The sequence below is a fragment of the Cupriavidus sp. AU9028 genome (assembly GCF_019795295.1).
GTDB lineage: Bacteria > Pseudomonadota > Gammaproteobacteria > Burkholderiales > Burkholderiaceae > Cupriavidus.
Genome location: NZ_JAIMCG010000017.1, coordinates 1 through 56315 on the forward strand (window position 1 = coordinate 1; position 56315 = coordinate 56315).

Annotated in this window: 51 protein-coding genes, 1 tRNA gene and 1 pseudogene (1 of these 53 running past the window's edge); 34 read left to right on the forward strand and 19 right to left on the reverse strand. The window is 68.1% G+C overall.

Features of this window, described 5'->3' with window-relative positions; genetic code table 11:
* Window positions 1–303: 303 nt before the first annotated feature.
* Both recJ and K6V06_RS17085 read right to left on the reverse strand, forming a co-directional pair.
* The gene (recJ, locus tag K6V06_RS17080; RefSeq protein WP_222245326.1) at window positions 304–2001 is read right to left on the reverse strand and encodes a single-stranded-DNA-specific exonuclease RecJ; all 1698 of its coding nucleotides are present in this window, start codon (window positions 1999–2001) and stop codon (window positions 304–306) included.
* Window positions 2002–2074: 73 nt separating this feature from the next.
* The gene (locus K6V06_RS17085; protein ID WP_222245327.1) at window positions 2075–3232 is read right to left on the reverse strand and encodes a hypothetical protein; all 1158 of its coding nucleotides are present in this window, start codon (window positions 3230–3232) and stop codon (window positions 2075–2077) included.
* 107 nt (window positions 3233–3339) lie between these two features.
* On the opposite strand from K6V06_RS17085, the gene K6V06_RS17090 reads away from it, so the two are divergent.
* From K6V06_RS17090 to ftsB, 14 genes are all read left to right on the forward strand, one after another.
* Window positions 3340–4590 carry a lipoprotein-releasing ABC transporter permease subunit gene (locus tag K6V06_RS17090; protein WP_222245328.1) on the forward strand — a complete coding sequence of 417 codons (1251 nt, stop codon included), beginning with the start codon at window positions 3340–3342 and terminating at the stop codon, window positions 4588–4590.
* The gene (gene lolD, locus K6V06_RS17095; RefSeq protein ID WP_222245329.1) at window positions 4583–5341 is read left to right on the forward strand and encodes a lipoprotein-releasing ABC transporter ATP-binding protein LolD; all 759 of its coding nucleotides are present in this window, start codon (window positions 4583–4585) and stop codon (window positions 5339–5341) included. The genes K6V06_RS17090 and lolD overlap by 8 nt, the downstream gene beginning before the upstream one ends.
* Window positions 5342–5386: 45 nt before the next feature.
* On the forward strand, window positions 5387–6226 hold the full coding sequence (locus tag K6V06_RS17100) for a TatD family hydrolase (RefSeq protein WP_222245330.1): 840 nt from the start codon (window positions 5387–5389) through the stop codon (window positions 6224–6226).
* A 179-nt stretch (window positions 6227–6405) separates the two neighbouring features.
* Window positions 6406–9066: a DNA internalization-related competence protein ComEC/Rec2 gene (locus K6V06_RS17105; protein ID WP_222245331.1), complete on the forward strand. Its 2661-nt coding sequence runs from the start codon at window positions 6406–6408 to the stop codon at window positions 9064–9066.
* A gap of 142 nt (window positions 9067–9208) precedes the next feature.
* Complete coding sequence (locus tag K6V06_RS17110; RefSeq protein ID WP_222245332.1) at window positions 9209–9712, forward strand: gluconokinase; 504 nt, start codon at window positions 9209–9211, stop codon at window positions 9710–9712.
* A gap of 130 nt (window positions 9713–9842) precedes the next feature.
* Window positions 9843–11333, forward strand: coding sequence for a circularly permuted type 2 ATP-grasp protein (locus tag K6V06_RS17115; protein WP_222245333.1), 1491 nt, complete (start codon window positions 9843–9845; stop codon window positions 11331–11333).
* Between the two features lie 112 nt (window positions 11334–11445).
* The gene (locus K6V06_RS17120) at window positions 11446–12396 is read left to right on the forward strand and encodes an alpha-E domain-containing protein (RefSeq protein WP_222245334.1); all 951 of its coding nucleotides are present in this window, start codon (window positions 11446–11448) and stop codon (window positions 12394–12396) included.
* Between the two features lie 22 nt (window positions 12397–12418).
* The gene (locus K6V06_RS17125; RefSeq protein ID WP_222245335.1) at window positions 12419–13234 is read left to right on the forward strand and encodes a transglutaminase family protein; all 816 of its coding nucleotides are present in this window, start codon (window positions 12419–12421) and stop codon (window positions 13232–13234) included.
* Between the two features lie 151 nt (window positions 13235–13385).
* The gene (locus K6V06_RS17130) at window positions 13386–14195 is read left to right on the forward strand and encodes a peptidase (RefSeq protein ID WP_222245336.1); all 810 of its coding nucleotides are present in this window, start codon (window positions 13386–13388) and stop codon (window positions 14193–14195) included.
* 368 nt (window positions 14196–14563) lie between these two features.
* Complete coding sequence (locus K6V06_RS17135) at window positions 14564–16219, forward strand: CTP synthase (protein WP_222245337.1); 1656 nt, start codon at window positions 14564–14566, stop codon at window positions 16217–16219.
* A gap of 23 nt (window positions 16220–16242) precedes the next feature.
* Window positions 16243–17112, forward strand: a complete 870-nt coding sequence (gene kdsA / locus K6V06_RS17140; RefSeq protein ID WP_222245338.1) for a 3-deoxy-8-phosphooctulonate synthase — start codon at window positions 16243–16245, stop codon at window positions 17110–17112.
* 97 nt (window positions 17113–17209) lie between these two features.
* Window positions 17210–17500 carry a DUF1330 domain-containing protein gene (locus K6V06_RS17145; protein WP_222245339.1) on the forward strand — a complete coding sequence of 97 codons (291 nt, stop codon included), beginning with the start codon at window positions 17210–17212 and terminating at the stop codon, window positions 17498–17500.
* Window positions 17501–17573: 73 nt separating this feature from the next.
* Entirely contained in the window at window positions 17574–18863 is a 1290-nt protein-coding gene (gene eno, locus K6V06_RS17150) for a phosphopyruvate hydratase (protein WP_222245340.1), read from the forward strand.
* An 87-nt stretch (window positions 18864–18950) separates the two neighbouring features.
* Window positions 18951–19286 (forward strand): cell division protein FtsB, encoded by a 336-nt coding sequence (gene ftsB / locus K6V06_RS17155; protein ID WP_222245341.1) that lies wholly within the window; start codon window positions 18951–18953, stop codon window positions 19284–19286.
* A 184-nt stretch (window positions 19287–19470) separates the two neighbouring features.
* On the opposite strand, the gene K6V06_RS17160 is transcribed toward ftsB, so the two are convergent.
* From K6V06_RS17160 to K6V06_RS17170, 3 genes are all read right to left on the reverse strand, one after another.
* On the reverse strand, window positions 19471–19857 hold the full coding sequence (locus K6V06_RS17160) for a hypothetical protein (RefSeq protein ID WP_222245342.1): 387 nt from the start codon (window positions 19855–19857) through the stop codon (window positions 19471–19473).
* 146 nt (window positions 19858–20003) lie between these two features.
* Window positions 20004–21032: an Hsp33 family molecular chaperone HslO gene (locus K6V06_RS17165; RefSeq protein WP_222245343.1), complete on the reverse strand. Its 1029-nt coding sequence runs from the start codon at window positions 21030–21032 to the stop codon at window positions 20004–20006.
* A 39-nt stretch (window positions 21033–21071) separates the two neighbouring features.
* Window positions 21072–21596 (reverse strand): gamma carbonic anhydrase family protein, encoded by a 525-nt coding sequence (locus tag K6V06_RS17170; protein WP_222245344.1) that lies wholly within the window; start codon window positions 21594–21596, stop codon window positions 21072–21074.
* Window positions 21597–21671: 75 nt separating this feature from the next.
* On the opposite strand from K6V06_RS17170, the gene K6V06_RS17175 reads away from it, so the two are divergent.
* Window positions 21672–22550 carry a ferritin-like domain-containing protein gene (locus K6V06_RS17175; protein ID WP_222245345.1) on the forward strand — a complete coding sequence of 293 codons (879 nt, stop codon included), beginning with the start codon at window positions 21672–21674 and terminating at the stop codon, window positions 22548–22550.
* A gap of 172 nt (window positions 22551–22722) precedes the next feature.
* On the opposite strand, the gene K6V06_RS17180 is transcribed toward K6V06_RS17175, so the two are convergent.
* Entirely contained in the window at window positions 22723–24462 is a 1740-nt protein-coding gene (locus K6V06_RS17180; RefSeq protein WP_222245346.1) for an acyl-CoA synthetase, read from the reverse strand.
* Between the two features lie 220 nt (window positions 24463–24682).
* On the opposite strand from K6V06_RS17180, the gene K6V06_RS17185 reads away from it, so the two are divergent.
* Together K6V06_RS17185 and K6V06_RS17190 are read left to right on the forward strand one after the other, a co-directional pair.
* Window positions 24683–25576 carry an alpha/beta fold hydrolase gene (locus K6V06_RS17185; protein WP_222245347.1) on the forward strand — a complete coding sequence of 298 codons (894 nt, stop codon included), beginning with the start codon at window positions 24683–24685 and terminating at the stop codon, window positions 25574–25576.
* A 309-nt stretch (window positions 25577–25885) separates the two neighbouring features.
* Window positions 25886–26065, forward strand: a pseudogene (locus K6V06_RS17190) (VapC toxin family PIN domain ribonuclease); the annotation flags it as partial.
* A gap of 11 nt (window positions 26066–26076) precedes the next feature.
* On the opposite strand, the gene K6V06_RS17195 reads toward K6V06_RS17190, so the two are convergent.
* Window positions 26077–27156 (reverse strand): NAD(P)/FAD-dependent oxidoreductase, encoded by a 1080-nt coding sequence (locus K6V06_RS17195; RefSeq protein ID WP_222245348.1) that lies wholly within the window; start codon window positions 27154–27156, stop codon window positions 26077–26079.
* 188 nt (window positions 27157–27344) lie between these two features.
* On the opposite strand from K6V06_RS17195, the gene K6V06_RS17200 reads away from it, so the two are divergent.
* From K6V06_RS17200 to K6V06_RS17235, 8 genes are all read left to right on the forward strand, one after another.
* Window positions 27345–28190, forward strand: coding sequence for a 3',5'-nucleoside bisphosphate phosphatase (locus K6V06_RS17200; protein ID WP_222245349.1), 846 nt, complete (start codon window positions 27345–27347; stop codon window positions 28188–28190).
* Between the two features lie 7 nt (window positions 28191–28197).
* Window positions 28198–28821 carry an L-threonylcarbamoyladenylate synthase gene (locus K6V06_RS17205; protein ID WP_222245350.1) on the forward strand — a complete coding sequence of 208 codons (624 nt, stop codon included), beginning with the start codon at window positions 28198–28200 and terminating at the stop codon, window positions 28819–28821.
* Window positions 28822–28922: 101 nt separating this feature from the next.
* Window positions 28923–29588 (forward strand): site-2 protease family protein, encoded by a 666-nt coding sequence (locus K6V06_RS17210; RefSeq protein ID WP_222245351.1) that lies wholly within the window; start codon window positions 28923–28925, stop codon window positions 29586–29588.
* A gap of 26 nt (window positions 29589–29614) precedes the next feature.
* Entirely contained in the window at window positions 29615–30817 is a 1203-nt protein-coding gene (locus K6V06_RS17215; protein WP_222245352.1) for a tryptophan--tRNA ligase, read from the forward strand.
* Entirely contained in the window at window positions 30817–31437 is a 621-nt protein-coding gene (locus tag K6V06_RS17220) for a bifunctional 2-polyprenyl-6-hydroxyphenol methylase/3-demethylubiquinol 3-O-methyltransferase UbiG (protein WP_222245353.1), read from the forward strand. Before K6V06_RS17215 ends, K6V06_RS17220 begins: the two co-directional genes overlap by 1 nt.
* Window positions 31438–31795: 358 nt before the next feature.
* Window positions 31796–32680 carry a 4-hydroxy-tetrahydrodipicolinate synthase gene (gene dapA / locus K6V06_RS17225; protein WP_222245354.1) on the forward strand — a complete coding sequence of 295 codons (885 nt, stop codon included), beginning with the start codon at window positions 31796–31798 and terminating at the stop codon, window positions 32678–32680.
* A 90-nt stretch (window positions 32681–32770) separates the two neighbouring features.
* Entirely contained in the window at window positions 32771–34024 is a 1254-nt protein-coding gene (gene bamC / locus K6V06_RS17230) for an outer membrane protein assembly factor BamC (RefSeq protein WP_222245355.1), read from the forward strand.
* 58 nt (window positions 34025–34082) lie between these two features.
* Entirely contained in the window at window positions 34083–34871 is a 789-nt protein-coding gene (locus K6V06_RS17235; RefSeq protein ID WP_222245356.1) for an MBL fold metallo-hydrolase, read from the forward strand.
* 86 nt (window positions 34872–34957) lie between these two features.
* Here the strand turns inward: K6V06_RS17235 and K6V06_RS20780 are convergent, their stop codons facing one another.
* Both K6V06_RS20780 and K6V06_RS17240 read right to left on the reverse strand, forming a co-directional pair.
* Window positions 34958–35206, reverse strand: coding sequence for a hypothetical protein (locus K6V06_RS20780; protein ID WP_255581916.1), 249 nt, complete (start codon window positions 35204–35206; stop codon window positions 34958–34960).
* A gap of 215 nt (window positions 35207–35421) precedes the next feature.
* Window positions 35422–36630, reverse strand: coding sequence for a cupin domain-containing protein (locus K6V06_RS17240; RefSeq protein ID WP_222245357.1), 1209 nt, complete (start codon window positions 36628–36630; stop codon window positions 35422–35424).
* An 11-nt stretch (window positions 36631–36641) separates the two neighbouring features.
* On the opposite strand from K6V06_RS17240, the gene K6V06_RS17245 reads away from it, so the two are divergent.
* Entirely contained in the window at window positions 36642–37166 is a 525-nt protein-coding gene (locus K6V06_RS17245) for a peptidylprolyl isomerase (RefSeq protein WP_222245358.1), read from the forward strand.
* A gap of 133 nt (window positions 37167–37299) precedes the next feature.
* Here K6V06_RS17245 and K6V06_RS17250 read toward each other — a convergent pair whose 3' ends face one another.
* The 3 genes from K6V06_RS17250 to K6V06_RS17260 form a co-directional block, all read right to left on the reverse strand.
* Entirely contained in the window at window positions 37300–38289 is a 990-nt protein-coding gene (locus tag K6V06_RS17250) for a metallophosphoesterase (protein WP_222245413.1), read from the reverse strand.
* A gap of 92 nt (window positions 38290–38381) precedes the next feature.
* Window positions 38382–40991 (reverse strand): DNA mismatch repair protein MutS, encoded by a 2610-nt coding sequence (gene mutS / locus K6V06_RS17255; protein ID WP_370637495.1) that lies wholly within the window; start codon window positions 40989–40991, stop codon window positions 38382–38384.
* A 165-nt stretch (window positions 40992–41156) separates the two neighbouring features.
* On the reverse strand, window positions 41157–41975 hold the full coding sequence (locus K6V06_RS17260) for an inositol monophosphatase family protein (protein ID WP_222245360.1): 819 nt from the start codon (window positions 41973–41975) through the stop codon (window positions 41157–41159).
* Between the two features lie 206 nt (window positions 41976–42181).
* Here K6V06_RS17260 and K6V06_RS17265 point away from each other — a divergent pair, with 206 nt between their 5' ends.
* Together K6V06_RS17265 and cysE are read left to right on the forward strand one after the other, a co-directional pair.
* Window positions 42182–43000: an RNA methyltransferase gene (locus K6V06_RS17265; protein WP_222245361.1), complete on the forward strand. Its 819-nt coding sequence runs from the start codon at window positions 42182–42184 to the stop codon at window positions 42998–43000.
* 148 nt (window positions 43001–43148) lie between these two features.
* Window positions 43149–43892, forward strand: coding sequence for a serine O-acetyltransferase (gene cysE, locus K6V06_RS17270; protein WP_222245362.1), 744 nt, complete (start codon window positions 43149–43151; stop codon window positions 43890–43892).
* 34 nt (window positions 43893–43926) lie between these two features.
* On the opposite strand, the gene K6V06_RS17275 is transcribed toward cysE, so the two are convergent.
* From K6V06_RS17275 to K6V06_RS17290, 4 genes are all read right to left on the reverse strand, one after another.
* Window positions 43927–44727, reverse strand: coding sequence for a UDP-2,3-diacylglucosamine diphosphatase (locus K6V06_RS17275; protein WP_370637496.1), 801 nt, complete (start codon window positions 44725–44727; stop codon window positions 43927–43929).
* Window positions 44728–44756: 29 nt separating this feature from the next.
* Entirely contained in the window at window positions 44757–45257 is a 501-nt protein-coding gene (locus K6V06_RS17280) for a peptidylprolyl isomerase (RefSeq protein WP_222245363.1), read from the reverse strand.
* 12 nt (window positions 45258–45269) lie between these two features.
* Window positions 45270–45881 carry a peptidylprolyl isomerase gene (locus K6V06_RS17285; RefSeq protein ID WP_222245364.1) on the reverse strand — a complete coding sequence of 204 codons (612 nt, stop codon included), beginning with the start codon at window positions 45879–45881 and terminating at the stop codon, window positions 45270–45272.
* Between the two features lie 126 nt (window positions 45882–46007).
* On the reverse strand, window positions 46008–46745 hold the full coding sequence (locus tag K6V06_RS17290) for a tetratricopeptide repeat protein (protein ID WP_222245365.1): 738 nt from the start codon (window positions 46743–46745) through the stop codon (window positions 46008–46010).
* A 271-nt stretch (window positions 46746–47016) separates the two neighbouring features.
* Here K6V06_RS17290 and cysS point away from each other — a divergent pair, with 271 nt between their 5' ends.
* The 6 genes from cysS (at window position 47017) to K6V06_RS17320 (ending at window position 53556) form a co-directional block, all read left to right on the forward strand.
* Window positions 47017–48405, forward strand: a complete 1389-nt coding sequence (gene cysS, locus K6V06_RS17295; RefSeq protein ID WP_222245366.1) for a cysteine--tRNA ligase — start codon at window positions 47017–47019, stop codon at window positions 48403–48405.
* Complete coding sequence (locus tag K6V06_RS17300; RefSeq protein WP_222245367.1) at window positions 48390–49355, forward strand: DNA-3-methyladenine glycosylase; 966 nt, start codon at window positions 48390–48392, stop codon at window positions 49353–49355. Before cysS ends, K6V06_RS17300 begins: the two co-directional genes overlap by 16 nt.
* A gap of 84 nt (window positions 49356–49439) precedes the next feature.
* Window positions 49440–50411, forward strand: coding sequence for an acetyl-CoA carboxylase carboxyltransferase subunit alpha (locus K6V06_RS17305; protein WP_222245368.1), 972 nt, complete (start codon window positions 49440–49442; stop codon window positions 50409–50411).
* A 7-nt stretch (window positions 50412–50418) separates the two neighbouring features.
* The gene (gene tilS, locus K6V06_RS17310) at window positions 50419–51921 is read left to right on the forward strand and encodes a tRNA lysidine(34) synthetase TilS (protein WP_255581920.1); all 1503 of its coding nucleotides are present in this window, start codon (window positions 50419–50421) and stop codon (window positions 51919–51921) included.
* Between the two features lie 141 nt (window positions 51922–52062).
* Window positions 52063–53313 carry an aspartate kinase gene (locus tag K6V06_RS17315; RefSeq protein ID WP_222245370.1) on the forward strand — a complete coding sequence of 417 codons (1251 nt, stop codon included), beginning with the start codon at window positions 52063–52065 and terminating at the stop codon, window positions 53311–53313.
* Between the two features lie 149 nt (window positions 53314–53462).
* Window positions 53463–53556: transfer RNA gene (locus K6V06_RS17320), tRNA-Ser, on the forward strand.
* Window positions 53557–53784: 228 nt separating this feature from the next.
* Here K6V06_RS17320 and K6V06_RS17325 read toward each other — a convergent pair.
* The 3 genes in view from K6V06_RS17325 to K6V06_RS17335 are tightly spaced (at most 48 nt apart) and all read right to left on the reverse strand, a layout consistent with a single transcriptional unit that may run on beyond the window.
* Window positions 53785–54738, reverse strand: coding sequence for a tripartite tricarboxylate transporter substrate binding protein (locus tag K6V06_RS17325; protein WP_222245371.1), 954 nt, complete (start codon window positions 54736–54738; stop codon window positions 53785–53787).
* Between the two features lie 48 nt (window positions 54739–54786).
* Window positions 54787–55689, reverse strand: coding sequence for an amidohydrolase (locus tag K6V06_RS17330; RefSeq protein WP_222245372.1), 903 nt, complete (start codon window positions 55687–55689; stop codon window positions 54787–54789).
* Window positions 55690–55697: 8 nt separating this feature from the next.
* On the reverse strand, window positions 55698–56315 hold the 3' portion of the coding sequence (locus tag K6V06_RS17335) for a tripartite tricarboxylate transporter substrate binding protein (RefSeq protein WP_222245373.1). The gene runs 351 nt beyond the window's last position; 618 of the gene's 969 nt are visible here — the last part of the coding sequence; the start codon falls outside the window, past its right edge; the stop codon is at window positions 55698–55700.

A 56315-nucleotide genomic window follows, 5' to 3' on the forward strand; every position in this document is an offset into this window, starting at 1 on the left:
CTGGGTTCCCGCCTGCGCGGGAACGACGGCGAGAGTCACTGGGTTCCCGCCTGCGCGGGAACGACGGCGAGAGTCACTGGGTTCCCGCCTGCGCGGGAACGACGGCGAGAGTCACTGGGTTCCCGCCTGCGCGGGAACGACGGCGAGAGTCACTGGGTTCCCGCCCGCGCGGGAACGACAGGGAGAGCCGCTGATTCGCGTCGCGGGAACGATGCGGGCCGGGGATTGCGGCAATAGTCCGTCGTCCCCGCGCAGGCGGGGACCCAGCGGCTTGCAGCCGCGCGGGAACGACCAACCAGAACGCTACTGCGCGTGCTCGATCACCATCTGCACGCGCGTGACGCCATTGAAGGTGTTGTTGTCCAGCCGGTAGGCAATCAGCGCGCTGGCGCCCAGCGTGTCGGCATGGTTGAACCAGATGGCGTCGAACTGGCGTTTGCCGCGTGCCAGCTGCAGCTTCAGGTGCTTGCCCTTGAGCACCGTCTGCTTGACCACGTCGAACTCCCCGCAGAACGTCGGCGCCGGAAAGCCCTGGCCCCAGACCTGCTGCTCCAGCAGCGACACGAAGGCCGGGTCGAAGCAGTGGTCCTCGATGTCGCCATCGGTTTCGATCACGCGTGCCAGATGCTCGTCGGTCAGCCATTCGCGGCCCACGCCCTCGAACGCCTCCATGAAGCGCTCGAAGTCGCCCGCGTTCAGCGTCAGGCCCGCCGCCATCGCGTGGCCGCCGAACTTCACCAGCAGGCCGGGGTGCCGCTTGGAGACCAGGTCCAGCGCGTCGCGCAGATGGAAGCCCGCGATCGAGCGGCCGGAGCCCTTGATGGTCGATTCGTCGCCGGGAGCGAAGGTGATGGTCGGGCGGTGGAATTTTTCCTTGAGCCGGGATGCGACGATGCCAATCACCCCCTGGTGCCAGGTGTCGTTGAACACGCTGACGGTGAAGCGCGACGACGGGTCGATGCCGTCGAGCGGGCGCTCCAGGATCGCCAGCGCTTCCTGCTGCATGCCCGCCTCGATGTCGCGGCGCTCGCGGTTCATCGCGTCGAGCTGCTGGGCGATGTCCCAAGCCCGCTGCGCATCGTCCGTCAGCAGGCATTCGATGCCCAGCGACATGTCCGCCAGCCGCCCGGCGGCATTGAGCCGCGGGCCCAGCCCGAAGCCCAGGTCGAAGGTTGTTGCGCGTGCGGCCTCGCGGCCGGCGGCGCGGAACAGGGCGGCCACGCCGGCGTGCATGCGGCCGGCGCGCATGCGGCGCAGGCCCTGTGCGACGAGGATGCGGTTGTTGACGTCGAGCCGGACCACATCGGCGACCGTGCCCAGTGCGACCAGATCGAGCAGGGTATCGAGGCGCGGCTGCGTTTCCTGCGTGAACACGCCGCGGCGGCGCTGCTCCGCGCGCAGTGCGAGCAGTACGTAGAACATCACGCCGACGCCCGCCAGGTTCTTGCTCGGAAAGCCGCAGCCGGGCTGGTTCGGGTTGACGATCACCGCCGCATCGGGCAGCCGGTCGCCGGGCAGATGGTGGTCGGTGACGACGACGTCGATGCCGCGCGCATTGGCGGCGGCGACGCCGTCCACGCTCGCGATGCCGTTGTCGACGGTGACGATGATGTCCGGGTTGCGCTGCGCGGCCAGCGCGACGATCTCCGGCGTCAGCCCGTAGCCGTATTCGAAGCGGTTCGGCACGATGTACTCGACCCGCGCCCCCAGCATGCGCAGTCCGCGCACGCCCACCGCGCAGGCGGTGGCGCCGTCGCAGTCGTAGTCGGCGACGATCAGCAGCCGGCGCTGCGCGGCGATGGCATCGGCGAGATAGACCGCGGCCTGCTCGATGCCCTTCATCGCGGACGGTGGCGTCAGTTCGGGCAGGCCGGTGGCCAGCTCGCCGGCGTGCGTGACGCCGCGCGCGGACAGGATGCGCGCGAGCGTCGGATGCAGGCCGTGCGCCGCCAGTGCGGTGGCATGGTCGGGCTGATGCTGGCGGATGGCGATACGGGTCATCGGATTCGGTTCATGAGATTCGGGTCACGGGATCCAGTGCGCGGGGGCGGCTTGTAGAAGGCAGGGCATCGCCTCAGGCGGCCAGCGCGAGGTCGGACAGCAGGCCGCGCCAGTTGCCGCGCCCGCCGAGGCCGCGCCAGAATTTGCGCAGATCGCCGCGCTGCACCTCGATCTGCGCGTAATGGTGGTCGCCGCACAGGACCAGCGCGACCGAGCGCAGCTGGCCTTCCTGCAGCGCCGCCAGCATCGGGGCGAACCAGCTGGCTTCCAGCGCGTGCATCTGCTCGATCCAGCGTCCCCAGTCCTCTTCCAGCCAGGCCGTGGTGGTGGTGTCCACCTGGACCATCGCATCGCCGTCACCGCCCGCGGCGAGCGTCTGGCGCACGCTGTCGAAGCTGGCGGAAGCGGGCAGGGCGCGCGCGCCGCCGGCCAGCGCCAGACCGCGCAGCAGCGGCTCGTCGCCGAACACGGCGCCGGCCAGCGGCGCCACCGGCCGCAGGACCCCGCCGCCGTGCAGCCAGACGGAATTGACGGTGGGCTCGCCGCGTGCCTCGCGTGCCTGGTTCACCGGGTGGTCGTGCCAGGTCATCTGGATTTCGTTCTGCAGCCGGCGCCAGTCGCGCTCGCGTTCGCCGCGCTGCATCCAGATATCGATATTGCGGCCGGCGGCGCGCAGCGGCGGGGTGGCATCGAGCGGGCCGAACACCGCTTCGGGCAGATACCAGCGTTCCGGCAGCGGCATTTCCAGCGGGATGCCGGTCTCGTCCAGCAGCGGCGCGATGGCGGCGTGCAGCGCCTGGGCCTCGTCGGCGCGGATCCGCAGCTGTGCGGGGTCGCCCAGCACGAGGTGGTCGCGCGCGGCATGCAGATGCACGGGTTCCAGGCAGGTCCAGGCCCGGCCGTCGCTCGCCTCCGCGGCCTGGGCGGACTGCCCGGGCGGGGTGCGGTCCGCCAGGCGCATGTACGGCGCCGCCGGCACAGGCGCGACCGGCAGGCCGGCGCGCGTGGCAAGCCAGCGCTGGTGCGGCAGCGAACGCAGCGCGGTGGGGTCGAAGCCCTCGCCATGCCGCTCGCGGGAGACGGTCCGTCCGCGCGTGAGCAACTTTCCGAGGGCGGGCAGCTCCAACTGCCGCAGCACGGCGTCGGTCATGCCGCCTGCGGCGAGGCTGGCCGGCTCCTCGGCTCCCGGGGGGACCGAAAAGGGCACAATCAGGGTCAGGTGCGTCATCATGGTTGCCGAGATTGTAAACTCGCGGCTGGCCGCAGTCCCCGGACGATGCCTGGCCCGTTCCCGCGAAGGCGGCAGGCGGGGCATTCCCATCATTGACAGGAACTCTCTTGAATCTCCCGTACGAGTGGCAGATCGGCTGGCGATATACCCGCGCAAGCAAGCGCGCCAGCCGCAATACCTTCATTTCGTTCATCTCGATGATCTCGATGCTCGGCATCGCCCTTGGCGTCGCCGCGCTGATCGTGGTGCTGTCGGTGATGAACGGTTTCCAGAAAGAAGTGCGCGACCGCATGCTGTCGGTGCTGGCCCATATCGAGGTGATCGGCCCCGGCACGCTGCCCGACTGGCGGCAGACCGCGGCCGAGGCGCTGCGCAACAAGGAAGTCGTCGGCGCCGCGCCCTACGTGGCCGCGCAGGCGATGCTCACGCGCGACGATGCGGTGCGCGGCGTGCTGCTGCGCGGCGTCGACCCGGCCGAGGAGCCCAAGGTGTCCGACGTCGGCAGCCAGTTCAAGGCCGGCGACATCAAGGCGCTGACCCCGGGCGGATTCGGCATCGCGCTGGGCAGCGAGCTGGCGGCCGCGATGGGCGTGCGGGTCGGAGACAAGGTCACGCTGGTGGCGCCGCAGGGCACCATCACCCCGGCAGGTGTGCTGCCCCGGCTGAAGCAGTTCACCGTGGTCGGCGTGTTCTCGTCCGGCCATTACGAGTTCGACAGCGCGCTGGCGCTGATCGACCTGCAGGACGCGCAGACGCTGTTCCGGCTGGACGGCCCCAACGGTGTTCGCCTGAAGCTGGAAGACATGCAGCGCGCGCCCCAGGTCGCCGACGCCCTCGCCGGCACCCTCAGCGGCGAGCTCTATCTGCGCGACTGGTCCAAGCAGAACCGCAACTGGTTCGCCGCGGTGCAGACCGAGAAGCGGATGATGTTCATCATCCTGACGCTGATCATCGCGGTGGCGGCGTTCAACCTGGTGTCGACGCTGGTGATGACCGTGACCGACAAGCAGGCCGACATCGCCATCCTGCGCACCATGGGCGCGCAACCCGGCTCGATCATGCGGATCTTCATCGTGCAGGGCGTGGCGATCGGCTTCATCGGCACCGTGCTGGGCGTGGCGGGCGGCACGCTGATCGCGATGAACATCGACGTGATCGTGCCCTTCATTGAACGCATGCTGCAGGTCCAGTTCCTGCCGCGCGACATCTACTTCATCAGCGAACTGCCGTCGGATCCCCGCATGAACGACATCGTCACCATTGGCATCATCTCCTTCGTGCTGGCGGTGCTCGCCACGCTGTATCCGAGCTGGCGGGCCGCCCGCGTCAATCCGGCGGAGGCACTGCGCTATGAGTGAGGCCATGCTGAACGACGCCGCGGTGCAACGCGCCGGCGGCAACACCGCCGAGTCGACCGGCGCGGGCCGCGGCGAGCCGGTGCTGGTCGCGCAGGGACTGTGCAAGCGCTTCCGGCAGGGCGGCCTCGATGTCGAAGTGCTCAAGGGCGTGGACCTGAGCATCCACGCCGGCGAGAAGGTCGCCATCGTCGGCGCGTCGGGCTCGGGCAAAAGCACGCTGCTGCATGTGCTGGGCGGGCTCGACAACCCGGATGCGGGACAGGTCGCGCTGCATGGGCGGCCCTTCACCGAACTGCGCGAGAGCGAGCGTAACCAGGTGCGCAACCGCTCGCTTGGTTTCGTCTACCAGTTCCACCACCTGCTGCCGGAGTTCACCGCGCTGGACAACGTCGCGATGCCGATGCGCATCCGCGGACTGCGCCAGCAGCCGGCACGCGAGACGGCGCAGGCGATGCTGGCGCGCGTGGGCCTGGGCGAGCGGGCGCGCCATCGTCCCGGCGAGCTGTCGGGCGGCGAGCGGCAGCGCGTGGCGATCGCGCGGGCCCTGGTCGGCCAGCCGGCCTGCGTGCTGGCCGACGAGCCGACTGGCAATCTGGACGACCATACCGCGGGCGGCGTCTATGACCTGATGCTGGAGCTGTCGCGCACGCTCGGCACCAGCTTCGTCATCGTCACGCACGACATCGACCTGGCCAATCGCTGCGACCGCGTGCTGCGGCTGCGTGACGGTCATCTGCATCGCGAACGTTGACGCGGGGCGGCGGCGGTGGCCGCCGCCGGCGAGGAGAGACAGCGAATGTGGGTCGATACGCATTGCCACCTGGACGCCAGCGAGTTCGACGCGGACCGCGATGCGGTGGTCAAGGCCGCCGCGCAAGCGGGGGTGCATGGCATCGTGCTGCCTGCGGTCGCGGTGTCCAACTTCGGCGCGGTACGCACACTGGCGCAGCGGCATGCTGCCTGCGTCTACGCGCTAGGCATCCATCCGCTGTGCACGCCGGGCGCCGGCCAGGCTGACCTGGACCGGCTGCGCGCCGAAGTGCAGGCGTCGCTGGTCGATCCGCGTTTCGTCGGCATCGGCGAGATCGGACTGGATTTTTTCGTGCCCGGGCTGGAGGCCGACCATCAGACCTGGCTCTACATCGAGCAGCTGAAGATCGCGCGCGAGTTCGATCTGCCGGTGCTGCTGCACGTGCGGCGCTCGCAGGATCAGGTCGCCGCGCAGTTGCGGCGCATCGGCGTGCGGCAGGGCATCGCGCACGCCTTCAACGGCAGCGAGCAGCAGGCCGCGCGCTTCGTCGACCTTGGCCTGAAGCTGGGGTTTGGCGGCAACCTGACCTTCGAGCGGGCACGGCAGATTCGGCGGCTGGCGGCCAACCTGCCGCTCGACGCCCTGGTGCTCGAGACCGACGCGCCGGATATCGCCCCGTCGTGGCTGACCGACGGCCAGTTCGGCGAGCAGCGCAACGCGCGCAACAGTCCCGCCGAGGTGGCCGGCATTGCGGTCGAACTGGCGGCGCTGCGCGGCATCGACCCCGCCGCGCTGGCGCAGGCGACCTGGGCCAATGCCGTGGCCGCAATCCCGCGTCTGGCGCGCTTTGCCGACACCATGGGGCCCGGCCGCGCCGCGGCCTGACGCGCGGCGAACGGGCGGCAAGCGGGCGGCAAACACGCGGCAAACGCGCGTCAAACGCGTGGCACACATCGGTCACCGGCCGACACGTTCTTCCGCTGAGTTTCCCGCTATAACTGCCTCCTCGTGCGACAGGATTCCCTGTCTGCGGAGGCGACCATGGATCGGACCGGAGCCGCGTCATGCGGCTGACGCTTTGCGCCTTTGTTGCGGGCTGCTGGCTGGTGCAGCAGCTGCCGGCGTTGCCGCCGCCAGCCGTCGCGCTGGTGGGGCTTGCCTGCGCGCTGGCGATCGGCTGCGGGCTGGGGCACTGGCGGCGATGTCTCGCCAGACGACCTGCGCAAGGCCGTCAAGTCGCGGCCTGGCTGGTCACCGGCGTGATCGCCTGCGCCGCCGGTGGCGCGGCCGGAGCCGGCTGGGCGGCGTACCGGGCCAGCGGGCGGCTGGCCGATCGGCTGCCGCCCGCGCTGGAGAGCACCGATCTGCAGCTCTCGGGCACCGTCGCCAGCCTTCCCGCCGAGCAGTCGCCGGGGCTGCGCTTCGTCTTTACCCCCGTCTTCACGCCCGAGGCGGTCCATCGCTCGTTGCCGGAGCGCATCCTGCTCAGCTGGCAAGCGGCGCCAGCCGATCTGCTGCCCGGCGACCGCCTGACGCTGACGGCGCGGCTGCGCCGGCCGCACGGGCTGGCGAACCGCTACGGTTTCGATCAGGAGTATTGGCTGCTGCAGCGCGGCATTGGGGCCGTCGGCCATGTGCGCAAGGGGGAGCGGTTGCCCACGGTGGCATCGTGGCGCCATGGCGGGGTCGCGCGGTTGCGCGCCCGCCTGCGTCAGCGCCTGCGCTCGGCGATGCCGAGCGACGCCTCTTACGCGGGCGTGCTGGTCGCGCTGGCGATCGGCGACCAGGGCGGCATTACGCCTTCGCAATGGCGGCTGTTCAACCGTAGCGGCATCGGTCACCTGATCAGCATTTCCGGGTTGCATATCACCATGGTGTCCGGGCTCGCGGCGGCTGCCGTGCGGCTTGGCTGGCGCCGCTCCTTCGGGCTGGGCCGCCTGCTGCGGCGCCCGCTGCCACTGCGCTGTCCCGCCCAGCACGCCGCCGCCTGTGCGGCCGTGTTGACAGCGCTTTGCCACGGACTGGTCTCGGGCATGGAAGTCCCCGCGCAACGTACCGTGACGATGGTGGCGACGGCAGCGCTGGCGCTGTGGCTGCATCGCACACCGCCCGCCTCGCTGGTATTGGCGTGGGCCGCGGCGGCGGCACTTGCCATCGATCCGTGGGCGGCCAGGTCCGCGGGTTTCTGGCTGTCGTTCGGCGCGGTCGCCTCGATTTTCCTCGCGGTGGGGCGCCGAGGAGGCAAGCCGGCGGATCGGCCCGATGCCGCTGACGTGCCGCTGCCAGGCTGGGGCAGCCGCATCGCAGCGTGGGCGCGCGCTGCATGGCACGAGGCCGTGCATGTGCAATGGGCGGTGACGGTGGGCCTGATCGCCCCCACACTGGTGCTGTTTCAGCAGTTGTCGCTGGTGTCGCCGCTGGCCAATGCGGTGGCGATACCGCTGGTCAGCCTGCTGGTGACGCCCGCCGTGCTGCTTGCCACCGCGCTGGTGGCCCTCGCACCGGCTTGCGCCGGCGTGACGCTGGCCGCCGCCGCGCCGCATCCGCTGACGATCGCCGGCACTGTGTTATTGGGCGGATGCGACCGGGCGCTACGTGCGCTCGAATCCCTGCTGACGGTTCTGGCGGCGCCGGACTGGGCGGTCTGGCAGGCGGCCAGTCCGGGACCGCTTGCCGTGGCACTGGCGGTACCTGGCACGCTGGTCCTGCTGGCCCCGGCCGGGTTCGGCTGGCGGCTCCGGCTCCATGGCCTGCTGCTGCTGGGACCGCTGCTTGCGGCGGGGCGGTCGCCGCCGGCGCAGGGCTTTCGCGCGACGGCGTTCGACGTGGGGCAGGGCGCGGCGGTGCTGATCGAAACGCGCCGCCATCTGTTGCTGTATGACGCCGGGCCGTCGTATGGGCCCGCTGCAGCGGCGAGTCCCGCGCGGCCCGGGCGGCAGCCAGCGGCGCCCTCCGGCGTTCCGCCGCCGCGCTTCGCGCAGCCGGATGCCGACGGTCCCGCGCCGTCCAGTGCCGGCGAGCGGGTGGTGCTGCCGTTCCTGCGCGCCAGCGGCATCCGGCATCTGGACGCGCTGGTGATCAGCCACGAGGATGCCGACCATGCCGGGGGCGCCCGTGCGGTGCTGGGGGCGATGCCGGTGGCGCGGCTGTGGTCGGGCGCGCCGCTGGGCCATCCCTTGCTGCGCGCGCCGCCCGGACATGCCGCCCCCTCGCGCGCGCCCTGTGCGGCGGGCATGCACTGGGAGTGGGACGGTGTGCGCTTTGCCTTCCTGCACCCGGCACCGGGGCAGGCGGGCCAGTCCGCGCTGCCCAGCAACGCGCGCAGCTGTGTGTTGCACATATCGTCGCCAGCGGGGTCGATGCTGCTGGCTGGCGATATCGATGCCGCCAGCGAGCGGGCGATGCTGCTGCGACTGGCGCCCGAGCAGTTGCGGGCGGACCTGCTGCTGGTGCCGCACCATGGCAGCATCAGCTCCTCCACCGCGGGCTGGCTCGATGCGGTGCGGCCCGCCGGTGCGCTGTTCCAGCTCGGCTACCGCAACCGCTACCGGCATCCGCACCCCCGTGTATGGGCGCGCTACGGCGTCCGCGATATCGCCCGCTGGCGGACTGACAGCGCCGGCATGCTCAGCGCCGAGCTTGTCGACGGCGGCAGCATTGCGGTGCGCGCCTTTCGCCAGACCGAGCGTCGCTACTGGCGGGAAGCGCCACCCATGCCGGAGTAGGCGGGTGTAGGCAGGGATAGGCGGGACAGGCGGGGATAGGCGGCAGGTCGGCCCGCAGCAGGCCGGAACCCGCCAGCCAGAACGGCGTCGGAAAGAGGAGGGCGCGCTTGCCGGGCCGGCGACAACATGGGAGACGAGGCAGATGATCTATATCGTGATGGGGGTGTCGGGCAGCGGCAAGACGACCGTCGGCATGCTGCTGGCGCAGACGCTGGGCTGCGGCTTTCGCGATGCCGACGAGTTCCACAGCGAGCAGAACAAGGCGAAGATGGCGGCCGGCATTGCGCTGACCGACGAGGACCGCTGGCCCTGGCTGGACGCGATGCGCGCGGCAATCGAGGCGTGCCGGGCGCGCGGCGAAGCGCAGGTGTTCGCCTGTTCCGCACTGCGGCAAGCCTACCGGGAGCGCCTGACGCCCGACGAGGACGGCGTCTGCTTCGTCTATCTGAAGGGGGATATCGAAACCATCCGCGGCCGCCTTGCCGGACGCAAGGGGCATTTCTTCGACCCGCGCCTGCTGCAAAGCCAGTTCGACACCCTGGAGGAGCCGCGCGACGCCCTCGTGCTCGACGTGCGGCAGCCGCCCGAGGTGCTGGTCAGGCAGATCCTGGACAGGGCGGCGCACCAGCCGGCGTCCCCCGGTTGACCGTTGCCCCTGCGCGTTGCACCGGTATGGGGCGGCCGCTGGCAGACATCTTGCTAATCCCTGTCGAGCCGGGCGCATCCGCGATGGGGCGAGCGCTGCCCGGCAAAGAGGGACACGGAGGATGGCCACCATGGCGGCGCGCTTTTTCGATGAGATGCTGCAGGACGACGAGGGGCGGCCGGCGGGGATCGCGGGGGTTCCCGCGATCAGGGCGGGTCAGCCGCTGTCGGCGGAAGCGGTGCGTCCACACTACCGCAGCTTCGCCGAATGGCTGTCGCGCCAACCCGACGCCGCCATGGCGAACAAGCGGGCCGAAGCCGACCTGGTGTTCCGGCGCGTGGGGATTACCTTCGCTGTCTACGGCGACAAGGACGAAGCGAACAGCGGCACCGAACGGACGATTCCCTTCGACGTGATCCCGCGTATCTTCCCGGCGGCGGAGTGGGAGCTGCTGGAGCGGGGCCTGCGCCAGCGCGTTGCGGCGCTGAACCGTTTCGTCCACGACATCTATCACGCCCAGGACATCATTCGCGCCGGCGTGATTCCGCCCGAGCAGGTCTACGACAACGCGCAGTACCGGCCCGAGATGCTGGGCATCGCCGTGCCGCGCGATATCTACGCGCACGTGGCGGGGATCGATGTGGTGCGCGCCGGCGAAGGCCAGTTCTATGTGCTGGAGGACAACCTGCGGGTGCCTTCCGGCGTCTCCTACATGCTGGAAAACCGCCGCATGATGATGCGGCTGTTCCCCGAGCTGTTCGCCCGCAACCGGGTCGCGCCGGTGGCGCATTACCCGGACCTGCTGCTGGATACCCTGCGCAGCGTGTCGCCGCAATCGATCGCCGATCCCACCGTGGTGGTGCTGACGCCCGGCATGTACAACTCGGCCTACTTCGAGCATGCCTTCCTCGCCCAGCAGATGGGCGTGGAGCTGGTCGAGGGCAGCGACCTGTTCGTGCAGGACGACCACCTGTACATGCGCACCACGCAGGGCCCCCAGCGCATCGACGTGATCTACCGCCGCATCGACGACGACTTTCTCGATCCGCTGGCGTTCCGGCCGGACTCGACGCTTGGCGCGGCCGGGCTGCTGTCGGTCTATCGCGCGGGCAACCTGACGGTGTGCAATGCCATCGGGACCGGCGTGGCAGACGACAAGTCCATTTACCCGTATGTCCCCGACATGATCCGCTTCTACCTGGGCGAGCAGCCGCTGCTGTCGAACGTGCCGACCTGGACGTGCCGTCGGGAGGACGATCTGCGTTATGTGCTGGACCATCTCGACGAACTCGTGGTCAAGGAAACCCATGGCGCGGGCGGCTACGGCATGCTGGTCGGCCCGGCCGCGACGCGGGCCGAGATCGATGCCTTCCGGGAAGTGGTGCGCGCCAGGCCGCATCAGTACATCGCACAGCCGACCCTGGCGCTGTCCACCTGCCCGACCTATGTCGAGGCTGGCATCGCGCCGCGCCATATCGATCTGCGGCCCTTCGTGCTATCGGGCAAGGAGGTGCGCATGGTGCCGGGCGGCCTGACGCGGGTCGCGCTGCGGGAGGGGTCGCTGGTGGTCAATTCCTCGCAGGGCGGCGGAACCAAGGACACCTGGGTGCTGGAGCGCTGAGCAGGACGATCGGCGCCACCTGCATGGCGCGCGATCCCGAGGATGCAACACAGGCCGATCGAAGCCATCGCCGGCTGCAGGGCCGGCGGCAGGCGACACGGGGGAACCCATCATGCTGAGCCGTACCGCCGACCACCTGTTCTGGATGGCGCGCTACACCGAGCGGGCGGAGAACACCGCGCGCATGCTCGACGTCAACTACCAGACATCGCTGCTGCCGCAGTCGGTGGAGGTCGCGGAGCAGGGCTGGTGGGCGATGCTCGACATCTCCGAGCTGACCCATGTCTTCGACGAGAAGTACGGCCTGCTCTCGCGTGACGACGTGATCGACTTCATGGTCCGGGACATGACCAATCCGTCCTCGATCATGAGCTGCTTGCGCGCGGCCCGGGAGAACGCGCGGGCGGTGCGCGGCTCGCTGACCACCGAAGTCTGGGAAACGTTGAACACCACCTGGCTCGAGGTGCAACGCCTGATCGCCGATGGCATGCTGCGCGACGATCCCTCGCAGTTCTTCGAATGGGTCAAGTTCCGCTCGCACCTGGCGCGCGGGGTGCAGTTCGGCACGATGCTGAAGGACGACGCCTTTCACTTCATGCGGCTGGGCACCTTCCTGGAGCGCGCCGACAATACCGCGCGCATTCTCGACGTCAAATTCCAGGCGATAGCCAGCCACGCCGAACCGGCGCGCATCGACAACGACTTCTATCACTGGGCCGCGATCCTGCGCTCGGTGTCGGGCTTCGAGGTCTACCGCAAGATCTACCGGACGGTCATCACGCCGGAGCGCGTGGCGGAGCTGCTGATCCTGCGCGGCGACATGCCGCGTTCGCTGGTCTCCAGCATGGACGAGGTGTGCGCGATCCTCGCGCTGGTGCGCAACCAGCAATCGGCCGAGACCGAGCGCCACGCTGGTAAACTGCATGCCGACCTGCGGTTTGCACGGATCGACGACATTTTCGCCGTCGGCCTGCACGCCTTCCTGACCAGCTTCCTGGAGCGCATCGGCGACCTCGGCAGCGGCATCAGCCGGGATTTCCTCGTGCCGCCGCTGGCGGCATGACGGTCGTCCACCGGCCCCTATCGTGAAATATCGGATCCACCACCACACCCTCTACCGCTACAGCCAGCCGGTCGTGCGCAGCGTCCACGAGTTGCGGCTGACGCCGCGCTCGGGGCCGCTGCAGGTGGTGGAGCGGTGGGAGGTGGCGGTGCCCGGCAGCCTGACCGAAGCCCGGGACGGCTTCGGCAATATCGTCCACAACTTCACGCTGGCCACTCCTGCCGAGACCATCGCCATTGCCGCCACTGGCGAGGTGGCGGTGCGGCCGCGCCCCGAGGAGCCGTGCTTTCGCGATGTACCGCCCGACGGGGAGGCGCGCGTGTCGCCGCTGTACTTTCGCGCCAGCACCGCGCTGACCGAGGCCCCCGAGGCACTGCGCGGCTTTGCCGCGCCGTATCTGAGCGCGGGACATGAGCCGCCCGCGCTGCTGGCGCTGGCGCAGGGCATTGCCGAACGGGTCCGCTATCAGCCCAATTCAACCGATGTCGGCACCAGTGCGGCCGAGGCCTTCGCGCTGGGCGCCGGAGTCTGCCAGGACCAGGCGCAAGTGATGGTGGCGGCGTGCCGGGCCTTCGGGGTGCCGGCGCGCTACGTCAGCGGATATTTCTACGATCCCGCCGCCGCCGACCTGGCGAGCCACGCCTGGGCCGATGTCTGCATCGATCCGCAGCGTGACCTGTGGTGCAGCATCGATGTGACGCACGGCTGCCATACCGACACCCGGCATGTGCGGCTCGCGGTAGGCCGGGACTACCGCTCCGCGGCGCCGATCCGCGGCATCCGCGAGGGTGGCGGCGCGGAAACGCTGGCTGTCGACATCCGCATCGAACCGCTCTGACAGAAGCGCGATCTTTACGCAACAGCGGTGTTGCGCGGCCCCGCAGGAATCCACGCGGGCGCCCCGGTGGGGCGCTAGAATGCCGGATTTAGCGCAGCCGCCCCCGCGGCCCGCCTCGCCCCAGGCGGCGCTTTCCTTGCACAACAAGATCATGACGTACTGTGTAGCCATGCGGCTCGATGCCGGCCTGGTATTCCTGTCCGATTCGCGGACCAATGCCGGTGTCGACGCCATCGCCACCGCCCGCAAGATGACGGTCTACGAGGAGCCGGGCGACCGCGTGATGGTGCTGCTGACCGCCGGCAACCTGGCGATCAGCCAGTCGGTGCGCCAGATCCTTGCCGATGGCCGCACTGGCAACCGATCGCTGTGGAGCGCCAAGACCATGTTCGAGGCCGCCTCCATCGTCGGCGACGCCGTGCGCCAGGTTCACCGGCGCGACGCCGATGCCCTGCGCGACGCCGGCATCGACTTCAACGTCAGCCTGATCTTCGGTGGCCAGATCGGCAACGAGCGCGCCCGCCTGTTCAACATCTACGCGGCCGGCAATTTCGTCGAGGCGACCCCCGAGACCTGCTATTTCCAGATCGGCGAAGCCAAGTACGGCAAGCCAATCATCGACCGCGTGGTGGCGCCGTCCCTGCCCCTGGCCGAAGGCGCCAAGTGCGCGCTGATTTCGATGGACTCGACGCTGAAATCCAATATCTCGGTGGGCCTGCCGCTGGACCTGCTGGTCTACGAGGCCGACAGCCTGCGCGTGACCCGCTTCGTCACCATCGACGAGCGCAATCACTACTTCCGCATGATTCGCGATACCTGGGGGCTGCGCCTGCGCCAGGTGTTCGGCGAGATTCCCAATCCCGAATGGGACGCCTGCGCGCCGGCCGACTTTCCGCTGGCGCGGCAGGGCGAGACCGATATCTGGGGCCAGCCGGTGCGGGCGCCGCGCGGCGACGTCTGACATTTGCGGGAACTGCGCGCGCGTGCGGACCCTCTCCCCCGGCCCCTCTCCCGCCCCGCGGGAGAGGGGAGCACACCACAGCATGTGAACCGCCGCCTGTTTGCTCCCCTCGCCCGCTTGCGGGAGAGGGGCCGGGGGAGAGGGCAATCAAGCGCGTTCCCGAAGCCCCCGCCGCCCCGAAATCACCCCCATGCCGGATAGCGAACGGACCGCCTCGGCCCCCTCCTGCACCATCCCGGGGATTACAGGATGACAGGCCGCCCGCCGCCGCTGCCGGACGGCACCGGAAACAGGCGTGCGGGTCCGGACGACGGCTCAGCGAAGCGACCGCTCATGTATAATCCCGATTTCCCCGGCAAGCTCGGTTTATGACCAAATTCGTCTTCGTCACCGGTGGCGTCGTTTCCTCGCTCGGCAAGGGCATCGCCGCTGCTTCCCTCGCGGCTATTCTCGAGTCGCGTGGCCTGAAAGTCACCCTCCTCAAGCTAGACCCCTACATCAACGTCGACCCCGGCACGATGAGCCCCTTCCAGCATGGCGAGGTGTTCGTCACGGAAGACGGCGCGGAAACCGACCTCGATCTTGGCCACTACGAGCGCTTCGTATCGGCCAAGATGCGCAAGTCGAACAACTTCACCACCGGCCAGATCTATGAGTCGGTGATCCGCAAGGAGCGTCGCGGGGAGTATCTGGGCAAGACCGTCCAGGTGATTCCGCATATCACCAACGAGATCCAGGCCTTCGTCGAGAAGGGCGCCGCGGCGTCCCACGACGGCAAGGCGGATGTCGCGCTGGTGGAAATCGGCGGCACCGTCGGGGATATCGAGTCGCTGCCGTTCCTGGAAGCCGCGCGCCAGATGAGCCTGCGCATGGGCCGCAACCAGGCTGCCTTCGTGCACCTGACGCTGGTGCCCTTCATCGCCAGCGCCGGCGAACTGAAGACCAAGCCGACCCAGCACTCGGTGCAGAAGCTGCGCGAGATCGGCATCTCGCCCACCGCGCTGCTGTGCCGTGCCGACCGGCCGATCCCGGACGACGAGCGCGCCAAGATTTCGCTGTTCGCCAACATCCCGCAGGACGCCGTGATCTCGGTGTGGGACGTGGACAGCATCTACAAGATCCCGCAGATGCTCAACGAGCAGGGCCTGGACCGGCTGATCTGCGAGGAACTGCGCCTGGACCCGAAGCCGGCGGACCTGTCGATGTGGCAGCGCCTGGTCAATGCCCAGGAGAATCCGCAGCACGAAGTGACCATCGGCATGGTCGGCAAGTATGTCGACCTGACCGAGTCGTACAAGTCGCTGATCGAGGCACTGCGCCACGCCGGCATGCATACCGCGACGCGCGTCAACATCGAGTACATCGACTCCGAGGAGCTGGAGTCGGGTCACCTCGAAGTGCTGGCGCCGCTGGACGCGATCCTGGTGCCGGGCGGTTTCGGCAAGCGCGGTACCGAAGGCAAGATCCGCGCGATCCAGTACGCCCGCGAAAACAAGGTACCGTACCTGGGCATCTGCCTGGGCATGCAGCTGGCCGTGATCGAGTTCGCCCGCCATGTCGCCGGCATGAAGGACGCCAACTCGACCGAATTCAGCCTGGAGACCGAACACCCGGTCGTCGCGCTGATCACCGAATGGGTCGATCGCGATGGCAAGGTCGAGCAACGCTCGGCCGACTCCGATCTGGGCGGCACCATGCGCCTGGGCGCCCAGCGCGTGCCCGTCAAGACCGGTACCAGGGCCGCCGAGATCTACGGACCCGAAGTCAACGAGCGTCACCGTCACCGCTATGAGGTGAACAACCACTACGTGCCGCAGCTCGAAGAGGCTGGCATGGTGATCTCGGCGCGCACGCCGACCGAGAACCTGCCGGAAATGATGGAGCTGCCGCCGCAGATGCACCCGTGGTTCGTCGGGGTCCAGTTCCACCCGGAATTCACCTCGACCCCGCGCGCCGGGCATCCGCTGTTCAAGGCCTATGTGGAAGCGGCCCTTGCCGGCCAGCAGCGTCGCAAGGCGAGCTGACACGCACGCCGAGGAGTAGACAGATGAAATTGTGTGGATTCGAGGTTGGCCTGAACCAGCCGTTCTTCCTGATCGCCGGACCCTGCGTGATCGAGTCCGAGCAGATGGCGCTCGACACCGCTGGCCAGTTGAAGGAACTGACCAGCGAGCTGGGCATTCCCTTTATTTACAAGTCCTCGTTCGACAAGGCCAACCGCTCGTCGGGCAAGTCGTTCCGCGGCCTGGGCATGGAGAAGGGTCTCGAGATCCTGGCGACCGTCAAGCAGCAGCTCGGCGTGCCGGTGCTGACCGACATCCACGACATCGACGAGGTCAAGCCCGTCGCCGCCGTGGTGGACGTGCTGCAGACGCCGGCCTTCCTGTGCCGGCAGACGGACTTCATCCGCGCCTGCGCGCAGAGCGGCAAGCCCGTCAACATCAAGAAGGGCCAGTTCCTGGCGCCGCACGACATGAAGAATGTCATCGACAAGGCGCGCGACGCGGCACGCGAAGCCGGCCTGCCCGAGGACAGCTTCATGGCCTGCGAGCGCGGCGTGTCGTTCGGCTATAACAACCTGGTCTCGGACATGCGCTCGCTGGCGATCATGCGGGAGACCGGCGCGCCCGTGGTATTCGACGCGACCCACTCGGTGCAGCTGCCGGGCGGCCAGGGCACCAGCTCCGGCGGCCAGCGCGAGTTCGTGCCGGTGCTGGCGCGCGCCGCGGTGGCGGTCGGCATCGCCGGCCTGTTCATGGAAACCCATCCGGACCCGTCCAAGGCGATGTCGGACGGCCCCAATGCGGTGCCGCTGTCGCGCATGAAGGAACTGCTGGCCGTGCTCAAGGAACTCGATACGCTGACCAAGCGTTCCGGCTTCCTTGAAGACAATTTCGGCTGGCCCGCCTGCGCCTGATCCGCAAGGCTCCGGTCCCGCCGGCCGGGGCACCTTCCCGCAGTTTCGCGCCGCCGGCTGTCCGGCGGCGCTTCACATGACAACAATGGAGATCGCCATGCCCGCCGCCTACGTCGTTGCCTATGTCGACGTCACCGATCCGCAGCAGTACGAGCAATACAAGGTGCTGTCCAGCCGCGCCATGCAGGAGCACGGCGCCGAGGTGCTGGTGCGGGGGGGCAAGGTGGTGCCGCTCGAAGGCGAATGGCAGCCCACCCGCGTGGTGATGCTCAAGTTCGGCAGCCTCGAGGCCGCGCAGGCGTTCTATGACAGCGAAACCTACCGCGCCGCGCGCAAGGCGCGCGAGAGCGCCGCACGCATGAACATGATCGTGGTCGAGGGCGTCTGAGTCCCACCGGACGGATACGCGGCCACGGCCACCGCACAGTCTCTGCAAGCATCAACCGACCCTAGAGGAATCCATGAGTGCAATCGTAGATATCATCGGGCGCGAAGTTCTCGACTCGCGCGGCAACCCCACCGTCGAATGCGACGTGCTGCTGGAATCGGGCGTGATGGGCCGCGCCGCGGTGCCGTCGGGCGCGTCCACCGGCTCGCGCGAGGCGATCGAGCTGCGTGACGGCGACAAGTCGCGCTACCTCGGCAAGGGCGTGCTGAAGGCCGTCGAGCATATCAACACCGAGATCTCCGAAGCCATCATGGGCCTGGACGCCTCGGAGCAGGCGTTCCTGGACCGCACGCTGATCGACCTGGACGGCACCGAGAACAAGAGCCGCCTGGGCGCCAACGCGATGCTGGCCGTGTCGATGGCCGTGGCAAAGGCCGCCGCCGAGGAGGCCGGCCTGCCCCTGTACCGCTATTTCGGCGGCTCGGGCGCGATGCAGATGCCGGTGCCGATGATGAACATCGTCAATGGCGGCGCGCATGCCAACAACAGCCTGGACATCCAGGAATTCATGATCATGCCGGTGTCGCAGGGCAGCTTCCGTGAAGCGCTGCGCTGCGGCGCCGAGGTCTTCCACGCGCTGAAGAAGATCCTGGCCGACAAGGGCATGTCCACCGCGGTGGGCGACGAAGGCGGCTTCGCACCGAACTTCGCGTCCAACGAGGAATGCCTGAACACCATCCTGCAGGCGATCGAGAAGGCCGGTTACCGCGCCGGCGAGGACGTGCTGCTGGCGCTGGACTGCGCCTCCAGCGAGTTCTTCCGCGAAGGCGAGGACCTGTACCACCTGGAAGGCGAAGGCCTGACGCTGAACTCGACCCAGTGGGCCGACTACCTGGCCAACCTGTGCGACAAGTTCCCGATCGTGTCGATCGAGGACGGCATGGCCGAGGGCGACTGGGACGGCTGGAAGGTGCTGACCGACAAGCTGGGCAAGCGCGTCCAGCTGGTGGGCGACGATCTGTTCGTCACCAACACCAGGATCCTGAAGGAAGGCATCGAGAAGGGCATCGGCAACTCGATCCTGATCAAGATCAACCAGATCGGCACGCTGACCGAAACCTTCGCCGCCATCGAGATGGCAAAGCGCGCCGGCTACACCGCGGTGATTTCGCACCGTTCGGGCGAAACCGAGGACAGCACCATCGCCGATATCGCGGTTGGCACCAACGCCGGCCAGATCAAGACCGGCTCGCTGTCGCGCTCGGACCGTATCGCCAAGTACAACCAGCTGCTGCGCATCGAGGAAGATCTGGGCGATATCGCCAGCTACCCGGGCAAGAGCGCGTTCTACAATCTGCGATAAGCGCTTGAGTCTTCGGGCGGGCAGCCGATATCCTCTTCGGCTGACCGCCCGCCGGCGCGGCTTTCCCTCGGTAACCTGGTATCTGTCATGCGCCTGATTACGCTGCTGCTGTTCCTGGTGCTCCTTGCCATCCAGTATCCCCTGTGGCTGGGCAAGGGCGGCTGGCTGCGCGTCTGGGAGCTCGACAAGCAGGTGACCGAGCAGACCGCACACAATGAGTCCCTGAAGCGGCGCAATGCCAAGCTGGAGGGCGAGGTGCTGGACCTGCAGGACGGCACCGGCGCGGTCGAGGAACGCGCCCGCTACGAACTGGGCATGGTGCGCGACGGTGAAGTGTTCATCCAGTTCGTTGCTCCCGCACCCAAGGTCAGCGCGACCCCGCCGCTGCCGCCTCCGCCGAATTCCGCCGCGGCGACCCGCTAGCTCGCGGGTTCAATCGGCGCTACTTCCCCTCTCCCCCGGCCCCTCTCCCGCTGGGCGGGAGAGGGGAGCAAACCACCAGCGGTTGAACAGCCGTCGGTGTGCTCCCCTCTCCCGCCCAGCGGGAGAGGGGCCGGGGGAGAGGGCAGCGGCCCTTGACTACCTTCGCGCCGCTACCAACACCTCATCACCAGTAGTAATAGGGATACGCCCCCCATCCCCAGCCGGGCGAGCCCCAGCTGACGCCGCCGCCCCAGCCGCTTCGTCCCCACCCGCCGTAGTACAGGCTGTAGCTGCTCGTCGCCGGATAGCTGTAGCGGTACGCGCGCGCCCATGCTTCTGCCTGCTGGTCGCGCGCGATGGCGGCTTCCTGGTCCTGCAGGATGCGCTGGTTCAGCGCGTCCAGGTTCTTGCGTTCCTCGGCGGTTAGCGGCGCGGCGGGAGTCGTGCTGGGCGCCAGGCGCGCGGTCGGCGGCGAGCCGTTCAGATCGCGTGGCAGGGGAGACGCGCAGCCGACCGCAAGCAGCGGTGCTGCCAGGCAAACGAGACGAAGGGGCGTGGCAATAGCGGACATGTCGGCCTCTGCGGTTCTGCGTAGGGCGGTGGGTAGGGCAGCCGGGCGCGTCAGCGGCAGCCGCGCCCGTCTCCTGTCTTGGAGTGCCGGTCCGGCCCAAAAGTTTTGCGCCGGCGGCGGCGCCGGAGACAGGCGCCCCGCGGCGCTCAGTGCTTGTGCTGGGCGCCCGCGCCGGCTCCGGTCGCGACCGGGGAACCCGCGAACAGCTCGGCGCAGTCGACCGGATCGAAGCGGTACTCCTGGCCACAGAAGTCGCAATGGATCTCCACCGAGCCCCGCTCGGCCAGAATGTCCTCGACTTCGGCCTGCCCCAGGCTTTGCAGCATGTTGGCGACCTTGGTGCGCGAGCACGAGCACTGAAAGCGCGGCGACGCCGGCTCGAACACACGCAGGCCGGCGTCCTGCAGGTCCTCCCAGAACAGGCGCCGCAGCAGCGTATCCGGCGATTCGGCCAGCAGCTCGTCGCGCTTGAGCGTGGCGCCCAGCTGGCAGGCGCGGTCCCACGTATCGAGATCCTGGGCACGGGCCTCTTCCGACAGCGGCGCGCCAGTTTCCCCGACTTGTGCCGGCGGGTGGCCGGGGCGCTCCATCGTGCCGCCGTAGGAGGGCAGCTTCTGCAGCAGCATGCCGGCCGCCACGTGCTCGTCGGCGGCCAGCCACAGCCGCGTGTCCAGCTGCTCGCTGGCCTGCATGTAGTGCTCCAGCACCGCGGCGATCGACAGCAGCGGACCGTTCTCGTCCGCCAGCGGCACGATGCCCTGGTACGGCTGTTGGCCCGGCAGCTTGTCGTGCGGATCGAGCGTGATGGCAAAGCGGCCGCGGCCATGCGCGTTGACCAGGTCGGGCAACGCCGCATCGTCCGCGATCTGCGCGTCCTCGGCCAGCTTGGCGGTGCCGCGCAGCGACAGATCGGACAGGCATTCGACCACCAGCATGCGCACCGGACCGTCCCCGTGCAGCTGCATCACCAGCGCCCCGTTGAACTTCAGGTTGGCGGAGAGCAGCGCGGCGGCGGCCATCATTTCGCCCAGCAGGCGACGTACCGGCAGCGGGTAGTCGTGGCGGGCCAGCGCCTCCTGCCAGGTCGACTCCAGCCGCACCAGTTCGCCACGCACCGGAGCGGCGTCGAACAGGAACTTCTGGAGGGTATCGGGAGTAGTGGTCGTGTCAGTCACAATACGGGTTGGTTGTGCGGCCGGCCCTTGGTGTGGGGGTCAGCCGACGCGTTTCAGATCGGTGCGGTAGACAGCCTGCCGCTCGGCATAGGTGTCGGCATTGCGGCGCAGGTTGGCCACGTCGTCATCGCTCAGCTGCCGCACCACGCGCGCCGGAGCGCCCAGGATCAGCGAACGGTCCGGAAAGACCTTGCCTTCGGTCACGATGGCCCCGGCGCCAACCAGGCACTCCTTGCCGATCACGGCGCGGTTCAGCACAACAGCCTGGATGCCGATCAGCGAACCATCGCCCACCGTGCAGCCGTGCAGCATGGCCTGATGGCCGATCGTGACACCATCGCCCACGGTCAATGGCGCGCCCGGATCGGTATGCAGCACCGCGCCTTCCTGCACGTTCGATGCCTGGCCCACCACGATCGGCTCGTTGTCGCCGCGGATTACCGCGCCTGCCCACACGCTGGCACGGGATTTCAGCGTGACATTGCCGATCACGGTCGCTTCCTCGGCCACGTAGACGTCGGCCTCGATCGAAGGGGCGGTGTCGCCGAGCTGGTAAAGCGCCATGGGGTCTCCTCGTTATCGGTTCAATGTGTGGTCAGGGCCGGCCATTACAATGGCGGCAAACCGGATTTTACGCCCATGCCTGCGCACCCCGCTTCACAGGTCGCATTGACCGTCACATCTTCCTCGGCCACTAGCCCGGATGCATCTCCGACCTTGCGTGAAGGGGCGCTGCATGCGCTTCTGCTCGACGATCCGGCGCAAAAGGTCCTGGCGACGGGCGGGCTGCGGGCACGGGTGGAGCAGGGCGGGGAGGGCGCCATCGGCCAGGGCGCGGTGCTTGCGGCGCCGCAAGGCGTGCCCGGCCGGCCGGCCCGGCCGCTGCTGGTTCCGCCGCAGAAGGTCGAGCGGCGCGGTTCCCTGCAGTCCACCGCGGGGCGTGCCGTGCTGATCCATGCGCTCGCCCATATCGAGTTCAATGCGATCAATCTGGCACTGGATGCGGTATGGCGCTTCGCCGCCATGCCGGCGCAGTTCTACCTCGACTGGCTGCAGGTCGCCGAGGAGGAGGCGCTGCATTACTCGCTGCTGGCTGCCCATCTTGAAAAACTGGGTTACCGCTACGGCGATTTTCCCGCGCACGACAGTCTCTGGGAGATGGCCGACCGCACCGCCGGGGACCCGCTGGCCCGCATGGCGCTGGTGCCCCGCACGCTGGAGGCGCGCGGACTCGATGCCTGCCCGGTGGTGCGCACGCGGCTGGCCGATGCCGGCGACGCGGAGGCAGCGGCAATCATCGACATCATCCTGCGCGACGAAGTCGGGCACGTGGCGATCGGCAACCATTGGTACCGCTGGCTGTGCGAGCAGCGCGGACTTGATCCGGTCAAGACCTACGCCAGCCTGTCCGAGCAGTACCGGGCGCCGCGGCTGCGGCCGCCGTTCAACCTGGAGGCGCGCCGGCGCGCCGGGTTCGATGAGGAGGAACTGGCGTGGCTGGAGGGCAGCGCGGGGTAGACAGGGGCCTTGCAGACGCGGTGGGGCCCTCTCCCCCGGCCCCTCTCCCGCTCGGCGGGAGAGGGGAGGAAAACCAGCGGCGATTGACAAGGCAGTCGGTCTGCTCCCCTCGCCCGCTTGCGGGAGAGGGGCCGGGGGAGAGGGCAAAGGGCGCGTCAAATCAAGCCGCGCATCACCGCTCCTGCCGCGCCCGGAACGCCTCCTCCTCCTGCAACCGCAACACGCGCCGCTGCACCTTGCCCGTGGTCGTCATCGGCAGCTGGTCGATGAACGCGATCGCCTTCGGATACTCATACGGCGCCAGCTGTCCCCGCACATGCTGCTGCAGTTCGCGGATCAGGGCGGCCTCGGCCTCTTCGCCGCGCGCCGTGCCAGGGGTCAACACGATGAACGCCTTGACCACCGCGCCGCGCTCGGGGTCGGGCGACGGCACTACCGCGCAATTCGACACCGCGGGATGGCGCAGCAGGCAATTCTCGATTTCGCTGGGGCCGATCCGGTAGCCGGAGGACTTGAACACATCGTCGGCGCGGCCCTGGTACCAGAGGTAGCCGTCCGCATCCATGCTCGCCAGGTCGCCGGTCCGGCACCAGCGCAGGCCGTCGCGCTCCGTGTACTTGGCGGCGGTGGCTTCCTCGTTCTTCCAGTAGCGCAGGAAGAATACCGGGTCGGCATGGCCGTGGATGTCGGTGGCGCAGACGGCCACCTCGCCGACCTGTCCCGGCTCGCACGGCTTGCCGTCCTCGTCGATCACCGCCACCCGGTGGCCCGGGTAGGGGCGGCCCATGGAGCCGGGCCGTGCCGGCCAGCCCGGCAGACTGTCGTCGTGCTGCGCGCTGCAGTTGCCGACGATGTAGTTGATCTCGGTCTGGCCGAACATCTCGTTGACGGTGACGCCGAATGCGTCCTGGCACCACTCGTACACCGTCTGTCCGACCGCCTCGCCCGCGCTCATCAGTGCACGCAAGCGCAGGTCGTAACGCTCGCGGGGGGCCGGGCAGGCCTTCATCATCTGCTTGAGCGCGGTGGGAAAGAGGAAGGTATTGGTGACGCGGTAACGCGCCATGAGCTCGAATGCCACTTCCGGCGAGAAGCGCCCCTGATAGCCGACGATGGGCTTGCCAAAGTAGAGCGACGGCATCAGCGCGTCCCACAAGCCGCCGGTCCAGGCCCAGTCGGCGGGGCTCCAGAATACGTCGTCCTGTTGCGGGAACCAGTTCTGCGAGCAGACGAAGCCGGGCAGGTTGCCGATCAGCGCGCTGTGCGGCAGCAGCGCGCCCTTGGGCTGGCCGGTGGTGCCGCTGGTGTAGATCAGCACGGCGGGCTCGTCGTGGCGGGTGGGCTCGGCGGCGAAGTCCTCGGCCTCGCCGCCGAGCAACGCGTCCCACTGGCAGTCGCCCCCGCTGGCATCGCCGGCTGCCACCAGCGTGGCCAGCGCCGGGCATTCGGTCCGCGCCGCCACCATGTTGTCGATCGAAGTCTCGTCCGCGATCGCGACCCGCGCTTCGCTATGGCGCAGCCGGTACGACAGCGCTTCCGGGCCGAACAGCATCGACAGCGGCATCGCAATGGCGCCGAGCTGGTAGGTCGCCATATGCGCGATCACCGTTTCGATCCGTTGCGGCATCACGATGGCGACACGGTCGCCGCGCACCACGCCGAGCTTGCGCAGCGCATGGGACAGCCGGTTCGCCTCGCGCTGGATGTCGGCGTAGGTATGGCTGGCCCGGCGGCCGTCCTCGTGCTCGGTGAAGACGGCGACGCGGTCGCGCGTCTGCGGATCGGCCGCCCAGCGGCCGCAGCAGGCCTGGGCCAGGTTGAAGTTGGGGGGGACGTGCCAGTGGAAATCCTGGTAGAGCCGCGCGTAGTCGTCGCGGCGCGCGGACGGCGGCCGCGTGCTGTTCTGCTGCATCGCTTGTCTCCTCTGAGCGGCGGCCGTCCACGCTTTGCGACGCGCGGCGACGCCATGGTTCTTGTCGAGCAGGTTGCGGTGCCGGCAGCCGGTGTTCCCGGTCGATCTTGCGGGTAGAATCGTAAAAACCGAACGAGCGTTCGATTTGTTGCCGTCCTCTCCGTGGCGAGCGGCAACGGCGAACCGCACAAGAATCAACGACTACGGGAGACAGCGGTCCATGAGCATCCGCGACACCTCGCGCACCGACTGTATCACGGTGCGTGGCCTCGACTATCACGTACGGCACTGGGGCAAGGAAGGCGCCCCCAAGCTGTTCCTGCTGCACGGCTGGATGGACGTTTCCGCATCCTTCCAGTTCCTGGCCGATGCCCTGGGGGAGCGCTGGCATGCGATCGCACCGGATTGGCGCGGCTACGGGCTGACCGGCTGGAGCGCGGGCCAGCCGGGCGCAGGCTGCTACTGGTTCCCGGATTACCTGGCCGACCTCGAGGCGCTGCTTGACCGATACCAGCCGGACGGGGCCGTCAATCTGGTCGGCCACAGCATGGGCGCCAACATTGCCTGCCTGTATGCGGGCGTGCGGCCCGCGCGCGTGCGCCGGGTGGTCGATCTGGAAGGCTTCGGCATGACCGCGACGCGGCCGTCCCAGGCGCCGCGCCGGCTGGCGCGCTGGCTCGACGAGCTGCGCGAGCCGCCGCGGATGCGCGCCTACGACAGCGTCGAGGCCGTGGCCGCCAGGCTGCAGCAGACCAATCCGCGCCTGCCCGACGACCGCGCCGCGTTCCTCGCCGCGCACTGGTCGCGCCGCAACGCGGACGGGCAATGGGAGATCCTCGGCGATCCGGCGCACAAGATCGTCAACCCGTCGCTGTACCGGGTCGAGGAGGCGATGGCGATCTGGTCGGCCGTCACCGCGCCGGTGCTGCATGTCGAGGCCCGCGATTCGGAAACGCTGCGCCATATCGCCGGGCAGGAGCCGCTGGAGCAGTTCCGCCAACGTTTCACCGCCTTCCGCGACTGGCGCGAGGTGGTGATCGACGACGCCGGGCACATGCTGCATCACGACCAGCCGGAGCGGGTCGCGCAGTGCATCGAGTCGTTCTGCGGATGACGGATTTGAGCCTTATCTGACGTAGACCACCGGCCATTTTCCCGGCACGCTCCCCGTACTGTTACCGACGAGGAGGACGAGATGCCCGAGCTGGAGCTGGACGAACCCGAGAGCGCCGCCATGCCGCAAGCCGATGACGAGACAGACGGTAGGGGGGCTTGTCGTCTTCCTGTCCTGGAGGCGGAGGCCCGCCGACGATTTGTCGCGCTGCTGTTGAGCATTCCTGACGTTGGCAGGGACGAGGATTTCGCCAGAATGGAGTTTTCAAGCCGGAGCGACCGTGTATCTGATCGATACCAACGTCATTAGCTCCTGCCAGTCAATCTCGAGACCGCGCTGCAGTGGGGCCTGCTGCGGGTACCGCATCGGGAGAATGCGCTGGATAAATTGATCGCCGCGACAGCGCTGATCCATGACATGACGCTGGTAACGCGCAATATCAGCGATTTCGCCGGCTGCTCCGCGCGTTTGCTGGACCCGTTCGTCTGACCGACCCAGCGTTACCCCTCATGCGCCAGCGCCGCCTTCAGCGCCGCGTTGTTGCTGGTATGCACGTGCACCAGCGTCTTCTCGGGGAAGGCATAGTGATAGGCCCGGCGCAGCGCCAGCGCCGCCTCGTGAAAACCGGACAGGATAAGCTTCTGCTTGTTGGCGTAGTAGGCAATATCGCCGGCGGCGAAGATGCCGCGCCGAGAGCTCTCGTAGGTGGTGGTGTCGACGGCGATACGACCGGCGCGCATCTCCATGCCCCAATGCGCGATGGGGCCCGGTTCGGACACCAGGCCATACAGCGCGACCAGTTCGTCCGCCTCGATCGTCACGCTGTCCTCGCGCGTACGCACCTCGGCGGCAACCAGACGGTCGTCCTCGGTCTTCAGCCCGCCCAGCATGCCGATCACGAAGTCCATCTCGCCAGCGGCGACCGCCGCGCGCATGGCCGCCACGGTGTGATCGGCCGCCCGGAAGCCCTCGCGGCGGTGCAGCAGGGTCACGCGCGCGGCGACCTTGCGCAGCGCCAGCGCCCAATCCAGCGCGGAGTCGCCGCCCCCGGCGACAATGACGCGCTTGCCGGCGAAGCGCGCCACTTCCCGTACCGCATAGTGGACGTGCCGGTCTTCCAGTGCGGCCGCTTCCGGCAGCGAGACCCGCTGCGGGGCAAAGGCGCCCGCACCGGCGCAGATCAGCACGGCGGCCACATCGAAGCCCTTGCCGCTGTCGGTGCTGACCAGCAGGCGAGGGGACTCGCCGCCGATTTCCTGCACGCTCTGCGCCCGTTCGCCGAAATGCATCGGCACCGCGAAAGGCGCGCACTGTTCGACCAGCCGGTCGACCAGCTCCTGGGCCAGGCATCCGGGCACGGCGGGAATGTCGTAGATCGGCTTTTCCGGATACAGCTCGGTGCACTGTCCGCCCGGGCGGTCCAGCACATCGACGATTTCGCATTGCAGCCCGAGCACGCGGGCCTGGAAGGCGGCGAACAGCCCGACCGGTCCGGCGCCGACGATCAGCACATCGGTCCGGGTGACGGCGGACTCGTGAGGAATGACCGGGGAATGGGAAGGATCGGAGGCGTGTTGCATGGTGACGTCGGCCGCGGGGACGCGGCGTGAAAATCTCGTGAGGCGTCCACTATACCCCGGCAAGCCAGCCCGGACCGCTACGCCACCGCTACCGGCATGGCTTTGGCCGGGACAGGGCGATGTCGGGGTCCCCGCCTCATTCATGTGGCGGGCAGCGGACCCCGGGGCCGAGGAGTAGAATGGCGATTATGTCTTTACCCTACGACATCAACGCCGATCTCCATTGCCATTCGACGGTATCGGACGGCACGCTGCCCCCGACCGTGGTGGCGGAGCGCGCGCACGCCAATGGTGTGCGGATCTGGTCGCTGACCGACCACGATGAAGTGGGCGGCCAGCTGATTGCCCGCGAGACCGCCGAGGAACTGGGCATGCAATATGTGCCTGGGGTCGAGATTTCGGTGACGTGGGCCGGCCAGACCGTGCATATCGTCGGCCTGCAGATCGATCCGCTGTGTCCCGATCTGATCGACGGGCTGACAGCGACCCGCTCCGGACGGGCGCGCCGTGCCCGCGACATCGGCGACGCGCTGGCCGCGGTCGGCATCGACGGCGCCTTCGAAGGCGCGCTGCGCTATGTCGGCAACCCGGACCTGATCTCCCGCACGCATTTCGCCCGCTGGATGGTCGACGAGGGCATCTGCGACAGCATTGGCGAGGTGTTCGACCGCTACCTCACGCAGGGCAAGCCCGGCTATGTCGGGCACCGCTGGGCCACGCTCGCCGAGGCGGTGCAGTGGATCCGCCAGGCCGGCGGCATCGCGGTGATGGCGCATCCTGGCCGCTACGACTACACCCCGATGCAGCACGACGCGCTGTTCGACGAGTTCAAGTCGCTGGGCGGGGCCGCCGTCGAAGTGGTGACTGGCAGCCACACCCCGGACCAGTACCGCCGCTATGCCGAGGTGGCCCGCCACTATGGGCTGCTGGCTTCGCGCGGTTCGGACTTCCATGGTCCCGGCGAAGGTCGTGTCGAAATCGGCACGCTGCCGCCGCTGCCGCCTTCGCTCACGCCGGTATGGCACGACTGGTAGGCCGCGGATGTCGCAATATTTCTCCGTTCATCCAGACAATCCCCAGCCGCGGCTGCTCAAGCAGGCCGCCCAGATCATCTCCCGCGGCGGTCTCGTGGCCCTGCCGACCGACTCCAGCTATGCACTGGCCTGCCAGCTCGATGACAAGGCCGCGGTCGACCGTCTGCGCCGGATTCGCGGCATCGACGACCGCCATCATCTGACGCTGATGTGCCGCGACCTGTCCGAACTGGGCAACTTCGCCCGCGTCGACAATCGCCAGTACCGCTGGATCCGCAACGCCACGCCCGGCCCCTACGTCTTCATCCTGGAGGCCACGCGCGAAGTGCCGCGCCGGTTGTCGCACCCGTCGCGCAAGACCATCGGCGTGCGCGTGCCGGACAACGCGGTCGCGCAAGGGTTGCTGGAAGAGGTGGGGGCGCCGCTCATCAGTGCGACGCTGCAGCTGCCCGGCGACGAGGAGCCGCTTGACGAGGCGGAAACGATTCGGGCGCGGCTGGAGAAGCAGCTGGACGTGGTGATCGACGGCGGACCCGTCCCCTCGCATGCGAGCACGGTGATCGACCTGACCGGTGGCGAGCCGGTGCTGGTGCGCCAGGGTCGCGGCGATATCTCCCGGTTCGGCCTGTGAGTCCTTCGGCGGTGGCCCGCGGGCTTGCTGCGGCGCCACCCGGCCATGGCGGCACGCCTTTCCTCGATCCGGGCCCGGCCGGCCCGCTACAATAGCGCCCCATGGATTCCTCCCTGATTCAGATCGTCGCGGTCTACGCGCTGCCCGTGCTGTTTGCCATCACGCTGCACGAGGCCGCGCACGGCTATGTCGCCAAGCACTTCGGCGACAACACCGCCTATATGCTCGGGCGGGTGAGCCTGAACCCGATCCGCCATATCGATCCGATCGGCACCATCGCGGTGCCGCTGATCCTCTATTTCGCCACCAGTGGCCAGTTCGTATTCGGCTACGCCAAGCCGGTGCCGGTGGCCTTCGGCCACCTGCGCAACCCGCGCTGGCACAGCATGTGGGTCGCGCTGGCAGGGCCGGGCGCCAACCTGATCCAGGCGTTCGGCTGGGCGCTGATCGCGCTGGTGCTGGCGCTGGCGCAGGTCAACGAGCCGTTCTTCACGCAGATGGCGCGCGCGGGCGTGCTGGTCAACCTGGTCGTTGCCGCCTTTAACCTGTTCCCGATTCCGCCGCTGGACGGCGGCCGGGTGCTCAGCGCGCTGCTGCCGCAGCGGATGGCGTACGCGCTGTCGCGGGTGGAGCCATATGGCATCTTCATCGTGCTGGCACTGGTGGCGGCCGGTGTGATCACCCAGGTGTGGATGCGGCCGGTGATCGGTCTGCTCAGCTCCCTGGTCCAGTTGCTGCTGACGCCGATCCTGGCGTTGGTACCCTGATTTTTCGCAAGACTTATTCCTATTCCATGTCTCCCGATCGCGTTCTTTCCGGCATGCGGCCGACCGGTGCCCTGCACCTGGGCCACTTTCACGGCGTACTGAAAAACTGGGTCAAGCTGCAGGACGAGCATCCCTGCTTCTTCTTCGTCGCCGACTGGCATGCGCTGACGACGCACTACGAATCGCCGGAAGTGATCGGGGAATCGGTGTGGGAGATGCTGATCGACTGGCTCGCCTCGGGCGTCGATCCGGAAAAGGCCACGCTGTTCATCCAGAGCCGCGTGCCCGAGCATGCCGAGCTGTTCCTGCTGCTGTCGATGGGCACGCCGCTGGGCTGGCTGGAGCGCGTGCCGACCTACAAGGACCAGATCGAAAAGCTGAAGGACAAGGACCTGTCCACCTACGGCTTTCTCGGCTATCCGCTGCTGCAGGCCGCCGACATCCTGATCTATCGCGCCGGCTTCGTGCCGGTCGGCGAGGACCAGATTCCGCACGTCGAGATCACGCGCGAGATCGCCCGCCGCTTCAATTACCTGTACGGCCGGCAGCCCGGGTTCGAGGAGCAGGCGCAGGCCGCGGCGAAGAAGCTGGGCGGCAAGCGCACCCGCACCTTCCTCGATCTGCGCAAGGCGTACCAGGAGCAGGGCACCGACGCATCGCTGGAGGAAGCGCGGGCGCTGGTCGGACAGTCGCAGAGCCTGTCCAACAACGACCGTGAACTGCTGCTCGGCTACCTGCTGGGCTCGCGCAAGTCCATCCTGGTCGAACCGCAGGTGCTGCTGACCAAGGCGTCGCGGATGCCGGGCCTGGACGGCAACAAGATGTCGAAGTCCTATGGCAATACCATCCGCATGCGCGAGGACAAGGAATCGGTCGAAAAGAAGGTGCGCACCATGCCGACCGATCCGGCACGGGTGCGCCGCACCGATCCGGGCGAACCGACGCGCTGCCCGGTGTGGCAGCTGCATCAGGTGTATTCGGACGAGCCGACCTGCGAGTGGGTGCTCAAGGGCTGCCGCACCGCCGGCATCGGGTGCCTGGAGTGCAAGCAGCCGGTGATCGACGGCATCCTGCGCGAACAACAGCCGATGCTGGAGCGCGCGCAGAAGTACATGGACCAGCCGGCGCTGCTGCGCGACATCGTCGACCATGGCTGCGCCAGGGCGAGCGAGGTCGCGCGCGAGACCATGCGCGAGGTTCGCGAGGCCATGGGACTGGGCTACCGCTGATGACGGGCACCGACGATCGCTCCGTCGCGCCGCAGGCGACGTCCGCTGTTCCGCATGGGCAGCTGTTCCCGCCGTCCGCCTGGATCACCGGCTGGGCGCACCTGCTGCGCAGCGGCGGGCGCGTGCTCGACCTGGCATGCGGTCCGGGCCGGCACGCGGTATGGCTGGCCCAACGCGGCTTCGACGTGCTGGCGGTGGACCGCGATGGCCAGGCCCTGGCCGGCCTGCCCGCCTCGATCCGGCGCCGGCAGGTCGACCTGGAGCAGGGGATGTGGCCCCTGGCCGACGAGGCGCCCTTCGACGGGGTGGTCGTCACCAACTACCTGCACCGGCCGCTGTGGCCGTTCCTGCTGGACGCGCTCGCGCCGGGCGGGGTGCTGCTGTATCAGACCTTCGCCGCCGGAAACGAAACCGTCGGCAAGCCGTCCAATCCCGAGTTCCTGCTGCGCCCGGGCGAACTGCTCGATGCAGTGCGGCCCGCGCTGCGGGTGGTGGCGTACGAGGACGGAGTGGTCGACACGCCGAAAACGGCGTTCGTGCAGCGCATCGTGGCCGTGCGGGAGACGGGTCTGGCGCCCGGCGTGGCGCCGGCGCGGTACCCGCTGCAAGGGGCGGTGTGACGCTCGATTGCCCTCTCCCCCGGCCCCTCTCCCGCGGGGCGGGAGAGGGGAGTGCACCGGCCGCCGCTGAGCTGCGTCGGGCTGGCTCTGTCCGCCCACTTGCGGGAGAGGGGCTTGATCCGCTGCTGGTTTGCTCCCCTCGCCCGCTTGCGGGAGAGGGGCCGGGGGAGAGGGCAACAAGCGGGCAACAAGCGGGCAACAAGCGGGCAACAAGCCGCGCCAGAGCGCAGCCGCCCGCGAAGTCCTGCCCCACCGCTTTCCCATGATGAAAGCACTGGTATTTCTCCGCATCGCTGCCGTCTAGGCGCGCTGTTTGTATCCGGTACAATCGCGATATTTGCTTCTTGACCCTACCGCTATGACACAGATTACCGGCAGCATCGTAGCCATCGTGACGCCGATGCATGAGGATGGCAGCCTGGACTACCCGGCGCTGCGCAACCTGATCGACTGGCACGTCGCCGAAGGCACGGATGCCGTGGTGATTGTCGGCACCACCGGCGAATCGCCGACGGTATCGGTCGAGGAGCACTGCGAGCTGATCCGCATCGCCGTGGAGCAGTCCAACAAGCGCATTCCGATCATCGCCGGCACCGGCGGCAATTCGACCAGCGAGGCGATCGAGCTGACCGCCTTCGCCAGGCAGGTCGGCGCCGATGCGTCGCTGCAGGTCGTGCCCTACTACAACAAGCCGACGCAGGAAGGCATGTATCGCCATTTCCGCACCATTGCGGAAGCGGTGGATCTGCCGGTGATCCTGTACAACGTGCCGGGCCGCACCGTTGCCGACATGAGCAACGAGACCATGCTGCGGCTGGCGCAGGTCCCCGGCATCGTGGGCGTCAAGGAAGCGACCGGCAACATCGACCGGGCGGCGCAACTGATCCATGCGGCCCCCGAGGGGTTTGCGGTCTACAGTGGCGACGATCCCACCGCCGTGGCGCTGATCCTGCTGGGCGGCCAGGGCAATATCTCGGTGACCGCCAATGTCGCGCCGCGCAAGATGCACGAGATGTGCGTCGCCGCGCTCAAGGGTGACGCCATCACCGCGCGCCGGCTGCACATGGAACTGATCGCCCTGAACAAGGCAATGTTCGTCGAGGCCAATCCGATTCCCGTCAAGTGGGCCCTGCAGCAGATGGGCCGGATGGGCAGCGGTATTCGCCTGCCGCTGACGCCGCTGGCCGCCGAGCACCACGACACCGTGCGCAAGGCGCTGTCCGGCGCCGGCCTGCTGGGCTGAGTCCGATCCCGACTTCACCTGATCCCGCGCTTCCCATCCGTCCAACCTTTCGCGCCTAGCCGTCATCCCTCTCATTAGGACTGCGTGTCAATGAAACAGAAGCTATTCCGCCACGACGTGCCGCAAGCACGCCGTGCCGCCATGGTCTTGCCGGTGCTGGCCCTTGGCCTCGTTACCGGTTGCAGCAGCATCAACGACATGATGCAGGCCGACAAGATCGACTACAAATCGGCCGACGTCTCCAAGCGTACGCCGACGCTGGAAGTGCCCCCCGATCTGACCAAGCTCGAAGGGGACCGGCGCTATTCGGTGCCCAACCAGAACGGCGTGTCGACCCTGTCCGGTTATACCCAGGCGACCGTTACGCAACCGAAGGCAACCGGTACCAATGTGCTGCCGTCGAGCGAAGGGATCCGCGTCGTGCGTGACGGCAACCAGCGCTGGCTGTCGATCAGCAACGGCATGCCGCCGGACCAGCTGTGGCAGACGCTGCGCGAGTTCTGGCAGGAGAATGGCTTCCTGCTGGTGCAGGATTCGCCCGAGACCGGCATCATGGAAACGGACTGGGCAGAGAACCGCGCCAAGATTCCGCAGGACTTCATCCGCAACACCATCGGCAAGGTGTTCGACGGGCTGTATTCGACCTCGGAGCGCGACAAGTTCCGCACCCGTCTGGAGAAGGGCCAGAACGGCAACCTGGAGGTCTTCATCAGCCACCGGGGCGCACAGGAAGAGCTGACCGGCCTGGACAAGTCGTCCACCGTGTGGACGCCGCGTGCGGCCGATCCCGAGCTGGAGGCCGAATTCCTCTCCCGCCTGGCGCAGCGCCTGGGTGTGCAGAAGGAACAGGCCGAGCAGATGGCCAAGTCCGGTACCATTCCGGCCCCGGCCGCCAACACCGCTCAGCCGGCCGGCAAGGGCGCGCAGCCCGCAGCTGCTGGCAGCGACGGCTACGCGCCGGTGGCAAGCTCCGGCGCCAGCTACCTGACCCAGGTCAATGGCACCCAGGCCCTGCAGCTGCCCGAGCCGTTCGACCGCGCCTGGCGTTCGGTCGGCCTGGCACTGGACCGCGTCAATTTCACGGTCGAGGACCGCGATCGCGCACAGGGCCTGTACTACGTGCGCTATGTCGATACGCGCGACACCGTGGACAACCGCGGCTTCTTCTCGAAGCTCTTCACGCGTACCGGCGGCGACGCCGCGCGGCAGGCGAAGAAGTACCGCGTGTCGGTCAAGGGTAGCGGCAACGGCACCACGGTGATGGTGCTCAACGATGCCGGCCAGCCGGAGTCGGGCGACATGGCCAAGCGCATCCTGACGCTGCTCGACGAGCAGCTGCATTGAGCGTGCAAGTCCGGCCTTCGCTGCACACGCCCACGGCCCGCCGGGAAGGGCTGCGGCCGTGATGCGTTTCGCTTTTCTTGGCAGTGGCAGCGAAGGCAATGCAATGGTCATCGAAGCGCGCGACGGCACCAGTACGACCAGGGTGCTGCTCGACTGCGGCTTCGGACTGAAGGAGACCGCGCGCCGGCTCGAGCGGCTGGGCCTGGAGCCCGGCCAGCTCGACGCGCTGCTGGTCACGCACGAGCATGGCGACCATATCGGTTCAGCCTATGCCTTCGGCGCGAAGCACGACCTTCCCGTTTACACCAGCCACGGCACCTGGCTCGCCACCGCGCACCTGCGCGGCGCCGACCGGGCCGATGTGCGGGTGATCGCCGCCGACCACGCCTTTTCCGTGGGCGGCCTGCAGATCCTTCCCTATACCGTTCCGCACGACGCTCGCGAGCCGCTGCAGTTCGTGCTCGGCGACGGCGATGTCAGGCTGGGTGTGCTGACCGATGCCGGCATGGAAACGCCGTATGTGGTCGCGCGGCTTGCCGGGGTCGATGCGCTGGTGCTGGAGTGCAATCACGATCGCGAGTTGCTGCGCAACTCGCTGTATCCGCCATCGCTCAAGCGCCGCATTGGCGGCGACTTCGGCCATCTTGCCAACGAGATCGCAGCGGCCATCCTGTCCCAGGTGGCGCACGGCAAGCTCGGCAGGGTCGTGGCGGCCCACCTGAGCCAGCAGAACAACACGCCGGCGCTGGCCACCGCGGCGCTGGCAGGCGTGCTCGGCGCCGTCCCCGACGATATCCTGGTGGCCGACCAGAGCGATGGCCTGGCCTGGCAGCCGGTAGGGGCCTGACCGACCCCGCGGCTCCGTGCCGGCAGGGGCGAACCTGGACGAAAAAAAACCGGCCCGAGGGCCGGTTTTTCCTGACCTGAAGCCGATTACTTGGCTTCAGCAGCCGAAGCGTCAGCAGCCGGAGCAGCAGCGGTAGCGTCAGCAGCCGGAGCCGAAGCGGCGTCAGCAGCCGGAGCAGCGGTAGCGTCAGCAGCCGGAGCCGAAGCAGCGTCGGTAGCCGGAGCGGTAGCAGCCGGAGCGGTGGTGTCAGCGGCCGGAGCAGCTTCTTCCTTCTTGCCGCAAGCGGCGACAGCGACAGCAGCCAGCAGGGAAGCGATCAGGAGAGACTTCTTCATTGTTCGTCCTTTAACTTGTAATAGAAAGAAAGCAGGAAAAAACGGTTTGATTAATTACCGGTAATTAATCGTTCGAACTTGCTTGTGAACTTCATTAACGGCTCTCCCGGTGCCCTAAATACCGCGGTCCACAGTACGAGCCAGCTGGCGATTATATCCACGTTTTCCCTGCTTGTGTAGCGGCGACATTTCCGGAACAACACTGTTACGCATTATTACAGCGGGCCTGGCGCAAGTTGCAACCAGCCTTCCATCGTCCAATGGTGAAAGGTTTCCAGCAGGTCGGGCAGCGGCGCGCATTGCGCGACTTCGGCGGGCGTCAGATGGCGCTGGTCGGCCAGTCTGCGCAGCCATTTGTGCAATTCCTGCGGCGGCTCGTAGGCAACGCCATTGATAAAGAAGTGGCTGCGGTCGTAGAGCGCGATCGAGGCGGGCGCGAGCACCACCCCCTGGCGCCGCGCCAGCCGTTCGTACTTGGTCAACGTGATATTGGGCGGCTCGGCAAACTCGATGCCGGGCTTCGGTTCCGACAGGTGCGTGCCGACGAACTCCGCGACCATGGTGTTGGTCCAGCGCAACGCCTGCAGCCGTTCGGCGACCGCCTGGGTGAGCGCCGCCGGCACCTGGGCCGGTTTTGCGGTGGCGGGTTGGCCAGGATCGGCGTAGCGGCCCGACAGTTCCTCGTTGTCCTCGACGGTCTCCGACAGCCAGGCGAGGAAATGTCCCGCCAGCTCGCGGTAGGCAGGCGCGCGAAAGCCGATCGAGCAGGTCATGCACTCGCCCTCGGCAATGCCGTCATGCGCGTACTGCGGTGGCAGGTACAGCATGTCACCCGGCTCCAGCACCCACTCCTGTTCGGCCTTGAAGTCCGACAGGATCTTCAGCGGCAGGCCGGGCTTGAGGTCGAGCGTCTGCTGCGAGGAAATCTGCCAGCGTCGGCGGCCCGAAACTTGCAATAGAAATACGTCGTAGGAGTCGAAGTGCGGCCCCACGCCGCCGCCATCGGTGGCATAGCTCACCATCACATCGTCCAGACGGGCATCCGGTATGAAGCGAAAGTCTCCCGTCAGGGACGCAGCCGCGCTATTGTGCAGGTTGACGCCTTGCACCAGGAGCGCCCACTGGCGCGTCGCCGTATCGGGCAGCTGGTCCGGGGCAAAAGGGCCCGTCTCCAGCTTCCAGCGATTGCGAAAGCGCGTTACCAGCCGCGACTCGACATCGTCACGGTCCGCCAGTGCGAACAGTTCGTCGCGCGAGACCGGTGGCACGATCTCCGGAACGGCTTGTCGAACCAACAAGGGCTTGCGGTGCCAGATATCCCGCATGAAGTCCGCAGGGGTCATGCCTCCGAGCAAGCGGAGGGGCGTGTCCGGGTTCACCGGGCCGCGCGGCAGGGCCTGTGCGTATAATGCGGAATCGTTCATGGAGTAAAGAATTGAAAATCGCGAAGAACACGGTAGTGTCCGTGACGTACAAGCTCTCGGATGCGCAGGGCAATCTGATCGAAGAATCGGATGAGCCGATGGTCTACTTGCACGGCGGCTATGATGGCACGTTCCCCAAAATCGAGGAAGCGCTGGATGGCCATGCCGCCGGTTTCGAGACGCAATTGCAGCTCGAACCCGAGGATGCGTTCGGCGATTACGATGCGGAACTGGTGAAAGTCGAACCGCGCGACCGCTTTCCCGAGCCGCTGGAAGTCGGCATGCAGTTCGAAGGCGTGCCCGAAGACGGTGACGAGGAAGAGTCGGTGATCTACACCGTGACCGATGTGGCCGAGGACAAGGTGGTGCTCGATGGCAATCACCCGCTGGCCGGCATGGCGCTGCGTTTCTGGCTGAAGGTTTCCGAAGTGCGCGAAGCCACCGCCGAGGAAGTCGAGCACGGCCACGCCCACGGCGCCAGCGGCATCGAAGTGGTCGACGAGGACGACAGCGACGACAACCGCACGCTGCACTGAACGCCCGCCCCGGCAAAACCGGGAAGGAAGGGCGGTCCGCTTTCCGCGGGCCGTGTACGCCGCGCTGTCATCGCGCGGCGTCTGGCGAATTCCGGCAATGCCGGCGGCCTGACGGTCGCCGGCATTTGTCTTTTCAGGGCGCGCGCGGGCCGTCGTGCAAGGCGACCGAGAACAGCGCCGGGGAGTCGGGCGAGATCGTCAGCTCGGTCCATTGACGGGGCGAACCGACCGGCAGCGCGACCCGCGTGAAGTTGCGCAGCACCTTGCCTTGCGTATCGCGCAGCGGCGTATCGATACCGAAGCCGTTGTAGCTGCTGTGTACCAGCAGCACGCGCCCGCGGTAGTCGGCAACCAGCTCGCGCAGTTGACGCTTGATCTCCAGATACCCGTCGCGCTGCCGGCCGCGGATGAAGCCGTCGAGCAGCGACGGCTTGCCGCGCTTTTCCCAACCATTGGCGAACAGCGGATCGGCGTGCATGACCAGGACGATGCCGCTCATCTCCTCCTGCTGCGCGAGCGAGAAGGCGCGTGCCAGCCATTGCCGGTTGGCTTCGCGACGGTCCTCGAATTCGCCGTTGCGGCCTGCCTCGTAGCGATAGTTGTTGTTGTCGCCGGGCACATTCAGGCCGACCAGCAGCACATTGCCCAGCACGAGCCGGGCGTTCTCGCGGTAGCTGCGGAACTTGGCCTGGTCCGACTGACGCATCACCGGCAGCGCCTTCTCGCCGAGCGTACGGTCGTCCGGGAAATACAACTCGCGCAGCCGCGCCAGCCGCTCGTCCGGGTCGAAGCTGCCGGCTACATGCTTGCCACACTCGGCCCATTCCGTCTCGCCCGGCACGAAAAGCACCGGCACCGGGGACTGGTTCAGCAACTGCAGCCGTGAGCCCAGCAGCGGATCGCCGCAGGATTCGGTGTCGCCCTTGATGCCGCCGGCATGCACGACCAGATCGACCTTGCGCTGGGCGAGCGACTCCAGCAGCCGCTGCGTCGCGGGCTCCGCGTCCGGCCATTGCGGCAGGTCGGCCAGCAGGGCGATGCGAGCCTGGCCGGACGCGGGCGCTGCCTTGCGCGGCGCCGCGTCGGCGACGAGCGGCAACAGCGCAGCCGCCAAGGCCACCATGATCGCGAACCGGCACGCTGGAAGGGTCGGCTTGCGACCGGGGGCGGATGCGCGCCGAGCGGGCTGCGGCGCTTCGGCGTGCTGCAGGCGGGTCATGGGTTGCCTTGACGGCCTTCCTCGTACAACGACTTGAGCCGGTACAGCGCATCGAGCGCCTGGCGTGGCGTCAGGCTGTCCGGGTCCAGTTCGTCCATCGCCTCGCGCAGTGCCCGGTCTTCGGTGCCGCCGCGATGGTCGGCGTCATCGTTGTCGTCAGTCTCGCCGGGCGCCACGGCAGGCGCGGCAAACAGGTCCAGCTGCGGCGTGGGGGTCGAGTCGGTCGATTGCTGCTCCAGCCAGGCCAGATGCTTGCGCGCGGCACGGATCACCGGCTGCGGCACGCCGGCCAGCTGGGCCACCTGCAGGCCGTAGCTCTGGCTGGCGGGGCCGTCCTGCACGGCGTGCAGGAACACGATGCCATCGCCATGCTCGACCGCGGACAGGTGCACGTTGGCCGCCTGCGGAAATTCCTGCGGCAGCTGGGTCAGCTCGAAGTAGTGGGTGGCGAACAGCGTATGGCTGCGGTTGTGCGACAGCAGGTGGCGGGCAATGGCCCAGGCCAGCGCCAGTCCATCGAAGGTCGAGGTGCCGCGGCCAATCTCGTCCATCAGCACCAGGCTGTTGGGCGTGGCGTTGTGCAGGATGCCGGCTGCTTCGGTCATCTCGACCATGAAGGTCGAACGGCCGCCCGCCAGGTCATCGGCCGCGCCGATTCGGGTGAAGATGCGGTCGATCGGCCCGATCACCGCCTGCCGTGCCGGCACGTAGGCGCCGACGCAGGCCAGCAGCACGATCAGCGCGGTCTGCCGCATGAAGGTCGATTTGCCGCCCATGTTCGGGCCGGTGATCAGGAGCAGCTTGCGCGCCTCGGTCAGCCGGCAGTCGTTGGCGATGAACGGCGTCGATTCCGCGGCAAGCTGGCTTTCCACGACGGGATGCCTGCCCTGGCCGATGTCGATCGCGCAGTCATCGACGCGGGTCGGGCAGGTCCAGTCCAGTGTGCGGGCGCGTTCGGCCAGCGTGGCCAGCACGTCCAGCCGCGCCAGCGCGGCGGCAACCCGGCGCAGCTGGCCGATATGGGGCAGCAGGTCCTGCAGCAGCGCTTCGTACAGCTGCTTTTCGCGGGCAAGGGCGCGGTCCTGCGCGGACAGCGCCTTGTCCTCGAAGGCCTTCAGTTCCGGCGTGATGTAGCGCTCGGCGTTCTTCAGGGTCTGGCGGCGCCGATAGTCGTCCGGCACCTTGTCGGCCTGTCCGTTGGTGACCTCGATATAGAAGCCGTGCACGCGGTTGAACTCGACACGCAGGTTGGCGATGCCAGTGCGCTCGCGCTCGCGCGTTTCCAGATCGATCAGGAACTGGCCGCAGTTCTCCGAGATATCGCGCAGCTCGTCCAGTTGCGCGTCGTAGCCGCGCGCGATCACGCCGCCGTCGCGCACGGCAACCGAGGGTTCGGGCGCCACGGCCCGCGTCAGCAGGTCCAGGCAGGCCTGCGGGACGGCCAGTTCGCCCAGCGTCTCGCCGAGCAGCGGCGCGCCGTCGTCGGCGCGCACGCTGGCGGTGACCTCCGGCAGGGTCGCCAGCGTATCGCGCAGCGCCGAAAGGTCGCGCGGCCGCGCGCTCAGCAGCGCCAGCCGCGCGGTGATGCGCTCGACGTCTGCCAGCCGGCGCAGCTGCTTGCGCAGCGCCTCGGCATCCTGCGCGAGCAGGGCGCCGATGGCCTGCTGCCGCGCCTGCGGAATCGCCCGCTCGCGCAAGGGGTGATGCAGCCAGTGCCGCAGCAGGCGGCTTCCCATTGCGGTGGCGCAGGTATCGAGCAGCGAGAACAGCGTCGGCGATTCGCCGCCGCGCAGCGTCTCGGTCAGTTCGAGGTTGCGGCGCGTGGCCGAGTCCAGTCCGACGAACTCCGATTCCTGCTCGACGGTTACGCTTTGCACATGGCGCAGCGCCTGGCCCTGCGTGTTGGCCGCGTAGTTGAGCAGGGCGCCGGCCGCACCCAGCGCCGCGCCAAGCGCGCGGCAGCCGAACGGATCGAGGCTGGCCACCCCCAGCTGCTCGCGCAACCGGCGCGCGCCCGCGTCCTGGTCGAAATGCCATTCGGGCAGGCGCGACCGGGCGCAAGCCAGGGCCGGCAGCGGCATGCCGTCGGCATGCAGCAGTTCGGCGGGGCGGATCCGTTCCAGTTCGCGTGCCAGTTGGCCGGCCTCGCACTCCATCAGGCGCAGCTCGCCACTGGCCAGGTTCAGCCAGGCCAGGCCGGTCTTGCCGACGCCGCGGCGCGTGGTCTGCTGATGCACGGCCATCAGGAAGGTGTCGGCCTTGTCCGGCAGCAGCGCGGCATCGGTCAGCGTGCCGGGCGTGACGATCCGCACCACCTTGCGCTCGACCGGTCCCTTGCTGGCGGCGGGGTCGCCGATCTGCTCGCAGATCGCGACCGACTCGCCCAGCTTGACCAGCCGGGCCAGGTATTGGTCGACGGAATGGAAGGGGATGCCCGCCATGCGGATCGGCACCCCGTTGGAGCTGCCGCGCGCGGTCAGCGTGATGTCGAGCAGCCGCGCCGCCTTTTCGGCGTCGTCATGGAACAGCTCATAGAAGTCGCCCATCCGGTAGAACAGCAGCGTGTCCGGATGGTCCGCCTTGATGCGCAGGTACTGCTGCATCATCGGCGTTTCGCGGCCGGTGGCGCGGCTGGCGGTGGTCGGTTGTGCTTCGGTCTGGTCGAGCAAGCCTGGCTCCCTGTTGGCTCGGTTGGGCAGTCTCGCGGATGCAGAAGGGGGGCCATGCGACGAGGGCGCTTGCATCGCGCCCTCGCCGCCGGCGGAACGACGTCAGGCGGCGGGGCCGCCGTTGTCGATGGAGTAGGGCGACAGCAGGCGCACCATCTGCGCAAAGGTCTTCGGGTTGCCGGCCATCACTTCGCCCTGTTCCATCTGGCGCGCCTCGCCGGCGTAGTTGCCCACCAGGCCGCCGGCCTCGGTGATCAACAGCATGCCCGCGGCCATGTCCCAGGGCTTCAGGCCCGATTCGAAGAAGCCGTCCAGGCGGCCGCAGGCGACGTAGGCCAGGTCCAGCGCGGCGGCGCCCGGGCGGCGCAGGCCGGCGCAGTTCTGGGTCATCAGCGCGAACACCTCCAGGTAGGCATTCAGGCTTTCGAGGTTGCGGAACGGGAAGCCGGTGCCGATCAGGCAGTCCGCCAGCTTGTCGCGACGGCTGACGCGGATGCGGCGATTGTTCAGGAAGGCGCCGGCACCCTTGGAGGCGGTGAACAGTTCGTCGCGGGTCGGGTCGTAGACCACCGCCTGCGACGGGTTGCCCCGGTGCAGCAGCGCGATCGATACGCAGTACTGCGGGAAGCCGTGGATGAAGTTGGTGGTGCCGTCCAGCGGGTCGATCACCCAGGTGTATTCGTGGCCGTCTTCGCCTTCGGCCCAGGACTGGCCGGACTCTTCCGCTAGAATCGCATGATCGGGATATGCGGTCCGGATGACCTCGATGATCGCTGCTTCCGCCGAGCGGTCGACTTCCGTGACGAAATCGTTGTGCTGCTTGCGCGTAACGCGCAGGAGATCCACGTCCATCGAAGCGCGGTTGATGATGGAACCCGCCTTGCGGGCTGCCTTGACGGCGATATTGAGCATCGGATGCATGAAATCTCTCCAGGCCGACGCCGCGAACGGACTGGGCGCGGGGTCGGCGGACAACACAACGAATTGTAGAAGAACGGGCGCGCCAGGCTGTCGGCGGCTGGCTGACGCTGCTGCGGCAGCGGTCGGCTTACGCGGGCCGGCTTCCGCCAGTTACCCCCTTGGTGGGGCGTCGCGGCGGCGCGCCAATATGGAAGCCTGAATTGTATATGAACCCCGCATCGGACAGGGACGCCGGCGACAAGTTCGGCCGTGTGCGTTTCGTGCTGGTGGAAACCAGCCATCCCGGCAACGTTGGCTCCGTGGCCCGCGCGATCAAGACCATGGGCTTCGGCGCCGAGCCGGACTCGCTGGTGCTGGTGGCCCCGCGCGAGGCGCAGGTGCTCGCCCACCCCGACGCCGTGGCGCTGGCCAGCGGCGCGGACGACGTGCTGCGCGGCGCCCGCATCGTGCCGGATCTGGATACCGCGCTGACCGGCGTGGCCTTCAGCGTGGCGATGACCGCGCGCCAGCGCGAGTTCGGGCCGCCGCGCCTGCTGCCGCGCGATGCCGTGGCGCAAGGGCGTGCACGGCTGGAAGCGGTCCCGTCCGCGCGTATCGCCTTCGTCTTCGGCAACGAGCGCTTCGGCTTGCCGAACGAGGCGGTCGACCGCTGTTCGGCGGTCACGCATATTCCCGCCAATCCCGCCTATGCCTCGCTCAATCTGGCGCAGGCGGTGCAGTTGATCGCCTACGAGATGCGGCTGGCGCTGCTGGAGGACCGTGTCGCGGTGCCGGCGGACATCGGCTATGCCGGCGAGCCCGCGACCACCGAGCAGATCGAGGCGATGTTCGGCCATCTGGAACAGGGGCTGCATGCGATCGGTTTTCTCGATCCGGACAACCCGCGCAAGCTGATGCCGCGGCTGCGCAGGCTATTCGCCCGCGCGGGGCTCGAGCGCGAGGAAGTCAATATCCTGCGCGGCATCGCCAAGCAGATGCTCGCCAGCCGTGCGGCGGGGCAGGGCGGCGGGCGGGACGACGGCTGACCCGCCGCTGCCTGGCGCGCGGCCGGGCAAAACCCATGACGGCAGCGCGGCGCCAAATCCCTTACACTCGCTGCTCCCGGTTTTCCGCCCGCGCCTGGCACGGGCATCCCCACATCGCCACGCACCGGGGCAATCGCACACGACCAAGATGTTCTCTCGCCTGAAGGAAGATATCGACGCCATCATGCAGCGCGACCCTGCCGCGCGCAGCCGCTTCGAGGTGCTGACCTGTTATCCGGGTCTGCACGCGGTGGTGCTGCACCGGCTCGCGCATGGCTGCTGGAATGGTGGATGGCGCTGGCTGGGGCGCTGGATCTCGCACTGGTCGCGCTTCCTGACCGGTATCGAGATCCATCCGGGCGCCAGGGTGGGACGGCGCGTCTTCATCGACCACGGCATGGGCGTGGTGATCGGCGAGACCGCCGAGATCGGCGACGACTGCACCATCTACCAGGGTGTGACGCTGGGCGGCACCTCGCTGTACAAGGGGCAGAAGCGCCATCCGACGCTTGGCGCGGGCGTGGTGGTCAGTGCCGGCGCCAAGGTGCTGGGCGGCTTCACCATCGGCGATGGGGCGCGAGTCGGCTCCAACGCCGTGGTGCTCAAGCCGGTGCCGCCGGGCGCGACCGCGGTGGGCGTTCCCGCCCGCATCATCCTGCCCGACGCCCCGGCCGCGCAGCAGGGCGCGCGGCAAGAGTTCTCGGCCTATGGCATCACGCCGAACGCGGACGATCCGGTGTCGCTGGCGCTCAAGAGCCTGATCGACAATGCCGCCCAGCAGCACGAGCGGATCGAGGCGGTGCTGGCCGCGCTCGATCGGCTGGGCGAGCATCTGGAGAACACGCCCAATGACCGCTTCGATGCGAGTGAGCTGCGCCGTCTGATGAAGTGAGGCGGGCAGCCGCGAGCGCGGCTGCTTTCGTCGATCAATCGCCCTGCGGCAGCAGCCTGAAGCCGCGGTCATCCAGCTGCAGCACTGCCGCCCGTGGCCGCGCGCAGTCCAGGTCCCAGTCGGTCAGCACCCAGCGCACTCCGCCGGCCTCGTCGTGCCGCGCGGGTCGGTGGGTGTGTCCGTGCACCATCTCGGCGGTGCCGGTCTGTTGCAGCAGGGCTTGTACCGCGGCCGGTTCGACGTCCGCGTACACGGTCCGCTCGGCGTTATCCTGGCGCGACGCGCGTCCCGCTTCGCTGTCGGCGCGCAGACGCTGGGCGATGCCGATGCGCCAGCGCAGCGGCAGCGCAAGGAACAGCCGCTGCACCCACCGCTTGCGGGTCCAGTGTCGGAAGCGCATGTAGGCCACGTCGCCGGTGCACAGCATGTCGCCATGCGTCAGCACGATCCGGTGTCCCGCGCATTTGACCACCGTCGGGTCGTCCAGCAGCGTGGCGCCTGCCGCGCGTGCAAAGCGCCGGCCCAGCAGGAAATCGCGGTTGCCGTGCATCAGGTAGACCGCGACGCCGCTGCGCATCAGGCTGGCCAGTTGCGCGGCGATGCGCTGCGCGAACGGATCGTCGAGTTCCTCGTCGCCTACCCAGAACTCGAAGAAGTCGCCGAGGATGAAGAGGGTCCGCGCCTGCGACCGTGCCTGCTCGATGGTGCGCTCGAACGCTTCGAGCGTGCGCGGCATGCCGGGCGTCAGATGCAGGTCCGAAATGAACCACGCCGGCGCGTTCGCTGCAATCGCGGGAACGGCCGGCGCGGGGACCGGGGACGGTGGCGGCGTCACGGTGGACGCCGCTGGATCGAGACGCAAACTCAGTCGAGCACGACGGCCTTCTGGATCACGACGTCCTCGAGCGGCACGTCCTGATGGAAGCCGGCGCTGCCCGTGCGCACGCCCTTGATCGAATCCACCACGTCGGTGCCTTCGACGACCTTGCCGAACACGGCATAGCCGAAGCCCTGCGGCGTCGGCGAGGTGAAGTTCAGGAAGTCGTTGTCCACCACGTTGATGAAGAACTGCGCGGTCGCCGAGTGCGGTGCGTTGGTGCGTGCCATCGCCACCGTGTAGCGATCGTTCTTCAGGCCGTTGCCGGCTTCGTTCTCGATCGGCTCGTCGGTCGGCTTCTGCTTCATGCCCGGCTCGAAACCGCCGCCCTGGATCATGAAGTTCTTGATCACGCGATGGAAGATCGTGTTGTCGTAATGGCCCTTGCGGACATAGGACAGGAAGTTCTCCACCGTCTTCGGCGCCTTGTCGGCATCGAGTTCGATGGTGATGGCGCCGAGCGTGGTTTGGAGCTGGACCTTGGACATGACTTTCCTCTGTTACTTGATGATGGTGGCCGACTCGATGACGACCGGCGTGGCAGGCACGTTGCGCATGGGGCCATAGGCCCGGGTCGGGACCGTCTTGATGCGATCCACCGTGTCCATGCCTTCGATCACCTTGCCAAATACCGCATACCCGTTGCCGTCCGGCTGCGGGTAGTCGAGGTTCGGATTATCCACCACATTGATGAAGAACTGGGCGGTTGCCGAGTTCGGATCGCCTGTGCGCGCCATCGCGACGGTGCCGGCCTTGTTCTTCAGGCCATTGCGCGATTCGAGCGGAATTGGCGCGCGCGTGGGCTTCTGGTTCATGTCGCGATCGAAGCCGCCACCCTGCACCATGAAGCCGTTGATCACGCGGTGAAAGGTGGTGCCGCTGTAGAAGCCGGAGTTGACATACTCCAGAAAATTCTCCACGGTCTTCGGCGCGGCCTCGGGATAGACCTCGACGGTGAACTTGCCGGCGCTGGTGGTGAACTGCACGCGTTCGGCCTTGCCGGTGCTCGCGCCCGGTGCCTGGGCCTGGGCGACGGTGGCGCCGAGCGCCAGCGATCCGGCAAGTGCCGCGCCGGCCAGCGAACGCAGAAGAGAGCGTCGGGAAAGGGTCATCTGGGGCTCCAATATCGGCGCCGGTAACGGTCCGTGCCATCGCCTGGCGGTTGCTGCAAGGAGCGAGCGCCAGAGCGGGGACGGCTGTCACCGGCAGGTTGATGCAAAGGCTGTGCCGCGCGGGAATCAGTCGAGGTCGGGCCGCTGCGGACCGGGCGCGCTGGGCAGCTCGGGCGCCTTGCGCGGGGCGGGCTGAGGCTTGGCCGCGGCCGGTGCCTGCGCCGCCGGGGCCGGCTTTGCCGTAGCGGAAGCGGTATCGCGGACCGCGGCGAGGCCACGGCTGGCGCGTGCGTCGCCCGGATTGAGCTTGAGGGCTTGCGCGTACGACTGTTCGGCCAGGCGCCGGTAGACGTCGCCGAGGTTGCTGAAGCCGATGGCGAAGCCCGGGCGGGCCTGTACCGCCAGCAGCAGTTCGGCTTCGGCGCGCTTGAGGTCGCCCTGGCGTGCGTACAGCAGCGCAAGGTTGTTGTGCGTCTCGGGCAGTTCCGGGTAGTCCTGTGCCAGCTCGGTGAAGGCGCGCACCGCGTCGTCGTCGCGTCCCGCCTGCGCCAGCGCCCAGGCGCGCTGGAAGCGGGCCTGCACGTTGCGCGGGTTCTCGGCGATCACCTTGTCGTAGCGCTGGATCGCTTCGTCATAGCGGCGCTGCACTGCCGCCTGCTCGGCCTCGGCCATGCCGGGCTGGGCCGACGGGTGATAGCCGGTCGGCGCATTGGCCGGCAGGCCGAGCAGGCTGTCCTGTGCGGGAGCGGGCTCGCTCGCCAGCATGCAGCAGAGTGCCACGGCAACGCCGGACAGCACGAGGGCGCCACTGCGGCGCACGGCGGAGAAAGACAACGGCGAAACCAGGCTCGAGGTCGGGCTCATGTAGGTGCAGTCCTTTATACTTCGCGGCATTCTAGCAAAGGTGGTTCGCCCGCCGAGCTTGCGGCGCTTCCGGTAAGATACGGAGCTTGCCGAAGCCCGGGCAGAGCCACCCGAGCGCCTTGCCGTGCGGGGCCGCAACCTTCGTGCCGAGGCCGACCGGGGCGAGTCGCATCGGAGCCGGCACGGCTTGCGGCGCCGGCCCGCGCGGCTTTGCGGAAATCGATCGCCCCTGTCATCACCGTCAGCGGGAATCACCTCCACACCTCGTTTCATGCATCCACTGAACATCTACAACACCCTCGCTCGCGAGAAGCAGCCCTTCGTGCCCATCGAACCCGGCAAGGTCCGCATGTATGTCTGCGGCATGACGGTGTACGACTACTGTCACGTCGGGCACGCGCGGGTCATGGTGGTGTTCGACATGGTGCAGCGCTGGCTGCGCACCGCCGGCTATGAGGTGACCTATGTGCAGAACATCACGGACATCGACGACAAGATCATCCGGCGCGCGGCGGAGAATGGCGAAACGATTGGTGCATTGACCGAACGCTTCATCGGCTACATGCACGAGGATGCCGAGGCGCTTGGCGTGCAGCGGCCCGATCATGAACCGCGCGCGACGCAGTATGTGCCGCAGATGCTGAGCATCATCGGCAAGCTGCAGGCCAACGGACTGGCCTACCAGGCCAGCGATGGCGACGTCAATTTCGCGGTGCGCAAGTTTGCCGGCTACGGCCGGCTGTCCGGCAAGTCGCTGGAGGATCTGCGCGCCGGCGAACGTGTTGCCGCCAACGATGCCAAGCACGATCCGCTGGACTTCGTGCTGTGGAAGTCCGCCAAGGAAAGCGAGCCCGCGGAAAGCAAGTGGGATTCGCCGTGGGGATCGGGGCGTCCGGGCTGGCATATCGAGTGCTCGGCGATGAGCTGCGCGCTGCTGGGCGAGCACTTCGACATCCACGGCGGCGGCGCGGACCTGCAGTTCCCCCACCACGAGAACGAGATCGCGCAGTCCGAGGGCGCCAGCGGCAAGCCGTTCGTCAACGTCTGGATGCACAACGGCTTCGTGCGCATCAACGACGAGAAGATGTCCAAGTCGCTGGGCAACTTCTTCACCATCCGCGAAGTGCTGAAAGCCTATGACGCGGAAGTGGTGCGCTTCTTCATCCTGCGCGCCCACTACCGCAGCCCGCTGAACTACAGCGACGCGCACCTGGACGATGCCCGCCACGCACTGACGCGCCTGTACACCGCGCTGAAGGACGTGCAGCCCGACGACGGCGCGCTCGATTGGGACGAGCCGCACGCGCGCCGCTTCGCCGAGGCCATGGGCGACGACTTCAATACCCCGATCGCCGTCGCGGTGCTGTTCGACCTGGCCAGCGAAGTGAACCGCACCGGCTCGCCGGCCGCGGCGCGGCAGTTGCGCGGCCTGGCGGCAACGCTCGGCCTGCTGGGCCGCGATGCGCACGCCTTCCTGCAAGGTGGCGCGGCGCAGGACGGTATTTCCGCCGAGGACATCGAAGCGCGCATCGCAGCGCGCCGGCAGGCCAAGGCCGAGCGCAACTTCGCCGAGGCGGACCGCATTCGCGCCGAGCTGCTGGAAGCGGGAGTCGTGCTGGAGGACAAGCCGGGCGGCGTCACCGAATGGAGGCGCGCTTGAACGCGGTAGCTCGCAAGAGCGCTGCGAAGACGCAGGCCGCGCCCGAGCCGGCTGAAAAGCAGCCGGGGCGAGCCACTGCGGCTGCGGCGGCGGGCAAGGCTGCGGGCAAGGCCGACGACGCCGGCGCGCAGAAGCCGGCGGTGAAGCGGGCGAGCGCCGCGAAGCCTTCCGCAAAGACCGCGACAAAGACCACGGCAAGGTCCGCCGCAAAGTCCGCTGCTGTTGCCGGCGACGCGCCGCCGAAGAAGGCGGCACGCACCCGTGCCGCTGCCGCGCCCGCGCTGCCCGAGGCCGAGGCGCTGCCGTTGCCGGTGGAGACGGTCGAGGGCGCGGTGCGGCCCGCCTACTGGGACGAGGCCTGTGCCGACCTGATGAAGCGCGACCGCATCCTGCGCAAGCTGATCCCGACGTACGGGCCGGCGCATCTGGTCTCGCGCGGCGATCCGTTCGTGACGCTGGCGCGCTCGATCGTCGGCCAGCAGATCTCGGTCAAGGCGGCGCAGGCGGTGTGGGACCGGCTGGTCGCCGCCTGCCCGAAGCTGACGCCGGCGCAACTGCTGCGGGCCGGCCCTGAAAAACTGGCCGGCTGCGGGCTGTCCAGACGCAAGGCCGAGTACATCGTCGATCTGGCCGATCACTTCAAGGCCGGTCGCGTCCACGTCCAGAGCTGGGCCGAGATGGACGACGAGGCGGTAATTGCCGAACTGACGCAGATCCGCGGCATCGGCCGCTGGACCGCCGAGATGTTCCTGATGTTCAACCTGCTGCGGCCCAACGTGCTGCCGCTGGACGATATCGGCCTGATCAATGCCATTTCCGCCAACTATTTCAGTGGCGAGCCGGTCACGCGCAGCGAAGCCCGGGAAGTCGCGGCCAACTGGGAACCGTGGCGCACGGTCGCGACCTGGTACATGTGGCGCAGCCTTGACCCGCTGCCCGTCACTTACTAGGCTGGCAAACATTGGCCGGCCCCGCGGGCGGGACGCCGATTTCCGGTAGAATGCGCCCCTTCACAGACAGGTACGTGTGATTCAATGAAAACCACCTTCCTGGATTTCGAACAGCCGATCGCCGAACTCGAGGCCAAAATCGAGGAACTGCGCTTTGTGCAGGACGACTCGGCAGTCGATATTTCCGAAGAGATTTCGCGGCTGGCCGGCAAGAGCCAGCAGCTGACCAAGGACATCTATGCCAACCTGACCCCGTGGCAGGTGGCGCAGATCGCGCGGCACCCGCAGCGTCCCTATACGCTGGACTACGTGCGCGAGATCTTCACCGATTTCCATGAACTGCACGGCGATCGTGCCTTTGCCGACGACCTGTCCATCGTCGGCGGCCTGGCCCGCTTCAATGGCCAGCCGTGCATGGTGATCGGTCACCAGAAGGGCCGGGATACCAAGGAGCGCGCGCTGCGCAACTTCGGCATGTCCAAGCCGGAAGGCTATCGCAAGGCGAAGCGGCTGATGGAACTGGCCGACAAGTTCGGCCTGCCGATCTTCACCTTCGTCGACACGCCGGGCGCGTTCCCGGGCATCGACGCGGAGGAGCGCGGCCAGTCCGAAGCGATTGGCCACAACCTGTACGTGATGGCGGGCCTGAAGGTGCCGCTGATCGCCACCATCATCGGCGAAGGCGGCTCCGGCGGCGCGCTGGCGATTGCGGTCGGCGACGTCGTGCAGATGCTGCAATTCGCCACCTATGCGGTGATTTCGCCGGAAGGCTGCGCATCCATCCTGTGGAAGACCGCCGAGAAGGCGCCGGAAGCCGCGGAAGCGCTGGGGCTGACCGCGCACCGCCTGAAGGCGCTGGGCCTGATCGACAAGATCGTCAACGAGCCGCTGGGCGGCGCGCATCGCGATCCCAAGGCAATGGCGGCCATGCTCAAGCGCTCGCTGGCCGAATCGCTGCGCCAGTTCCAGGGCATGAGCGTGCCGGAGCTGCAGGCGCGCCGGCACGAGCGCCTGATGGCATATGGCAAGTTCAAGGAAACCGGCACCCAGGGCTGATTCCACGATGCCGGTTGCGTCCGGGGCGCCCGGCGGCGCCGACTGGACCGATGCCTTGAAGGAAAGGGTCGCACAGGCCATGCAGGCTTGTGCGGCCCTTGTCGTTTCCGGGCAGGGGTCGACTGGCGGCGAGGCGGGCTCCGCCGGGGCAAGCATTGCCGTCGCACTGTCCGGCGGGCGCGATTCGGTCGCCTTGCTGCATGCCACCCGGGAAGTCCTTGCCGAGTCCGGCGAGGGTGGTGCCGCGCCGCTCGCGCTGCACGTGCATCACGGCCTGCAGGCGCAGGCCGATCAGTGGGATGCCTTCTGCGCCGGCCTGTGCGAACGGTGGCAGGTGCCATACCGTTGTGCACGCGTTGCCGTGGTGCCGGTGGCCGGAGAGGGCCTGGAGGCGGCCGCCCGCCGCGCCCGTTACGACGCGCTGCAGCGGATGTGCCGGGAGGAGGGGGTGCGCTACCTGCTGTTCGCGCACCATCGCGACGATCAGGTCGAAACCGTGTTGTTGCGGCTGTTCCGCGGCAGCGGCGTGCATGGCCTGGCCGGCATGCCGGCGATGCGGCCGCTGTCGGCCGACAGTGACACCTGGTTGCTGCGCCCCTGGCTGGAGTTGCCGCGCAGCGCCATCGAGGCGTATGCAGAGCGCCAGGGCCTGCGCTGGGTCGACGACCCCTCCAATGACGATCCTCGCTTCGCCCGCAACGCGCTGCGCCAGCATCTGCCGGCGCTGGCCGCGTCCTTTCCCTCGCTGTACGCCAATGTCGCGCAGGCGGCCGAACACCTTGGCTCGGCGGCCCACGCGCTGGACGCCCTCGCGCAGCGGCAGCTCGCGGCGATCCGGTTCGCCGGGCGCGACGAGGACACCTATTCCGAACTCGACATCGCGGGGCTGATGGCCCTGCCGGAGGCGCATGCCGATGCCGTGCTGCGGTTGTGGCTGCGCCAGTGCGGCACGCGGGCGCCGAGCACGGCGCGGCTGGCCGCCATGCGGGCCCAGTTGCTTCGAGCAGCGGCGGACGGCGGCGGGCAAGGCGCCGCGCTGCGCCACGATGGCCTCGTGCTGCGCCGCTTCCAGGGGCGGCTGCTGGCGTGCCGGACCCCGGTGGCCCCGCCCGCCGTCGCGGTGACCCTGTCATGGCACGGCGAGGCGACGCTGGCGGTGCCGCAGTGGGGCGGCGAGCTGCATTTCCTGCGCACCGACGCGGGATCGGGAGGGGTGCCGGAAGCGGTGCTGCGCCGGTCCCTCGAGGTCGGGCCGCGGCAGCCCGGCGATCGCATCGTGCTGCGTCCGGGCGGGCCGGCGCGAGCGCTCAAGCAGGCCTATCAGGAGGCCGGCGTGCCGGCGTGGCGCCGGCCCTTCCTGCCGGTCGTGCGCGCGGGCGGGCAACTCGTGCTGGCGGCCGGACTCGGCATGCACCACCGTTGGCCGGTCGATGCGAACCTGCCGTGCTGGCGGGTCGAATGGCGGCCCGCGGCCGGGTTGGCGCCGGCGCCGACAAACGAGGCGGGTTAGCCGCCGCCCGCGCGCCAATACCGAAAATTCAGGCTGTCACCGACTTGACAGGGCGGAAAACCTCGGGTTTTTCGCCTTGCCTGACACCTTCGCTTCGTGTATTTTCGAAGGCTTTGCAAAAACGCTGGCGTCTACAACAAGATGGCTCTCATCGTTCACAAATACGGCGGCACTTCGATGGGTTCCACGGAACGCATCAAGAATGTCGCCAAGCGCGTGGCCAAGTGGCACCGCGCCGGTCACCGCGTCGTCGTGGTGCCTTCGGCCATGTCGGGCGAGACCAATCGCCTGCTGGGACTGGCCAAGGAGATTTCCCCCGAACCCAGCCCGCGCGAGCTGGACATGCTGGCGTCGACCGGCGAGCAGGCAAGCGTTGCGCTGCTGGCGATCGCGCTGCACGGAGAGGGCATCGACGCCGTCAGCTACACCGGCTGGCAGGTCCCGGTCAAAACCAATTCCGCCTACACCAAGGCCCGCATCGAATCGATCGACGACCAGCGCATCCTGGCGGACGTCGACGCCGGTCGCGTGGTCATCATCACCGGCTTCCAGGGCATCGACGAGCTGGGCAACATCACCACGCTGGGTCGCGGCGGCTCGGACACCTCGGCGGTGGCCATCGCCGCGGCGGTCAAGGCTGACGAGTGCCTGATCTACACCGACGTGGACGGGGTCTACACCACCGACCCCCGCGTGGTCGAGGACGCCCGCCGCCTGGACCGCATCACCTTCGAGGAGATGCTGGAAATGGCCAGCCTCGGTTCCAAGGTGCTGCAGATCCGCTCCGTCGAATTCGCCGGCAAGTACCGCGTCAAGACGCGTGTGCTGTCGTCGCTGACCGATCCGATGTTGCCGCTCGAGCAGGAAATGCAATCGGGCACGCTGATTACTTTTGAGGAAGACTCTGACATGGAAGCCGCCGTCATTTCCGGCATTGCCTTCGCCCGCGATGAGGCCAAGATCACCGTTCTCGGCGTGCCGGACAAGCCCGGCATCGCTTACCAGATCCTCGGCCCGATCGCCGACGCCAACATCGACGTCGACATGATCATCCAGAACCAGTCGGTGCAGGGCAAGACCGACTTCACCTTCACCGTGCCGCGCGGCGACTACCAGCGCGCGCTGGCGATCCTGAACGACACCGTCAAGGGCCATATCGGCGCGGAGAGCGTCTCGGGCGACCCGAAGGTCTCGAAGGTGTCGGTGGTCGGCGTCGGCATGCGCTCGCACGTCGGTATCGCCAGCCAGATGTTCCGCACGCTGTCGGAAGAGGGCATCAACATCCAGATGATCTCCACCTCGGAAATCAAGATCTCGGTGCTGATCGACGAGAAGTACATGGAACTGGCCGTACGCGCGCTGCACAAGGCATTCGATCTCGATCAGGCCTGAGCACTGGCGGGGCGGGCGTCCGCGCGGTGATTTTCATCGCGGCGGACGCATCGAATGCGATTTGTCATCGATTCGTCGTTGACCAAACGCAACAGCCTCGCTAGAATGTGCGCTTCGTTGTGCGGGCTCCCTCGTGCAACGCAAGTTTGGGAGACGTGGCCGAGAGGTCGAAGGCACTCCCCTGCTAAGGGAGCATCCGGGCCAAAACCTGGATCGAGGGTTCGAATCCCTCCGTCTCCGCCATTACGTTGGTATTGGCGGCGGAACCCCGGAAGATCGCGGTCTTCCGGGGTTTTGTTTTTTGTGGCCTGAGAATTTCGGATGTTCTCCCTCTCTCACTTGGGGGAGAGGGGCGGGGAGAGGGCAGGGGCAGTCGATCTGCGGTGTCGCTCGATCGAGCGCACGATGCCCTCTCCCCCGGCCCCTCCCCCGCAAGCGGGAGAGGGGAGCAACCCGGCGGGCTGCCGGTGCTTACGACACCTTCGTGCCCGTTACCGCGGCCACCTTCCCCCAGCGTGCGATCTCGGTCTGCAGGAAGCGCGTGAATTCCGCCGCGCTGCTGCCCACCGGCTCCAGCCCTTCATGCTTCAGGCGCTTCTGCATCGCCGGCGAGGCGACCGCGGCGCGCACCGATGCCTCCAGATCCTTCACCAGTTCCGGCGACATGCCTGCCGGTCCCAGCAGTCCGTACCACGAGCTGTAGTCGAAGCCGGGCAGCACGTCCGCAATCGGCGCGAGATCGGGAAACTGCGCGATCCGCTTGGTGGTGCTGATCCCCAGCCCCTTGATCTTGCCGGCCTGCAACAGCGGCTGCACCGTGGCGACGTTGCCGAGCAGCAGGTCGGTCTGGCTGGCGATGACATCGGACACCGCCGGTGCCGCGCCCTTGTAGGGCACGCTGATCAGCTCGATGCCCGCTTCGCGCTCGAACATCGCGCCGGCAAGATGGTTGGCGCTGCCGACGCCGGCAACACCGATGCTGAGCTTGCCCGGCTTCGATTTGGCCAGCGCGATCAGCTCCCTGACGTTATTGACCCCAAGGCCGGGACGCGAGACCAGGATCAGCGGCGAGCTGGCGATCAGCGAGATCGGCGTGAAGTCCTTCAGCGGCTCGAACGGCTTCTTGTCGAACACCGCGGGATTGATGGCGTGGCTGGTGTAGCAGAGCAGCAGCGTGCCGCCATCAGGCGCGGCGTTGGACACCGCCGTCGCGGCGATGTTGCCGGCGGCGCCGCCCCGGTTCTCGACGATGAACGATTGCTTGCGCCGCTGTTCGAGCTCGGCGGCCAGGGAGCGCGCCACCAGATCGGTGCCACCGCCCGGCGTGGCGCCCACCATGACCTTGGTAACGTTGGGGCCGGCGTATGCCGCGCCGGGCAGCACGGCGGTGGCGGCCATCAGGGCCAGGAAGTCGCGTCGTTGCATGGTTGTCTCTCCGTTTCTATCGTTATGGGTTTGTCTGTTGGGCAGCAGTCAGCCAGGGAAGCCGTACAGCGCAGCCGGGTTGTCGACGAGGATACGTCGGCGGATGTTCTCGTCGGGCACCCAGCGCACGAACTGGTCGATCAGTTCGCCATCGTCGGGCACGGTCGCGGGCGCATGCAGGGCGGGGTGCGGCCAGTTGGTGCCGAAGACCAGCCGGTCGGGGCGCGCATCGACGAGCGCGCCGACGATGAGCGCCATGTCCTCGTTCTGCCCGCCGGCATCGGAGCGCCGGTACCAGCTGGAGATCTTCGCCCAGCAGTCATCGCGCCCGCGCAGCAGCCGCAGCATGGCCTGGAAGCCGGCGTTCGCCGGACCTTCGCTGCCGCGCACGCAGCCGAGGTGATCGAACACCAGCGGCACCGGCACGCGAAGCAGCTCGTCTTCGAGTTGCGCGATCTCGTCGGCCTGCGCGACATGGACCTGCACATGCCAGCCGAACGGGCGGATACGCCCGGCGAAATGCGCGATGGCCTGCGTGCCGCCGTAGCCTTTCACATGGGTGGATACGCGAACACCCCGCATGCCGCCGGCATGCAGGGTGTCGAGTTGTTCGGCGGTGACATCGGATGGAAGTCCGGCCACGCCTCTGGCGCGATGCTGGCCCAGTCTGGCGATGACATCGAGGGTGAGCCGGTTGTCGGCGCCATAGACACTGGCGCTGACCTGTACCGTTCTGCTCAGCCCGACCTGCTCGCACATGGCAAGGTACTGCTCCAGATCTGCCCGTACCGGCGTGTATGAGCGCTGCGCCACCAGTGGGTAGCGCAGCGGGTCATCATAGACATGGCAGTGGCAGTCGGTGGCCCCGGGGGGCAGGGTCCATCGCGGGCGGGATACCTGCTGCCGTGGCGGCAGGCATACCGGCGCCGCGCCGTCTTCTGTCGGCGTCATGCAGTCTCCTAATGCTGTGCGGTGATATTGGCCTCGCGGATGACCTTGCCCCACTTCTCGGTTTCCCGCTGCAGGGTCTTGTCGAATTCGGCGGCGTCGCCCGCATGGACATCGGCGCCGAGTTCGCGGAATTGCCGGGCGACATCCTCGCTCGCGAGCGTCTTGCGCAGGGCGGTGCCGACCGTGGCGATGATCTCCGGCGAGGTGCCCTTGGGGAACATCAGGCCAGTCGTGGTCGCGGCCTCGAAGCCCGGCAGGCCGCTTTCGGCGAGCGTGGGCAGGTCCGGCATCACGGAGGTGCGCTTGTCGGTCGTCACGCCCAGCGCCTTGAGCTTGCCCGCGCGGATCTGCGAGATCGTCGAGGCGAGCTGATCGAAGGTGAGATCGACATGGCCGCCCAGCAGATCGGCGACCGCCAGGCTGCTGCCCTTGTAGGGAACATGCAGCAGCCTGGTGCCGCTCTGCTTCTGGAAGTACTCGCCGGTCAGGTGCGCCGCGGTGCCGACGCCAGCGGTGGCGATGGTCAGCTTGCCGGGATTGGCCCGTGCATAGGCGATGAACTCCGCGACATTCTTCGCGGGGATCCCGGGGCTGACGGCGAGCACCAGCGGGGCACGTGAAATCGG

What these genes read in the sequence shown, in the direction of transcription:
- recJ (WP_222245326.1), bottom strand. Translation starts at nt 2,001, where the DNA reads ATGACCCGTATCGCCATCCGCCAGCATCAGCCCGACCATGCCACCGCA.
- K6V06_RS17085 (WP_222245327.1), bottom strand. Translation starts at nt 3,232, where the DNA reads ATGATGACGCACCTGACCCTGATTGTGCCCTTTTCGGTCCCCCCGGGA.
- lolD (WP_222245329.1), top strand. Translation starts at nt 4,583, where the DNA reads ATGAGTGAGGCCATGCTGAACGACGCCGCGGTGCAACGCGCCGGCGGC.
- K6V06_RS17100 (WP_222245330.1), top strand. Translation starts at nt 5,387, where the DNA reads ATGTGGGTCGATACGCATTGCCACCTGGACGCCAGCGAGTTCGACGCG.
- K6V06_RS17105 (WP_222245331.1), top strand. Translation starts at nt 6,406, where the DNA reads ATGCGGCTGACGCTTTGCGCCTTTGTTGCGGGCTGCTGGCTGGTGCAG.
- K6V06_RS17110 (WP_222245332.1), top strand. Translation starts at nt 9,209, where the DNA reads ATGATCTATATCGTGATGGGGGTGTCGGGCAGCGGCAAGACGACCGTC.
- K6V06_RS17115 (WP_222245333.1), top strand. Translation starts at nt 9,843, where the DNA reads ATGGCGGCGCGCTTTTTCGATGAGATGCTGCAGGACGACGAGGGGCGG.
- K6V06_RS17120 (WP_222245334.1), top strand. Translation starts at nt 11,446, where the DNA reads ATGCTGAGCCGTACCGCCGACCACCTGTTCTGGATGGCGCGCTACACC.
- K6V06_RS17130 (WP_222245336.1), top strand. Translation starts at nt 13,386, where the DNA reads ATGACGTACTGTGTAGCCATGCGGCTCGATGCCGGCCTGGTATTCCTG.
- K6V06_RS17135 (WP_222245337.1), top strand. Translation starts at nt 14,564, where the DNA reads ATGACCAAATTCGTCTTCGTCACCGGTGGCGTCGTTTCCTCGCTCGGC.
- kdsA (WP_222245338.1), top strand. Translation starts at nt 16,243, where the DNA reads ATGAAATTGTGTGGATTCGAGGTTGGCCTGAACCAGCCGTTCTTCCTG.
- K6V06_RS17145 (WP_222245339.1), top strand. Translation starts at nt 17,210, where the DNA reads ATGCCCGCCGCCTACGTCGTTGCCTATGTCGACGTCACCGATCCGCAG.
- eno (WP_222245340.1), top strand. Translation starts at nt 17,574, where the DNA reads ATGAGTGCAATCGTAGATATCATCGGGCGCGAAGTTCTCGACTCGCGC.
- ftsB (WP_222245341.1), top strand. Translation starts at nt 18,951, where the DNA reads ATGCGCCTGATTACGCTGCTGCTGTTCCTGGTGCTCCTTGCCATCCAG.
- K6V06_RS17160 (WP_222245342.1), bottom strand. Translation starts at nt 19,857, where the DNA reads ATGTCCGCTATTGCCACGCCCCTTCGTCTCGTTTGCCTGGCAGCACCG.
- K6V06_RS17170 (WP_222245344.1), bottom strand. Translation starts at nt 21,596, where the DNA reads ATGGCGCTTTACCAGCTCGGCGACACCGCCCCTTCGATCGAGGCCGAC.
- K6V06_RS17175 (WP_222245345.1), top strand. Translation starts at nt 21,672, where the DNA reads ATGCCTGCGCACCCCGCTTCACAGGTCGCATTGACCGTCACATCTTCC.
- K6V06_RS17180 (WP_222245346.1), bottom strand. Translation starts at nt 24,462, where the DNA reads ATGCAGCAGAACAGCACGCGGCCGCCGTCCGCGCGCCGCGACGACTAC.
- K6V06_RS17185 (WP_222245347.1), top strand. Translation starts at nt 24,683, where the DNA reads ATGAGCATCCGCGACACCTCGCGCACCGACTGTATCACGGTGCGTGGC.
- K6V06_RS17195 (WP_222245348.1), bottom strand. Translation starts at nt 27,156, where the DNA reads ATGCAACACGCCTCCGATCCTTCCCATTCCCCGGTCATTCCTCACGAG.
- K6V06_RS17200 (WP_222245349.1), top strand. Translation starts at nt 27,345, where the DNA reads ATGTCTTTACCCTACGACATCAACGCCGATCTCCATTGCCATTCGACG.
- K6V06_RS17205 (WP_222245350.1), top strand. Translation starts at nt 28,198, where the DNA reads ATGTCGCAATATTTCTCCGTTCATCCAGACAATCCCCAGCCGCGGCTG.
- K6V06_RS17210 (WP_222245351.1), top strand. Translation starts at nt 28,923, where the DNA reads ATGGATTCCTCCCTGATTCAGATCGTCGCGGTCTACGCGCTGCCCGTG.
- K6V06_RS17215 (WP_222245352.1), top strand. Translation starts at nt 29,615, where the DNA reads ATGTCTCCCGATCGCGTTCTTTCCGGCATGCGGCCGACCGGTGCCCTG.
- K6V06_RS17220 (WP_222245353.1), top strand. Translation starts at nt 30,817, where the DNA reads ATGACGGGCACCGACGATCGCTCCGTCGCGCCGCAGGCGACGTCCGCT.
- dapA (WP_222245354.1), top strand. Translation starts at nt 31,796, where the DNA reads ATGACACAGATTACCGGCAGCATCGTAGCCATCGTGACGCCGATGCAT.
- bamC (WP_222245355.1), top strand. Translation starts at nt 32,771, where the DNA reads ATGAAACAGAAGCTATTCCGCCACGACGTGCCGCAAGCACGCCGTGCC.
- K6V06_RS20780 (WP_255581916.1), bottom strand. Translation starts at nt 35,206, where the DNA reads ATGAAGAAGTCTCTCCTGATCGCTTCCCTGCTGGCTGCTGTCGCTGTC.
- K6V06_RS17240 (WP_222245357.1), bottom strand. Translation starts at nt 36,630, where the DNA reads ATGAACGATTCCGCATTATACGCACAGGCCCTGCCGCGCGGCCCGGTG.
- K6V06_RS17250 (WP_222245413.1), bottom strand. Translation starts at nt 38,289, where the DNA reads ATGGTGGCCTTGGCGGCTGCGCTGTTGCCGCTCGTCGCCGACGCGGCG.
- mutS (WP_370637495.1), bottom strand. Translation starts at nt 40,991, where the DNA reads ATGATGCAGCAGTACCTGCGCATCAAGGCGGACCATCCGGACACGCTG.
- K6V06_RS17260 (WP_222245360.1), bottom strand. Translation starts at nt 41,975, where the DNA reads ATGCATCCGATGCTCAATATCGCCGTCAAGGCAGCCCGCAAGGCGGGT.
- K6V06_RS17265 (WP_222245361.1), top strand. Translation starts at nt 42,182, where the DNA reads ATGAACCCCGCATCGGACAGGGACGCCGGCGACAAGTTCGGCCGTGTG.
- cysE (WP_222245362.1), top strand. Translation starts at nt 43,149, where the DNA reads ATGTTCTCTCGCCTGAAGGAAGATATCGACGCCATCATGCAGCGCGAC.
- K6V06_RS17280 (WP_222245363.1), bottom strand. Translation starts at nt 45,257, where the DNA reads ATGTCCAAGGTCCAGCTCCAAACCACGCTCGGCGCCATCACCATCGAA.
- K6V06_RS17285 (WP_222245364.1), bottom strand. Translation starts at nt 45,881, where the DNA reads ATGACCCTTTCCCGACGCTCTCTTCTGCGTTCGCTGGCCGGCGCGGCA.
- K6V06_RS17290 (WP_222245365.1), bottom strand. Translation starts at nt 46,745, where the DNA reads ATGAGCCCGACCTCGAGCCTGGTTTCGCCGTTGTCTTTCTCCGCCGTG.
- cysS (WP_222245366.1), top strand. Translation starts at nt 47,017, where the DNA reads ATGCATCCACTGAACATCTACAACACCCTCGCTCGCGAGAAGCAGCCC.
- K6V06_RS17300 (WP_222245367.1), top strand. Translation starts at nt 48,390, where the DNA reads ATGGAGGCGCGCTTGAACGCGGTAGCTCGCAAGAGCGCTGCGAAGACG.
- K6V06_RS17305 (WP_222245368.1), top strand. Translation starts at nt 49,440, where the DNA reads ATGAAAACCACCTTCCTGGATTTCGAACAGCCGATCGCCGAACTCGAG.
- tilS (WP_255581920.1), top strand. Translation starts at nt 50,419, where the DNA reads ATGCCGGTTGCGTCCGGGGCGCCCGGCGGCGCCGACTGGACCGATGCC.
- K6V06_RS17315 (WP_222245370.1), top strand. Translation starts at nt 52,063, where the DNA reads ATGGCTCTCATCGTTCACAAATACGGCGGCACTTCGATGGGTTCCACG.
- K6V06_RS17325 (WP_222245371.1), bottom strand. Translation starts at nt 54,738, where the DNA reads ATGCAACGACGCGACTTCCTGGCCCTGATGGCCGCCACCGCCGTGCTG.
- K6V06_RS17330 (WP_222245372.1), bottom strand. Translation starts at nt 55,689, where the DNA reads ATGACGCCGACAGAAGACGGCGCGGCGCCGGTATGCCTGCCGCCACGG.